Annotated in this window: 43 protein-coding genes, 1 tRNA gene and 1 riboswitch (2 of these 45 only partly in view); of the genes, 12 read left to right on the top strand and 32 right to left on the bottom strand. The window is 71.7% G+C overall.

The window, feature by feature from the left end; genetic code table 11:
* Positions 1-384, bottom strand: partial view of an OsmC family peroxiredoxin gene (locus ACTVCO_RS04670; protein ID WP_443727254.1) — the 5' portion only. It extends 54 nt beyond the left edge of the window; only the first 384 of its 438 coding nucleotides appear in the window; the start codon lies at positions 382-384; its stop codon lies off the left edge, out of view.
* Between the two features lie 182 nt (positions 385-566).
* On the opposite strand from ACTVCO_RS04670, the gene ACTVCO_RS04665 reads away from it, so the two are divergent.
* On the top strand, positions 567-1088 hold the full coding sequence (locus ACTVCO_RS04665) for a DUF3806 domain-containing protein (RefSeq protein ID WP_443727253.1): 522 nt from the start codon (positions 567-569) through the stop codon (positions 1086-1088).
* 155 nt (positions 1089-1243) lie between these two features.
* A complete protein-coding gene (locus ACTVCO_RS04660) occupies positions 1244-2161 on the top strand; it encodes a universal stress protein (protein WP_443727252.1) in 918 nt (305 codons plus the stop codon).
* Positions 2162-2204: 43 nt separating this feature from the next.
* On the opposite strand, the gene ACTVCO_RS04655 is transcribed toward ACTVCO_RS04660, so the two are convergent.
* The 8 genes from ACTVCO_RS04655 to ACTVCO_RS04620 all read right to left on the bottom strand — a co-directional run bounded on the left by ACTVCO_RS04655 (position 2205) and on the right by ACTVCO_RS04620 (position 10924).
* Positions 2205-3428, bottom strand: a complete 1224-nt coding sequence (locus ACTVCO_RS04655; protein WP_443727251.1) for an MFS transporter — start codon at positions 3426-3428, stop codon at positions 2205-2207.
* A gap of 151 nt (positions 3429-3579) precedes the next feature.
* Positions 3580-3652, bottom strand: a tRNA-Thr gene (locus ACTVCO_RS04650).
* A gap of 94 nt (positions 3653-3746) precedes the next feature.
* Positions 3747-5381, bottom strand: a complete 1635-nt coding sequence (locus ACTVCO_RS04645) for an alpha/beta hydrolase (RefSeq protein WP_443727250.1) — start codon at positions 5379-5381, stop codon at positions 3747-3749.
* A gap of 85 nt (positions 5382-5466) precedes the next feature.
* Positions 5467-6894, bottom strand: coding sequence for an MFS transporter (locus ACTVCO_RS04640; protein ID WP_443727249.1), 1428 nt, complete (start codon positions 6892-6894; stop codon positions 5467-5469).
* A gap of 233 nt (positions 6895-7127) precedes the next feature.
* On the bottom strand, positions 7128-7730 hold the full coding sequence (locus tag ACTVCO_RS04635) for an ArsR/SmtB family transcription factor (RefSeq protein WP_443727248.1): 603 nt from the start codon (positions 7728-7730) through the stop codon (positions 7128-7130).
* Between the two features lie 175 nt (positions 7731-7905).
* Positions 7906-9051, bottom strand: coding sequence for a DNA polymerase III subunit delta' (locus ACTVCO_RS04630; RefSeq protein WP_443727247.1), 1146 nt, complete (start codon positions 9049-9051; stop codon positions 7906-7908).
* Complete coding sequence (tmk, locus tag ACTVCO_RS04625; protein WP_443727246.1) at positions 9048-9815, bottom strand: dTMP kinase; 768 nt, start codon at positions 9813-9815, stop codon at positions 9048-9050. The genes ACTVCO_RS04630 and tmk overlap by 4 nt, the downstream gene beginning before the upstream one ends.
* A 74-nt stretch (positions 9816-9889) precedes the next feature.
* Positions 9890-10924, bottom strand: a complete 1035-nt coding sequence (locus tag ACTVCO_RS04620; RefSeq protein ID WP_443727245.1) for a Gfo/Idh/MocA family protein — start codon at positions 10922-10924, stop codon at positions 9890-9892.
* A gap of 152 nt (positions 10925-11076) precedes the next feature.
* Here ACTVCO_RS04620 and ACTVCO_RS04615 point away from each other — a divergent pair, with 152 nt between their 5' ends.
* The 3 genes from ACTVCO_RS04615 (at position 11077) to ACTVCO_RS04605 (ending at position 16220) form a co-directional block, all read left to right on the top strand.
* Positions 11077-11925, top strand: coding sequence for an ABC transporter ATP-binding protein (locus tag ACTVCO_RS04615; protein WP_443727243.1), 849 nt, complete (start codon positions 11077-11079; stop codon positions 11923-11925).
* Positions 11922-14594, top strand: coding sequence for an ABC transporter permease (locus ACTVCO_RS04610; protein ID WP_443727242.1), 2673 nt, complete (start codon positions 11922-11924; stop codon positions 14592-14594). Before ACTVCO_RS04615 ends, ACTVCO_RS04610 begins: the two co-directional genes overlap by 4 nt.
* 702 nt (positions 14595-15296) lie before the next feature.
* Complete coding sequence (locus ACTVCO_RS04605; protein ID WP_443727241.1) at positions 15297-16220, top strand: type IV toxin-antitoxin system AbiEi family antitoxin domain-containing protein; 924 nt, start codon at positions 15297-15299, stop codon at positions 16218-16220.
* Positions 16221-16428: 208 nt separating this feature from the next.
* Here ACTVCO_RS04605 and topA read toward each other — a convergent pair whose 3' ends face one another.
* From topA to ACTVCO_RS04575, 6 genes are all read right to left on the bottom strand, one after another.
* A complete protein-coding gene (gene topA / locus ACTVCO_RS04600) occupies positions 16429-19224 on the bottom strand; it encodes a type I DNA topoisomerase (protein ID WP_443727240.1) in 2796 nt (931 codons plus the stop codon).
* A 163-nt stretch (positions 19225-19387) separates the two neighbouring features.
* Entirely contained in the window at positions 19388-20518 is a 1131-nt protein-coding gene (locus ACTVCO_RS04595; RefSeq protein ID WP_443727239.1) for a phosphatase PAP2 family protein, read from the bottom strand.
* Positions 20519-20590: 72 nt separating this feature from the next.
* Positions 20591-21364 (bottom strand): endonuclease/exonuclease/phosphatase family protein, encoded by a 774-nt coding sequence (locus tag ACTVCO_RS04590; RefSeq protein WP_443727238.1) that lies wholly within the window; start codon positions 21362-21364, stop codon positions 20591-20593.
* Between the two features lie 9 nt (positions 21365-21373).
* The gene (locus ACTVCO_RS04585; RefSeq protein WP_443727236.1) at positions 21374-22960 is read right to left on the bottom strand and encodes a DUF7059 domain-containing protein; all 1587 of its coding nucleotides are present in this window, start codon (positions 22958-22960) and stop codon (positions 21374-21376) included.
* Positions 22961-23016: 56 nt separating this feature from the next.
* Entirely contained in the window at positions 23017-23934 is a 918-nt protein-coding gene (locus tag ACTVCO_RS04580; RefSeq protein WP_443727235.1) for a hypothetical protein, read from the bottom strand.
* A 131-nt stretch (positions 23935-24065) separates the two neighbouring features.
* Positions 24066-26366 carry a sodium-translocating pyrophosphatase gene (locus ACTVCO_RS04575; protein WP_443727234.1) on the bottom strand — a complete coding sequence of 767 codons (2301 nt, stop codon included), beginning with the start codon at positions 26364-26366 and terminating at the stop codon, positions 24066-24068.
* Between the two features lie 342 nt (positions 26367-26708).
* Between ACTVCO_RS04575 and ACTVCO_RS04570 the strand changes: the two genes are divergently transcribed.
* Both ACTVCO_RS04570 and ACTVCO_RS04565 read left to right on the top strand, forming a co-directional pair.
* Positions 26709-27257 (top strand): SigE family RNA polymerase sigma factor, encoded by a 549-nt coding sequence (locus ACTVCO_RS04570; RefSeq protein WP_443727233.1) that lies wholly within the window; start codon positions 26709-26711, stop codon positions 27255-27257.
* Positions 27254-29431 carry a hypothetical protein gene (locus tag ACTVCO_RS04565; RefSeq protein WP_443727232.1) on the top strand — a complete coding sequence of 726 codons (2178 nt, stop codon included), beginning with the start codon at positions 27254-27256 and terminating at the stop codon, positions 29429-29431. Before ACTVCO_RS04570 ends, ACTVCO_RS04565 begins: the two co-directional genes overlap by 4 nt.
* Positions 29432-29529: 98 nt before the next feature.
* Here ACTVCO_RS04565 and ACTVCO_RS04560 read toward each other — a convergent pair whose 3' ends face one another.
* The 4 genes from ACTVCO_RS04560 to ACTVCO_RS04545 form a co-directional block, all read right to left on the bottom strand.
* Positions 29530-30810, bottom strand: coding sequence for an aminotransferase class I/II-fold pyridoxal phosphate-dependent enzyme (locus ACTVCO_RS04560; RefSeq protein ID WP_443727231.1), 1281 nt, complete (start codon positions 30808-30810; stop codon positions 29530-29532).
* 152 nt (positions 30811-30962) lie between these two features.
* Positions 30963-32234, bottom strand: coding sequence for an MFS transporter (locus ACTVCO_RS04555; protein WP_443727230.1), 1272 nt, complete (start codon positions 32232-32234; stop codon positions 30963-30965).
* Between the two features lie 268 nt (positions 32235-32502).
* Positions 32503-34077, bottom strand: coding sequence for a methyl-accepting chemotaxis protein (locus ACTVCO_RS04550; protein ID WP_443727229.1), 1575 nt, complete (start codon positions 34075-34077; stop codon positions 32503-32505).
* A gap of 150 nt (positions 34078-34227) precedes the next feature.
* On the bottom strand, positions 34228-35226 hold the full coding sequence (locus ACTVCO_RS04545; protein ID WP_443727228.1) for an LLM class flavin-dependent oxidoreductase: 999 nt from the start codon (positions 35224-35226) through the stop codon (positions 34228-34230).
* Between the two features lie 319 nt (positions 35227-35545).
* Positions 35546-35657: riboswitch (SAM riboswitch) on the bottom strand.
* 141 nt (positions 35658-35798) lie between these two features.
* Here ACTVCO_RS04545 and ACTVCO_RS04540 point away from each other — a divergent pair.
* Positions 35799-38270, top strand: coding sequence for a DEAD/DEAH box helicase (locus ACTVCO_RS04540; RefSeq protein ID WP_443727227.1), 2472 nt, complete (start codon positions 35799-35801; stop codon positions 38268-38270).
* Positions 38271-38282: 12 nt separating this feature from the next.
* On the opposite strand, the gene ACTVCO_RS04535 is transcribed toward ACTVCO_RS04540, so the two are convergent.
* From ACTVCO_RS04535 to ssd, 7 genes are all read right to left on the bottom strand, one after another.
* On the bottom strand, positions 38283-38702 hold the full coding sequence (locus tag ACTVCO_RS04535) for an Rv3654c family TadE-like protein (protein WP_443727226.1): 420 nt from the start codon (positions 38700-38702) through the stop codon (positions 38283-38285).
* Positions 38699-39061 (bottom strand): TadE family type IV pilus minor pilin, encoded by a 363-nt coding sequence (locus ACTVCO_RS04530; RefSeq protein WP_443727225.1) that lies wholly within the window; start codon positions 39059-39061, stop codon positions 38699-38701. The genes ACTVCO_RS04535 and ACTVCO_RS04530 overlap by 4 nt, the downstream gene beginning before the upstream one ends.
* On the bottom strand, positions 39061-39336 hold the full coding sequence (locus ACTVCO_RS04525) for a DUF4244 domain-containing protein (protein WP_443727224.1): 276 nt from the start codon (positions 39334-39336) through the stop codon (positions 39061-39063). Before ACTVCO_RS04525 ends, ACTVCO_RS04530 begins: the two co-directional genes overlap by 1 nt.
* Positions 39337-39568: 232 nt before the next feature.
* Complete coding sequence (locus ACTVCO_RS04520) at positions 39569-40237, bottom strand: type II secretion system F family protein (protein ID WP_443727223.1); 669 nt, start codon at positions 40235-40237, stop codon at positions 39569-39571.
* Positions 40234-40857 carry a hypothetical protein gene (locus ACTVCO_RS04515; protein WP_443727221.1) on the bottom strand — a complete coding sequence of 208 codons (624 nt, stop codon included), beginning with the start codon at positions 40855-40857 and terminating at the stop codon, positions 40234-40236. Before ACTVCO_RS04515 ends, ACTVCO_RS04520 begins: the two co-directional genes overlap by 4 nt.
* Entirely contained in the window at positions 40854-42011 is a 1158-nt protein-coding gene (locus ACTVCO_RS04510; protein ID WP_443727220.1) for a TadA family conjugal transfer-associated ATPase, read from the bottom strand. The genes ACTVCO_RS04515 and ACTVCO_RS04510 overlap by 4 nt, the downstream gene beginning before the upstream one ends.
* Entirely contained in the window at positions 42008-42880 is an 873-nt protein-coding gene (gene ssd, locus ACTVCO_RS04505) for a septum site-determining protein Ssd (protein WP_443727219.1), read from the bottom strand. Before ssd ends, ACTVCO_RS04510 begins: the two co-directional genes overlap by 4 nt.
* A 145-nt stretch (positions 42881-43025) precedes the next feature.
* Here ssd and ACTVCO_RS04500 point away from each other — a divergent pair, with 145 nt between their 5' ends.
* Positions 43026-43838 carry an HAD family hydrolase gene (locus tag ACTVCO_RS04500; protein ID WP_443727218.1) on the top strand — a complete coding sequence of 271 codons (813 nt, stop codon included), beginning with the start codon at positions 43026-43028 and terminating at the stop codon, positions 43836-43838.
* A 48-nt stretch (positions 43839-43886) separates the two neighbouring features.
* On the opposite strand, the gene ACTVCO_RS04495 is transcribed toward ACTVCO_RS04500, so the two are convergent.
* From ACTVCO_RS04495 to ACTVCO_RS04470, 6 genes are all read right to left on the bottom strand, one after another.
* A complete protein-coding gene (locus ACTVCO_RS04495; protein ID WP_443727217.1) occupies positions 43887-47444 on the bottom strand; it encodes a proline dehydrogenase family protein in 3558 nt (1185 codons plus the stop codon).
* A 133-nt stretch (positions 47445-47577) separates the two neighbouring features.
* Positions 47578-47841 (bottom strand): hypothetical protein, encoded by a 264-nt coding sequence (locus ACTVCO_RS04490; RefSeq protein WP_443727216.1) that lies wholly within the window; start codon positions 47839-47841, stop codon positions 47578-47580.
* Positions 47838-48038 (bottom strand): hypothetical protein, encoded by a 201-nt coding sequence (locus tag ACTVCO_RS04485; protein WP_443727215.1) that lies wholly within the window; start codon positions 48036-48038, stop codon positions 47838-47840. Before ACTVCO_RS04485 ends, ACTVCO_RS04490 begins: the two co-directional genes overlap by 4 nt.
* 445 nt (positions 48039-48483) lie before the next feature.
* Positions 48484-50496, bottom strand: a complete 2013-nt coding sequence (acs, locus tag ACTVCO_RS04480) for an acetate--CoA ligase (RefSeq protein ID WP_443727214.1) — start codon at positions 50494-50496, stop codon at positions 48484-48486.
* Positions 50497-50600: 104 nt separating this feature from the next.
* Positions 50601-51602, bottom strand: a complete 1002-nt coding sequence (locus ACTVCO_RS04475) for a formate/nitrite transporter family protein (RefSeq protein WP_443727213.1) — start codon at positions 51600-51602, stop codon at positions 50601-50603.
* A gap of 609 nt (positions 51603-52211) precedes the next feature.
* Positions 52212-53615 (bottom strand): NAD-dependent malic enzyme, encoded by a 1404-nt coding sequence (locus tag ACTVCO_RS04470; protein WP_443727212.1) that lies wholly within the window; start codon positions 53613-53615, stop codon positions 52212-52214.
* Positions 53616-53998: 383 nt separating this feature from the next.
* Here ACTVCO_RS04470 and mshD point away from each other — a divergent pair, with 383 nt between their 5' ends.
* The 3 genes in view from mshD to ACTVCO_RS04455 are tightly spaced (at most 38 nt apart) and all read left to right on the top strand, a layout consistent with a single transcriptional unit that may run on beyond the window.
* Entirely contained in the window at positions 53999-54886 is an 888-nt protein-coding gene (gene mshD / locus ACTVCO_RS04465; protein ID WP_443727211.1) for a mycothiol synthase, read from the top strand.
* Between the two features lie 38 nt (positions 54887-54924).
* Positions 54925-57201 (top strand): RNA degradosome polyphosphate kinase, encoded by a 2277-nt coding sequence (locus ACTVCO_RS04460; RefSeq protein ID WP_443727210.1) that lies wholly within the window; start codon positions 54925-54927, stop codon positions 57199-57201.
* A protein-coding gene (locus ACTVCO_RS04455; RefSeq protein ID WP_443727209.1) for an NUDIX hydrolase crosses the window boundary here: on the top strand, positions 57198-57671 show its 5' portion. The gene runs 579 nt beyond the window's last position; 474 of the gene's 1053 nt are visible here — the first part of the coding sequence; the start codon lies at positions 57198-57200; its stop codon lies beyond the right edge, outside the window. The genes ACTVCO_RS04460 and ACTVCO_RS04455 overlap by 4 nt, the downstream gene beginning before the upstream one ends.

Genomic DNA, 57671 nt, shown 5'->3' with positions numbered 1-57671 from the left:
GGGGCAGGTCGCCTTTGCCTCCTCAGCGATCTCGACGAACCGAGCCTCGTCGATGCCGTCGACCTCGCCCTCGACCGCGACGCGGATCGCGGGGATGCGGAAGCCACCTGCGGGATCGGGGCCAAGGTCGACCTCGACACTCACGTGCAGCGCCTGCGGCTCGTGCCCCGCAGCGCCGAGGAGCGCGGAGAGCTGCATCGCATAGCAGGACGAGTGCGCGGCCGCGATGAGCTCCTCAGGGCTCGTCGCGCCGCCTGCGGACTCGGCCGACCGGGTCGGGAACGACACGGTGTACGTACCGACCCCCGAGCTCGACAGCTCGACTTGGCCGGAGCCCTTCTCGAACGAGCCGTTCCAGGCAGTACGTGCGGTACGGGTAGGCATAGGGACCTCCGAAAGCTCAGGGCGTGCTGACACTTCGAACCTAGCCCCGACCACCGACAAGGTCGATGGCACGGCCGAGATATCCCGCACGACGGACCTCACCTGCGCTCACGGCGCACATCATCCCGAGCAACGACGCCACTCACCTCATGCCGGGGCCCTGCGCTGCCGATAAGGAGGGCATGACGGCCAACGGCGAGCGCACTCCTGGACACGACATCCGTCGTGTCACGGACGGCACGCTCACGCTCGCCGATCCCAACCCGTTCCAGCTCGTCTGGATGGAAGAGCTTCGCGAGTTCCTGCGCGTGCCCGGAGTCGACCTCACCGTCGCCGACCGCGTCGAGCAGCTCTTCGTCGACTGGTGCTGCCGCTGGCACGCGACCGCGCCCGACGAGCGTTGGGACCCGATGCCGTCGCTCACCGCACTCGGTGTCGTCGTCGGCGACCTCGTCCGCACCGCCCGCCCCGACCTGCGCTGGCGCGTCGTCGCTGACTGCAACCCGACGACCCTCGTCCTCGCGGACGCCCAGGACCGCGCCGTCGCGAGCCCCATCACCGACATCGCCACCTGGTGGATGGCCCGCGAGCTCGCCGGCATCACCGTGCTCCTCGCGCGGCTCGCCATGGCGGCGCCCCCTGTGGCCTCACCGCGCGCACGGTTCGCGATGACGTCCCGCGCCTCCTCGCGCGCCATCGCCTAACCCCGCCGCAGCTGCAGACCCGCACCGACGATGCGGGCTCCCGCGCTGCGCCCGTGCGAGGACCTTCGGCCATTGCCGCCCCGCACCGCCTGCGCGAGGATGGAGGGACCGACGAGGACGTCGCACCGCCACGACGTCAGAAGGTGGTGAGAACGATGACCGACCGCAGAATCGTTGTCGGGGTCGATGGCTCCCCCAGTTCCGCCCACGCGCTCGACTGGGCCATCCACGATGCCCGCAGCGACGGGGCCCACCTCCAGATCGTGCTCGTGTGGGACACGACGTGGCTCGACACCACACCCATCGGGCCCATCGCCGTGCTCGAGGCAGCAGACCACTACGAGTCCATCGCCCGTGGCGCGCGCGAACGCCTCGACCTGCTCATCTCTCAAGCCGACGTCTCAGGGATCGACGTGACGAGCGAAGAGATCCGAGGAACCGTCGTCCCGACGATCCTCGACCGGGCGGAAGGCGCCGATCGCATCGTCGTCGGGCGCCGCGGCCTCGGCCGGCTCGGGCGACTTTTCATGGGATCCGTCTCGGCCGGGATCGTGCGGCAGGCGCGCATTCCCGTGACGATCGTCCCCGACGCCGAGCACGCGGCCTCGCTGCTCGAGCACGCCGCGAGCGAGCACGAGATCGACGAGACGCCGCGCGTCGTCGTGGGGGTCGACGGCTCCGACGCGTCGGTCGCCGCACTCCGCCACGGCGCGGCGCTCGCCCTGCGTCACAACCTGCCCGTGCACGCTGTGGCGTGCTGGCAGGTGACGACGACCGGACCGCTGCCCAACCAGTTCGGGTGGGCCCCGCCGGTCGAGGACTACATCCAGCACACCGAGGACCTGCTCGCGCGCGCGATCGATCATGCACACCTTGACCTGCCCGACGGACGCCTCGTCCCGGTCGTCGAGCGTGCCGCGCCCGCCCGCGGGTTGCTGCGAGCCGCTGCCGGAGCGCAGCACCTCGTGCTCGGCTCGCGCGGACTGGGCGGGTTCGAACGGCTGCTCCTGGGCTCGGTCTCGTCGCAGATGGTCGAGCACGCGCCCTGCCCCGTGACGGTCGTCCGGGCCTGAGGCCGTCGATCGTCGTTCCGTACACAGGACAGGTGCGGAACGGCTATCGACCGGCTGCTTGCGGGACCGGCTTGGCCGACGCGACCGTCAGCCCGGCGACGCCCATGACGACGACCAGCCCGAGCACCATGAGAAGCGGCGGCGTCCAGGACCCAGTCGCGTCGTGCACGAGCCCCAACGTCACCGGCCCCGCCGCTGCAAGGCAGTACCCCAGCCCCTGCACGAACGCCGACATGCGCCGCATGTTCGACGTCCCACCCGAGCGGCGCACCATCATCACCACGACGAGCGTGAAGAAGCCGCCCTGAGCGACACCCGCAGCCGCCATCCACGCGAGATAGCCGTGCGGAGCGATGAGCAGGCCGAGCGGCAGCACGAACCAGCACATGACCAACCCCGCGGCGACAGTCCGCAGGTGAAGACCGCGCGCCACGAGCGCGGGCGCACCCAGGCTCCCGGCGATCGCCATGAACTGGAACACCGAGGACGCCGCACCCGCGCGGTCGGTCGACAGCCCGATCGTGTCCGCCAGGATCGAGGGCAGCCACGTGCTCGAGCCGTAGTAGCTGAACGACTGCGCACCGAACGCCACGACAAGCAGCCACACGTCCCAGCGACGCCACGGAGGCAACAGAGCGATCGCTGCTGCCGCCGCGGCATCCGCCGCAGCCTGCGCATCGACGGCGCCTGCAGGCTCCGGACCGGCAGCGGACGCAGCCTCGCGAGCGGCCGCCTCACGCGCGCTCGCGTGCGCCGCCATCCGCGCCGTCGCGACCCGCCACAGCACCGCGGCGACGAGCACGAGAACGCCCCACGACACGAGCGCCCAGCGCCACCCGACGAGCGCCGCGAGCGGCGCCGTCCCCATCGTCGTCATGACCGACCCGATGTTGAGCGCAGACGTGTAGATCCCCGTGACGATCCCGACGCGCGACGGGAAGTCCCTCGCGACGATGACGGGGACCGCGACGTTACCGATCGTGATCGCCACACCGATGATGACGGTTCCGACGAGCGCGATCTCAAATCCGCCCGACGAGCGCACGATCGTCCCCAGAAGGACGAGTGCGAGGGAGACGAGCACCGCACGCTCGAGCGACGCCCGGCGCAGGTACGCAGCGACGAGCGGGGTCGCGGCGGCGAAGCACACGACCGGGATCGTCGACAGGAGGCCCGCGGTCCCGTGCGCGACGCCGAGGTCGTCGGCGAGTTCACGGATGACGGGCGCGACAGCCACGATGGGGCCGCGAAGGTTGAGCGCGTACACGATGATCGCGCACAGCAGGAGTCCAGACGCGCCGCCAACAGCGGTGCGGGCTCGGGTGGTGATGGTGACCTCCTCGGTCAGAGGCCGACGGCGAACCGAACGCCCTCGGGAACGACGGAGGCCCCCACCCAAGGGTGGGGGCCTCCAGACGAGCCGCCTGTGAGAATCGAACTCACGACCTTTTCATTACGAGTGAAACGCTCTGCCGACTGAGCTAAGGCGGCTTGGCTTGACATGCGCCGTGGCGCTCTCAAGCCTCGGCAACAATACCCAGTGACACGGGCCCACGCAAAATCCGTGGAGGTCGCCTGCGTCACGTCAGCAGACGAGCCCCTCTGCCGGGAGCGCGCCGTGGAGGAAGAAGTCGTCGACCGCCCCCTGGATGCACGAGTTCGACCGGCCGTACGCCGTGTGCCCCTCGCCTTCCCACGTGAGGAGCCTGCCCGAGTCGAGCGTCCGCGCAAGCGCCTCAGCGCTCTCGTACGGCGTCGCCGGGTCGCCCGTCGTACCGATGACGACGATCGGGGCGGCGCCCTTGGCAGAGATGTCGTAGTCGGTCTCGACGACCGGGGCCGGCCAGTCCGCACACACGAGGCCACCGAACGCGAAGGACTCCCCGAGCGTGGGCGCAGCGTCGAGGATCTTGAGCCGCTCAGCCTCCATCGTGGCGAGATCCGCCGATCCCCTCGAATCGAGGCAGCCCACCGCGCGGAACGCCGCGAAGCTGTTCGAGCCGAAGGTGCCGTCGGGCCGACGGTCGTTGTACATGTCAGCGAGCTGGAGCAGACCCGAGCCGTCCCCGTCGGCAAGGGCGCCCCTGAGAGCGCCCGTGAGGTACGGCCAGGAGTCGTCCGAGTACAGCGCGACGGCGATGCCATAGAACGCAAGATTGCGCGTGAGCGGGCGCTCGTCGTCCACCGTCGGCATCGGGTCAGCGAGCGCGCGCTCGGTGAGGTCATGAATCTGGCGCAGGCCTGAGTCGACGTCGCCCGTGAGCGGGCACTGCGGGCCCGCCTGGCAGTTCGTCACGTAGTTGCGCAGCGCGAGCTCGAAGCCCTTGGCCTGGCCGAGGCTCGCCTCGTCGCTCGTCTGGGTGATGTCGACCGCGCCGTCGAGCACAAGCCTGCCGACCTTGTCGGGGAACTGACCCGCGTAGGCCGCCCCGAGCTGCGTCCCGTAGGAGTAGCCGAGGTACTGGAGCTTCTCGTCACCCACGAGGACGCGCAGCAGATCCATGTCATGAGCAGCCGACGCCGTGTCGACGTTGGCGAGCAGCGCGCCCGTCCGCTCAAGGCAGCCGTCCGCAAACGTCTTTTGCTCCTTCGCGTACGACTTGCGCCCCTCAGCCGTCCGCAGGTCGTGGTCAGCCTGCGTCATCTCATCCAGCACCGGGTCGTCGACGCAGTCGACGGGCGTCGAGAGCCCCACCCCGCGCGGGTCGAAGCTCACGAGGTCGTAGACCTCGCGCACCTCGCGGCTCACGAGCCCGATCGCGGCGTCGATGAAGTCGATGCCCGAGCCGCCGGGACCACCCGGGTTGAGCAGGATCGAACCCACGCGGTCACCGCGTGCCGGCGCCTTCACGACCTCGAGCGCCGCCGAGCCAAGGGACGCGTCACGCCAGCTCACCGGGATCGACACGGTTGCGCACACGAGATCTCCGCCGCGGCACGAGCTCCACTCGAGGCCCTGCGTGTAGTACGGACGAAACGCCGGGTCGAGCCCGCTCGGCAACAGCTCGTCGAGGTTGGCCGGCGCCGTCGCCGCCGGCTTGGGGCCGCCGCCCCCGACGGGAGTCGCCTGCTTGCCCGCGACGCAACCCGAGACGACGAGCGCCACGGTGGCAGCGAGCGCCAGCGCGCGCGTGACGGCGCGCGTGCGCGACGAGCGCACCGCGTGCGAGGGAGCGGACATACGGGCAGGACGGACGAGCCGAGGGGGGAGCGAAGCCACGGGACCACCGTAGCGGGGACGACGGACGTTCCGCGTCCCTGCACGTCACCGAGGGTGGTCGAGAAGGACACGTGGCGGCACGGGGTCACGGGGTGGCTTGCGCCTCGGCGTCGGCGCGGAGGATGAGGCGGGTGGCGCACGCGCTCGCCACGACGACGACAGCCCCGCCGACGACGAACGGCAGCTGCAGGTCGACGCGCGCCACCCAGCCGCCCAGCAACGTCGCAACCGGCATGACACCCCAGTTGATCGCGCGCAGCAGCCCCGACACTCGACCGAGCATCCGCCCCGGCACGAGGATCTGACGCAGCGCACCCCAGGGCACGTTCCACAACGAGACGCCGGCCGCCCCCAGCGCGTACGACGCAAGCGCCGTCCACAGCGAGGGTGCAAGCCCGACGAGCAGCAGACCGACTCCCCCGACGAGCGTTCCGACGAGCAGCGTCGGCCCACGCCCGATGCGACGCACGACCACACCACCTGCCACAGCGCCGACGAGCGCACCCGCACCGACGACCGCGGTGAGAGCCCCGATCGAGGCCTCGCTCACCCCGAACGTGTCGAGAAACAGCAGAACACTCGTCGCCTGCGCGAACGCGAGCGCATTGCCGACAAGCACGGTGAGCAGCGTCATCGACCGCAGATAGCGGTGCCCGATGACGAAAGCCAGGGCGTCGCGGACATCGGCGAGCACGCTTGCACGGACGGGAACATCAGCGGCGACAGCGTCGGAGCCGTCGGGCGGCGCAGCGTCGGACACGACGGCGTCGGAGCCGTCGGCCGCAGCAGCGTCGGTGCCGTCGGGCGTGGCAGCGGGAGCGCCCGCGCGGGCGCCTGCGGCGACCGCGACCGGGAGCGCCAGGATGAGCAGCGCCGCGACGCCGAAGCCCACGGCGGTCGACCACAGCGGCACGACGATCGCGAGTGCGAACAGCCACGCGCCGAGGGGCGTCGCGACAAAGGTCTGCACGACGATCTCGCTCGCCTGCATGCGACCGTTGGCGCGGTCGAGACCGTGTCGTTCGACGTAGTCAGGCACGAGCGCGGTCGCCGCGTTGTCATAGACGGTCTCGCCGAGACCCCACACGAGCACGGCGACATACAGCCACCAGATCGTCACGATGCCTGTCGCGACGGCTAGCGCTAGTCCCGCCGCGGCGAGGACGCGTACGCCGTTCGCGGCCGCCATGGCGCGCCGCCGGTCGACGCGGTCGACGAGGACGCCCGCCGGGAGGCCGACGAGCAGCCACGGAAGGAACGCGAGCGCGCCGAGCACGGAGATCGCCAGCGGGTCGCGCGTCAGCTGGGTGCCGAGGAGCGGGATCGCGATGCGGCCGAGGCCGTCAGCGAGGTTGGACGCGATCGACGACGCCCATAGGCGGCCGAAGCCCGGCAGAAGGCCGGTCGTTGCGGCGGCGCTCGACGCTTGCGTGGTGACAGCCACGACAGCGTCCGACCCCAGCGCGTCGGGACCTGCCGCGGGCGGGGCGTCGGGCGTGAACGATGCACTCATCGCAGGTTCCAGCGCGGCGCGGGGACGAGGGCGGGGCGGCCGAGGGCATCGATCGCGACCGTGCAGTCGGGGAACGTGGGGCGGTTCTGCAGTGGGCGTCGTCTGATGAACATGGAGGGCTCCTCACGGGTCGACGGGGTGCCCGGGCGGCGCGGAGGCCGGCGGGTTGGCGGTGACCGGGGTGGGTTGGGAGGTGTGGCGGTTCGGGTGCGGCGGCGAGGTCGCCGGGACGGTCAGGGGGTGACGCGGCCTCCGACGACGGGGAACGCGGCCATCTGAACTGAGATGGAGCGGCTGCCCGCGACGGGTTCGTTCTCGCCGCCGTACTGGTGGGCAAAGTCGTTGACGACGTCGGTGAGGCGCCCGACGAGCTCGCTGAAGGCCTCGGCCGTGAGGTCGAGGTGGGTCGTCGAGACGAGGCTGGCGTCTCTCCAGTCGTCATCGAGCGTCTCGACCTGGCCGAGGAACGCGCGCAGCGCGCGTTCGCGCAGGCCGATGAGCTCGGAGACGACCATGCGGCCGGCCTCCTTCTCGGCTGGCGCGGCGCCGTGGTCGGCGCCCACGACGACGCCGCCCGGGACCTTCTCCCACCAGCGTTCGCGGCCGCGGCCGCGGCCGGTCGCTTCGCGGACAAGGCCGTGGCGGGCGAGCTGACGCAGGTGGTAGCTCGTCGCGCCGCTCGACTCCCCGAGCTGGTCGGCGAGCATGCTCGCGGTCGCCGGTGCGTGCGCGATCGCGTCGAAGAGCGCGACGCGCAGCGGGTGCGCGAGGGCCTTGAGCGCGGCCGGACCGACAGGCTCGGGGTGGTGCCGCGGGGTCGGGTCGTCGTGCGTCATGCTGAGAACGCTACCCGTGCAAAATCTTCTTTGCAAGCAGTTCTTTGCAACTACTTCTTTGCACATGTCGAACGGAGCCCGTCCACCTCAATCCGCCCGCCAGACAGCCGAGACGCGGCACCCGAAGCAAGTCCTCTCGATCAGGGTGCCAAATCTTGTGCGCGGCCGTCGAGGGTTAGGCCTGGGGCCGCAGCGCCACCATCATCGCTTCAAGCGCTAGAAGCGGCGCAACGTTCCCCGCAAGCCGCTGCCGCGCGACGCCAATCGCATCCATCCGGTGCAGCGACTGCTCGGGCGTCGAGGACTCCGCAAGTGACCTCACAAGCTCATCGGCCGTGCCGTTGACGAGCGCAACATCCCCCGCTGCGCCCAGCTGCACGACGAGCACGTCACGGTAGAGCGAGAGCAGATCAAGCATCGCCGTGTCGAGCGAGTCCCGCTGCTGCCGCGTCGCACGCCGCTTCTGGTCCTCCTCGAGCTGCCTGACCTGCGCACGCAGGGCAGGCGGAACCGTCTGCCCTGCCTCGACTCCGAGCGCACGCAACAACTCCGCCTTCTCGTGCGCGTCCCGCTCGTCCGACCGCGCCGCAGCCTCCGCCTTCGCGATCTCGACGAGGTCGTCAGCCGCAAGAACCGCGTCACCTACACCCCGAATCTGCGCAGCCGACTCGAGGATCCGCCGACGCCGCGCACGCGCCTCAGGATCACGCGCAAGCCTGCGCGCAATCCCCACGTGCGACTGCGCGGCCCGCGCCGACTCGCTCGCAAGCTCCGGGTCGAGCCCGTCGCGACGGACGAGCAGCTCAGCCACCGCCTCGACCGACGGAACCCGCAGCGCCACGCGACGGCAACGCGAACGGATCGTCACCACGACGTCCTGCGGACTCGGTGCGCACAACACCCACACCGTGCGCGGCGGCGGCTCCTCGATCGCCTTGAGCAGCACGTTCGAGGTGCGCTCAAGCATGCGGTCCGCATCTTCCACGACGATGACGCGCCACCGGCCACGCGCAGGAGCACGCTGCGCGAGCCCGATGAGCCCACGCACCTCATCGATCGAGATCGTCACCTTGTCCGTCGCGACGACCGTGACGTCCGGATGCGTCCCCGCACGGACCTCAGCCACCGCGATCGCATCATGAGCCGCGTCGCCCGTGCACTGCAGCGCGGCCGCGAACGCCCGCGCCGCAACCGAACGGCCCGAGCCCGGAGGCCCCGTGATGAGCCACGCATGGGTCATCGCCGCGTCGTCACCCGCCGCCGCTCGCAGTCGCGCAACCGCGTCCTCCTGCCCGACGACGTCCTCCCACACATCCGTCACGACGTCGGCCCGCCGACCGAAACGTCGGGCGAACCGTCGGGCGACCCGCCGACCGAAACGTCGGGCGCCCCGCCGACCGAAACGTCGGGCGCACCGTCGGGCGCACTCGCAACCCGCGCCGCGTCGTCGATCCCGAGCCGGGCCGCGACCGCGGCCACGATGCTCGCGTGCACCTCAGCCACCGAACGCGACGCGTCGATGAGAACGATGCGCTCCGGATGCGCAGCCGCACGCTCGAGATACGCCTGCCGCGTGCGCTCGTGGAACGCCGCGCCTGCACGCTCTAGACGATCAAGGCCCCCGGGCACACGCGCGACCCCGACCGCCGGGTCAAGATCGAGCAGCATGGTCACGTGCGGCACGAGGCCCCCGGTCGCCCACAGCGACAGGCCCTCGACGTCGTCCGCGCTCAGCTCGCGCCCGCCCGCCTGATAGGCAACCGACGAATCCAGATAGCGATCCGTCACCACGACAGCACCCCGCTCAAGCGCAGGCCGCACGATCGACGAGACATGGTGCGCACGGTCAGCCGCGTACAGGAGTGCCTCCGTGCGCGGAGCCATGTCCTCGCCATGCAGCACAAGCCTGCGCAGCTCAGCGCCGAGCGCCGACCCGCCCGGCTCCCGCGTCACCACGACCTCGTGCCCCTGACGAGTGAACCACTCGCCCAACAAACCGATCTGCGTCGTCTTGCCCGAGCCGTCACCGCCCTCAAAAGACACGAAGACGCCGGTCGCGGACGGGCTGGCGGAAGGGTTCGACATCACCCCGCAAGACTACCGAGAGCCCCCGACACTCAGGACCCAGCGCGCGACCCAGCCCCGCGTGCTCACCGAGCTCACTCCCCCGGGTAGACGACACCCACCTGACGACGCACCTCGTCGAGCGTCGCCATGACGTCGAGCGTGTCCTGCCACGTCATCCGCGGCGACTCCGTCCGCCCCTCAGCAACGCACCGTGCAACCTCCGCCGCCTCATACGCAAGCCCGTGCGCAACCGGGCGCGCATACTCCCAGGTCGTCCCGTCACGCAGCACGACCCGGAACGACGTCGGCGCATAGAAGTCACCCGCAACCTCAACCCGCCCGAGCGTCCCCGACACCAGCGCCACCGTCGGCGTCTTCGCCCACAAAGTCGTCGACAACGTCGCCTGCGCCCGACCCTCAAAACCAAGAATCGTCGAGACCTGACCATCAACGCCCGTCTCCGTCAGGTCACCCACCGCCGTGACCGACGCCGGCACACCCAATAAGTCGTGCGCGAACGCCACGGGATAGACACCCAGGTCGAGCAGAGCACCACCGGCCAGCTCGGGCGCGAACAGCCGCGATGACGCATCGAAGTCGAACTTCTGCCCATGATCAGCGCACACCGAGACGATCTCGCCGATCACTCCCGACGCAACAACCTGACGCAACGCCGCCACGTGCGGCAGGTGACGCGTCCACATCGCCTCCATGACGAACGTGCCCGCAGCCCGAGCAGCGTCAAACACCTCACGCGCCTCACCCGCATGCCGCGTGAACGCCTTCTCGACAAGCACGTGCTTGCCCGCCTCGATCGCGAGCAACGCCTGATCACGGTGCTCCGAGTGCGGAGTCGCGATGTAGACGACATCGACGTGGTCGTCGCTCACGAGCGCGTCGTACCCGATGTGCGTCGTCGGGATCCCGTGCGCCGTGGCGAACCGCTCACCACGCACCCGATCACGCGACCCCACCGCGACCAGCTGAGCACGCGTCGACCCAGTGATGGCCGCCGCGAACGACCCCGCGATCCCACCCGCACCGAGGATCCCCCACCGGATGGGCGGCGCCGACGCCGGCTCGGGGACAGACGCGGACACAGAACCGGGAAGGGCGACATCGCTCATGCCCCAACGCTACCTGCACGACGGCCTCAGGGTGATCCCCCATGCAACGTCCAGGGTCCGTCCAGGGAAGAACCCGATACCGGCCAAGCCCACCCACGCGGGACAGTCGACACGACACGACAACTGCGCACGACACACACGAGGAGCACCCCATGCCCACCGCAACCGCACCCGGTCCGCGGCCCACAACCCGCGGAGCCCTCGGCACCCTCGACTCCGACCACGCGCCACGCGCGTGGGCCCGCGACCTCACCAAGACCTACGGCACGGGCGAGACCACCGTCACCGCGCTCGACCACGTCGACGTCGACATCGAAGCCGGCCGCCTCACCGCCATCATGGGCCCCTCAGGCTCCGGCAAGTCCACCCTCATGCACTGCCTCGCAGGCCTCGACCGCCCGACCTCCGGAACCGTCGTCGTCGGCGACCACGACGTCACCCGCATGCGCCAGCGCGCCCTCACGAACCTGCGCCGCACCGGCCTCGGCTTCGTCTTCCAGTCCTTCAACCTCATCCCGACGCTCACCGCCGAGGAGAACATCACCCTGCCCCTCGACATCGCACGCGAAGCCGTCGACCGCGCCTGGTTCGACGAGGTCATCGACGCCGTCGGGCTGCGCGACCGGCTCGGACACCGCCCAGGCGAGCTCTCGGGCGGGCAGCAGCAGCGCGTCGCCTGCGCCCGCGCACTCGTCACCCGCCCCTCGCTCATCCTCGCCGACGAGCCCACAGGCAACCTCGACTCCCGCTCGGCCGGCGACGTCCTGACATTCCTGCGCCGCTCCGTCGACGAGCTCGGCCAGACCGTCGTCATGGTGACCCACGACCCGCGCGCCGCGTCGTACGCGCACCGCGTCCTCTTCCTCGCCGACGGCCGCATCGCCGACGAGCTCAACGACCCCACCCCCGAGACCGTGCTCGAGCGCCTCGGCGCACTCTCGCCCACCGCCGGACCGGGCGCCGAGGCCGCACCCTCGTCGTCCGCGGCGGTGACCGCATGAGGCGCGTCGCCCTGCGCGACATCCGCGCGCACCTCGGACGCACCGCCCTCGCAGTCCTCGCGGTCGCGCTCGGCGTCGCGTTCGTCGCCGGCACGTTCAGCTACCGCGGCCTGCTCACCGACACGATCGACGACGTCATCGCAACCTCCGCCCCCGGCGACGCCTACGTCCGCGGGACCGACACGATCGTCGGCGTCGACCCCATCATGGGCGGCACCACGACCATCCACGTCAACGTGCCCGCCGCGCTCGCCGAGATCGTCGCGACAGCCCCCGGCGTCGCGCACGCGCGGCCCGAGCCCACCGGCGTCGTCGTCCTCTTCGGCGCCGACGGCACCGTCGTGACGACCGGCGGCGCCCCCACGCTCGGCATGCCGTTCTACGCCGACGACGCACGCTCCCCCTACCTCGCAGGACGCGTCCCTGCGGGGCCCGACGAGATCGCGCTCGAATCGCGCACCGCCGAGAGCGCGGGCCTCACGACGGGCGACACGACGACCATCGTCGTCGACGGCGCGATCCGCGAGGTCACCGTCTCCGGCGTGAGCAAGATCGACGGCCAGCTCGCCGGCGCGCTCATCGTCGGCTTCGCGCCCGACGCCGCGCTCGCGGCGTTCGCGCCCGACGGCACCGTCCCGCAGATCGCGGTCGAAGCCGCCGACGGCGTGAGCCAGACCCAGCTGCGCGACGCGATCGCCACCGTCCTCGCCACATCCCCCGCTCCCGGTGCATCGGCAGCCGAGGCCGTCACGGGCGACGCCGTACGCGCCGACGTCCGCGACGGCATGGACCAGATGATCGGCTTCATGCAGATCTTCCTGCTCGGGTTCGCCGGAGTCTCGCTCGCCGTCGCCACGTTCCTCATCACGAACGCCTTCTCCATGCAGGTCCGACAGCGCCGCCGCGAGCTCGCCCTGCTCCGCGCGATCGGCGCATCACCCGGTCAAGTCCTCGGCTCCGTCCTCGTCCAGGCGCTCGTCGTCGGTGTCGTCGGCTCCGCCGTCGGCATCGCGCTCGGCGCCGCACTCGGCGCGGGCGTCGGAGCGGTCATCGCCGCCGCCGGCACCCCGCTCGGCGGGTCCGTCGCCCCCGACCTCGCCACAGTCGCCCTCTCCCTCAGCGTCGGCATCGTCGTCTCCGTCGCAGGAGCCCTCCTGCCCGCACGCCAAGCCGCGCTCATCGCGCCCGTCGAGGCCATGCGGGACGACATGCCCAGCGAGCGCGGCCTGCGCGTCCGCGGCATCCTCGGCGGCGCGGCCGTGGCGCTCGGCATCAGCGCGCTCGTCGCCGCAACGCAGGTCTCGGCCGCACGCTGGGAGACACTGCTCGACGTCGCGGTGGGCGACGGCTCAGACATCGCCGCGATGCTCATCGCGCTCGGCGCCTTCACCCTCGTGTGCGGCACGCTCGTCCTCGCCCCGCTCCTCGCCAAGCCCGTCGTCAGCGTGCTCGCGTGGCCGTCCGTCGTCCTCGCCAAGCCGCTCGGTGCGCTCGCCCGCGGCAACGTCGTCCGTCAGCCCCGCCGCACCGCGGCAACCGCCGGCGCCCTCACCATCGGCATGGTCCTCGTCTCCGCGTCGGCCGTGCTCGCCGCGTCAGCCCAAGCGTCCCTGCGCGACATCGTGACGTCAGACCTCAAAGCCGACCTCATCGTCTCCGGCTATCCGAGCGTCCCCGACGGCACCGCCGGCGCACTCGACGAACTGCCCGAGGTCGGCGCGACCTACCCCGTACTGTCCGCCCTCACAACCTTCGCCGGGACCGACGGCGCCGACTGGATCATCGACGCACCCGACGGGCTGCGAGCACACGCGGTCGAGATGCATCTCATCGAAGGCGACCTCGACGCCACCGAGCACGGCGAGATCCTCGCGCTCGAGCCCAAGGCGAAGGCCGCGGGGTGGAAGGTCGGCGACATGCTGACGTTCGGGCCGGGCCTGACGCCCGGGGCGGGTGCTGGGGGCGGTGCTGGTGCCGGTGCCGGTGCCGGTGCTGGTGCCGGTGCTGGTGCTGAGGGCACCGTGACGTTGCGCCTCGGCGGCATCGTGAGGTCGTCGGCATTCGGTGCGGCCGCGTTCGTGCCCGACGGCGTCCTCGAGACTGCGGGCGCAGCGGGCAGCCACGAGACCGACGTCGTGTTCGTCGACGCCGCCGAGGGAGTCACCGTCGACGCGGCAAAGGCTGCGGTCGCCGCGGTTGCCTCGACGTACGGTGCGCTGTCCGTCGAGGACGCCGACGAGTTCGCAAGCTCGCTCGCTTCGCAGATCGACCAGATGCTCGCGGTGGTCTACGCGATGCTCGGCCTGAGCATCCTCATCGCGGTCCTCGGGATCGTCAACACTCTCGCGCTCTCGGTCGTCGAGCGGCGCCGCGAGATCTCGCTGCTGCGGGCCGTCGGGCTCGGGCGGTTGCAGCTCTCGAGCGTCATCGGGATCGAGGCGGTCCTCACTGCGGTGTTCGGCACGGCGCTCGGCATCGCCGTCGGTGTCGGCGTCGCGAGCGCACTGCCGACGGTCATGGAGGGCATGGGGCTCTCGAGCCTCGTCGTCCCATGGGGGTCGCTCGGGGTCCTCGTGCTGCTCGCGGCGGTCGTCGGGGTGGGGGCTGCTCTGTGGCCGGCGGTCCGCGCGTCGCGCGTCCCGGTCCTCGAGGGCCTAGCCGCGGAGTAGCCGACGCCGGCCGGTCCCTGACCCAACCAGAGAGCCCCCGGCCCCGGCCCCGGCGCCGGCGCCGGATAGTGGATCGGCACACCCCCAGTGTGCCGATCCACTATCGACGGCCTTGATGAGCGAGAGCCTGGGCGCCGACCTCAGCACCGACCTCGGCCTCAGCGCCGAGGCCGGTGCCGGATCGCTGATCCGCACACCCCCAGTGTGCCGATCCGCTATCGACAGCCTTAATGAGCGAGAGCCTGGGCACCGACCTCAGCTTCAGCGCCGAGGCCGGTGCCGAGGCCAGTGCTGAGGCCGGTGCTGGATCGCTGATCCGCACGAAACACTCGCCCAGATCAGCTATCCGGCACACACCCGGAGCAGGACCCCACCCATCGCGCGACGTCGATAGCCGATCCGCACGAAACACCCGCACAGATCAGCTATCCGACGCACACCCACAGCCGGACCCCAAGCCTCGCGCAGCGTCGATAGCCGATCCGCACACGTGTGGTGTGCGGATCGACGATCGATGGGGCTACCCGAGGACGACGACGGGACCTGGTGGCGACGGGACCGGGGCCGCGGCGGGACCGGGACACAGAGATTCTCTTGGCGCATGCGTAGTGAGGGCTGTCCACAGCTGGTCGCCTTGCGCGGCTATCCACAGGCGCGGGGTCGCGAGCCCTGGTCACCGCGCCAGCCGGTGATGATCACCTCATGCCCCAGCGCGTCACGCCCGACGACGTTCCCGAGATCGCCCGCTTCCAACGGGGCGTCTTCACGCGCATGCAGGCGCACTCCGCCGGCTTCACTCCGCGGCAGGTCAGCTATCGCGTGAAGACGGGCGCGTGGCTCCCCCTCCCCGGCCGCGGGCTCGTGAGTGCGGCACGACCACAGACGCGGATCACGGCGATCATCCCCACATGGATCCACCGACACGGTGCCGTCGTCATGGGTCCGGCCGCCGCCGCCTGGCACGGCGCGCCCATCCCTGCCTTCGACGTCGTCGACGTCTGGACGGACCGGCGGGGCGACGGAGTCCGGGACCGCATCAAGCCGCACCGCGTACCGCTCGAGCCGTGGGAGATCGAGCGCGTCGCGACGTTCGGAGGCGCACCGGCTCACGTCACACACCGCGACCGGGCCTGGCGCGACACGCTCGCGTGGCTCCCGTTCAGCGAGGCGCTCAACCTCTCGGCATGGCTCGCCGCACGCGACATGTTCGACCGCGACGGAGTCCAGAGGGCGCTCGTCGAGCACCCCGGGCTCGTCGGCAATCGCCAGCTCAAGCGGCTGCTCGCCGCGACTGGGAGCGGCGCGTTCAGCGTCGCCGAACGCAAGGCACACACTGGTCTTCACGCTGCGGGGATCACCGGATGGGAGGCCAACGTCCGGGTGAGCGATGGTCGAGGCATCATCGGGCGGGCCGATATCTTCTTCGACGACGTGCAGCTCGACGTCGAGATCGACGGGAGGGTCGCGCACGAGCGACGTGCTGACGAGGATCGCGAGCGTGACAACAGGATGCACGCTTCCGGTCGCACCGTCCTCCGGTTCCCAGCGCGCGTGGTCCTCTACGAGACACACAGGTTCGTCGCGACGGTCCACAAGACGCTCGCGACCCTCCGCACCCGTCGATAGCCGATCCCGACGCTAGACGCGAACGGATCGCCAATCGAACGGCTCTGCGGTGATGCCGATAGCCGATGCGAACACCACGTGTGTTCGCATCGGCTATCGAGCGATGGGGTCTCGCTGAGGAGGCAGGTCTGGGAGGTTAGTCGCTGGCCGGCTTGTTCGCATCGGCTATCGAGCGATGGGGTCTCGCCGAGGGGGCAGGTTCGGGAGGTTAGTCGCCTGCCGGCTTCTTCGCGGCCGGCTTCTTGGCAGCGGCCGGCTTCTTCGCAGCGGCCGGCTTCTTGGCAGCGGCCGGTTTCTTCGCGGCCGCCGGCTTCTTGGCGGCAGCTGGCTTCTTGGCCGTCGTGCGCTTCTTCGCCGGACCTGCCGCACGCTTGATCGCCAGCAGCTCGACAGCCTGCTCGAACGTCACCGACTCGATCGCCGCGTCCTTGGGCAGGGTGCGGTTCGTCTCGCCATCAGTGACGTAGGCACCGAAGCGGCCGTCCTTGATGACGATGGGCTTGCCGCTCGTGGGGTCCTCACCGAGCTCACGCAGCGGAGCAGTCGCGGTCGCGCCACGCCCACGCTTGGGCTGCGCGTAGATCGCGAGCGCCTCCTCGAGCGTGATCGTCAGCAGCTGCTCCTCGCTCGCGATCGTCCGCGAGTCCGTGCCCTTCTTGAGGTACGGGCCGTACCGGCCGTTCTGCGCGGTGATCTCGTCACCCGACTCCGGGTCGAGGCCCACGACGCGCGGGAGCGACAGCAGCTCGAGCGCCTCCTCGAGCGTCACGGTCGACAGCGACATCGTCTTGAACAGCGACCCTGTGCGGGGCTTCGGAAGCGCCGCGAGGGCCTTCTTGCGCGCCGCCGCCGACAGACCCGGGTCAAGCTCCGGCTCGGGGAGGACCTCGGTCACGTACGGGCCGTAACGGCCGTTCTTCGCGACGATGTCGTGCCCTGAGAGGGGGTCCTGACCAAGGACGTTGTCGCCCTCGGCCTGGGTCGCAAGCAGCTCGCGCGCGCGCTCGACCGTGAGCTCGTCGGGCGCGACGTCATCCGGGACGGACGCGCGCGGCGGGTTCTCGCCCTCGACGACAGGGGCCGAGAGATCCTCGATGTACGGGCCGTACCGACCGACGCGCAGCGTGATGCCCTCGCCGATCGGAACAGAGTTGATGTCGCGCGCGTCGATGTCGCCGAGGTTCTCGACGAGGCCGTGCAGGCCACCGTCCGCGGGCCCCTCGTCCGAGCCGTAGTAGAACTGGGAGAGCCACGCAGTGCGGTCGCGGTCGCCCGCCGCGATCTCGTCGAGGTCGGCCTCCATCGCCGCGGTGAAGTCGTAGTTGACCAGCTTCGGGAAATGCTCCTCGAGCAGCCGGATGACGGCGAAGGCGAGCCACGACGGGACGAGCGCCTGGCCGCGCGCGAGCACGTAGCCGCGGTCGAGGATCGTCGAGATCGTCGAGGCATACGTCGACGGGCGGCCGATGCCACGCTCTTCGAGAGCCTTGACGAGGCTCGCCTCGGTGTAGCGGGGCGGCGGGGTCGTCGAGTGGCCGTTGGCGGCAAGATCGCGCGAGCTCAGCGCGTCGCCCTCGGTCATCGTCGGCAGGCGCGAACCGTCGGCGTCGTCGGAGTCGTAACGCTCCGTGTCGCGACCTTCTTCATACGCGGCGAGGAAGCCACGGAACGTGATGACCGTTCCGGATGCGGAGAAGACGGCGTCGAGCGCGGCACCGTTGGCGCGCGTGCCCGTGATGCCGAGGCGGACCGACGCGGTCGAGCCGCGCGCGTCACCCATCTGCGACGCGACGGTGCGCTTCCAGATGAGGTCGTAGAGCTTGAGCTGGTCGCCCGAGAGCTCGGTCGAGACCTGCTGCGGGGTGCGGAACTCGTCGCCTGCGGGACGGATCGCCTCGTGGGCCTCCTGCGCGCCCTTCGCCTTGGACGCGTAGATGCGTGGCTTGGCGGGCACGAAGTCACCGCCGTAGAGCTCGGCCGCCTGGCGGCGCGCGGCGTCGATCGCCTGCGTCGACAGCGCGGGCGAGTCCGTTCGCATGTACGTGATGTACCCGTTCTCGTACAGCGTCTGCGCCGTGCGCATCGTCTGCCGCGAGCTCATGCGCAGCTTGCGTGAGGCCTCCTGCTGGAGGGTCGACGTCGTGAACGGCGCCGCGGGACGGCGCGTGTACGGCTTGGTCTCGAGGCTGCGCACCGTTGCGGTTCCGTCAGCCGCGGCCGCGACGACGTCGCGTGCAGCGGCCTCGTCGAGGTGAACGACGTTCGCCCCACGCATCTCGCCACGGTCGGTGAAGTCGCGGCCCGACGCGACCTTGGAACCGTCGAGCCCGGTGAGGCGCGCGGTGAACCATTGCTCGCCACCCGCGGTCGTGAACTCGCCCGAGACGTCCCAGTACTCGGCGGTGACGAATGCCATGCGCTCGCGCTCGCGCTCGACGACGAGGCGGGTCGCGACGGACTGGACGCGGCCCGCGGACAAGCCCTGGCGAACCTTGCGCCACAGGACCGGCGAGACCTCGTAGCCGTAGAGGCGGTCGAGGATGCGGCGGGTCTCCTGAGCGTCGACAAGACGGTCGTCGAGGTCACGGGTGTTCTCGAGGGCGCGGTGGATGGCCTCACGCGTGATCTCGTGGAAGACCATGCGCTTGACGGGGACCTTGGGCCGCAGCGCCTCGAGCAGGTGCCACGCGATCGCCTCGCCCTCGCGGTCCTCATCAGTTGCGAGGTAGAGCTCGTCAGCGTCCTTGAGGAGCCTCTTGAGCTCGGCGACCTTCTTCTTCTTGTCGCTGTAGACCTCGTAGTACGGCGTGAAGCCGTTCTCGACGTCGACCGCGAACTTGCCGAAGGGACCCTTCTTCATGTCCGCCGGGAGCTCAGAGGGCTGTGGCAGGTCGCGGATGTGGCCGACGCTCGCCTCGACCTCGTACCCGTCACCGAGGTACGACGCGATCGTGCGCGCCTTGGCGGGCGACTCCACGATGACGAGCTTGCGACCTGACGACATCACTGCCTGCTTCCTCGCGCCTGAGGGCGCGTCCTGCCGGCGCCCGCTCCGGGCGCTCCGTGTCAGCGTACGGGATCGTACTCGAGCCCTGTTCCGCGGCCCCGTCCCCACCATGATCGGTGGACTGGCCGCGGTCGGCAGCCCCTGTGGTCAGGCAGGCGGCTCAGTGCCGCCGCCGCGCCGCGGCCTGCCGGAGCAGCAACGTCACCAAGAACAGGACGCACGTGAGCCCGACGACGGCTGCCAACGACGCCGCGTAGGCACGCACGTCGTCGGCCGCGAGCCCCGGCACCCCGAAGCCGACGCCAACCGTCAGCGCAACGAACCCCGCGCCCAGGAGCGCCCCGAGCCCGAGCACGACGACGGCCGACGTCGTCGAGATCGTGCCCGCAACCGACCGGTCGACCGCCGAGCGCGGCGTGAACGCGACGACCAGCCCCGTCCACGCCCCCACGACGAGCAGCGCAGCCACGACATCCGACGGCCGGTGCCACTGCCCGACGAGCGTCGAGGCGCCCGTCGCCGCCGTCCACGCGCCACCGATCAACGCCACATAGGGGCGCGCTCGCCGCGGCACGACGAGCAGCAGGGCGATGGCCACGGACGCGGCGACCGTCGTGTGGCCCGACGGGAAGGAGTTGCCCGGACGCTGCGTCAGCACACCGAGCTCCGCCCGCTCGAGAAGGTCGCGCTTGAGCAGCTGCGTCGTGATGTTGGCGCCGACGACGAGCACCGCGACCTGCAGCCCGAGGCCCCACGCGCGCCTCATGGCAGCGATCGCCAGCACAATGATGACGGCGATCGCGATGAAGGCGACCGAGACGACGTCGAGCACGGGCTCCGCGACGCGCCACAGGGTTCCGCTCCCGTGCTCGGAGCCGAGCAGGGCGAGCTCGTCAAAACGCTGGCCGTCGGCGGTCCCGAGGAAGATCCGCGCGCAGAACGCCAGCGCTGTCGCGAACACGGCGAAGATGGTGAGGGCGGCGAGGCGAGGCGCGAGCCGCACCGAGGATCCCCCGCTCGGCCGCGCGTCGGACGACGCAGACCCGGGTGCCTCCGCGAGGGGACGCTGCGCCACGGTGACGTCGAGACCCGAACCACCGGCCGTGTGCACGGCCCCGGCCGATGGCCGCGCCGGACCGTCCCACGTCACAGGGGTGCCGAGCGCAGGCGTCGCAGGCTCGACCCGCGCAGGCTCGGCCCGCGCAGGCTCGGCCCGCTCAGGCTCGACCCGCGCAGGCTCGGCCACGGGAAGCGGCTGCGTCCCGTCGTCCGGGGTGGAGGAAGTGGTCACGTCGCCCAACCTAGCTTTCTCGTGTGTCGATCACGCGAAGGGCCCGTCGATGACATGCACCGAAGCGCTCGATCACCATGCAAGGTCAGCGACGGCGGGGCGGTGGTCGGAGCCGACGAGCACATCGGGGCCGTCGGGCACCCACACCGACTCGACCCGCACGGACTCCCCGACGAGGAACCCGTCGAGCCGCGAGCGCGGCGTGTCGACCGGCTGCGTCGGCGCCTGATGCGCGTCGGCGTCGCGCAGCGGCGGCTGCAGCGCGACGACGCTCGGTCCGCGCGGGTTCTCGTTGAGGTCACCTCCGACGACGAGGTGCGGCGCCTCGCGCGCCGCCAACGCCCGGAATACGGGGACGTGCCGAGCCCGCGGCGCGGGCAGCGCCGAGAAGTGGACGCTCACCAGCGTGAGGAGGTCGCGCTCGTGATCCGACGCTGCGCCCGCGCTCGAACCACCGCTGCCCGTGTCGAGAACCCCCGCGTCGGCGCGCGCCGGCCCGCGCGCGCCACGCCGAGCGAGTCGCACGAACGCATAGCCCCGCGGTGTCGGCCACCCGCGCCGAAACCGCGCCCACCGCGGCTCGAACGCCACCCCTCGGCCCTCGACGACGTGCGCGAGCACGTGCGGCGCGACCGCGACCGCGCATGCGCGCGCGGCGATCCCGCCGGCGACGATCTCAAGCCCGACGGAGCGCGCGAACGCACGCGTGCGCCGCCGACCCAGCAGCCACCGCGGAGTCTCCTGCAGGAGCAGGACGTCGGGCGCCTGCGCGCGCACGACCCGTGCGGCCGCAGCGGCGTCGAGGTGCAGAAACTTCACGTTGTACGTCATGACACGCAGCCGCATGCGAGAACGCTACCGGTCGGCGCCGGTGAGCAGCAGGCCATCCCGCACGAGTCCGCGCACGCCCGGAAGCACCTCACGCGCGAGCTCGGCCGCGTCAACCTCGAAGAGCGAGGCGATCGCGCCAAGGATCTGCCCGACGCTCAGCTCCCCGTCGCACACACCGACGAGCGCAGCGAGCGCCGTCGACGCGTGGATGCCACGCCCGAGGCCACCGCCCTGCCGGACGATGACGACGTTCGGGTCCTCCGCACCGGGGGTGAGGTAGCGCTCCTCGGTGACGTCCGGGGCGACGACGAGGTGCTCCTCGAGCAGGGCCGCGTCCGTGCGTTCCTCGAGCCAGTCGTGCGCGGCGAGCGACGCAGCAAGGTGCTCGCCGAGAGGCTGGTGGACGGTGCCCGTGTGCTCCTCGAGGCGACGCAACGTCACCCGGCCGTCGACGGGCTTGCGCAGCACGACGATGCCGAAGCCGATCGCCTCGACGTCACGGCTCGCGAAGTCGTCGAGCCACGCTGCGTACGCGGCCGCGTAGGTCTCGGGGTCGCGCTCGGCGGTGAGGCCACCGTCGCGCAGCCACGTCTCCGCGTAGCGTGCGGGGTCGAGCAGCTCACGCTGCACGACCCAGCCGTCGAGGCCCGAAGCGTCGAGCCACTGTCCGACGCGTGCCGTCCAGTCCTGCCCGCGGGAGACCTCCCAGTTGCCGAGCAGCTGCGCGGTCCCGCCCGGCGCGAGCACGTCACCGACGGTGAGGATGAGGTCGCGCACGAGGTCGTCGCCGGCGCGCCCCCCGTCGCGGTACTCGAAGAGCGGAAGGGCGTCGTCGCCGCCCGCGGCGTGCGGGGTGATGACGAACGGCGGGTTCGAGACAACGAGGTCGAAGGTCTCGCCGCGCACGGGCTCGAGCATGGAGCCGTGCCGCAGTTCGAACGTCACCCCGTTGAGTGCCGCCGTGAACGCGGCAAACGCGAGGGCCGGCTCCGACAGGTCCGTCGCGACGACGTGCTCGGCGTGACGCGAGGCATGCAGGGCCTGGATTCCACACCCTGTTCCGAGGTCGAGCACACGCCCGACGGGGGCACGCGACGTCACCTGCGCGAGGGTGAGGGACGCGCCGCCCGCGCCGAGCACGTGGTCGGGCTCGAGCTCACGGCCCGTGGCGAGCTCGCCCAGGTCGGAAGCGAGCCACCAGTCGATCGGGCCGCGTGCGTCGTCGGCCGCGTACGGGCGCAGGTCAAGGAGTGGGACGACGACGGCGTCCGGGGCACCGGCGTCGGGCGCAGGGCCGACGAGCCCGAGCTCGAGCGCTCCGTCAAGACCGAGCGTCGGCAGCGCCGCGTCGAGGTCGGCACGGGCGACCGCGCCGCCGAGGACGAACATCGAAGCGAGCACCGCTCGCGCTCGCACATCCCCGGGCGTCGCCTCGTCGGCGAGCACGCGCGCGAGGGCGAGCCGAGCGGGGACGCCCTCCTCGCGTCCGAGCGCGTCGAGCGCGATGGGACCGAGCAGGTCTCCGACGCCCGCGACGGTGAATCGCGCTGCGAGAAGATCGGCGCGCAGCGCGGTGATGTGGTGCGGCGAGAGGCGTGGGGGGTGGCTCACCCGTCCATCATCCCGCGCCTCGCACCGCGACCGCGACGCGAGACGAAGCAGTGCGCCTAGGAGCAGAGCGTCTCGAGCAGGCTCGCGATCTCTTCGCCGGCCTTCGTGTAGCCCGGCACGATCTCGCCGCCCGGCCCCGTGAGGAGCGTCGTCATCTCGGTGATGGGAGACGCCTCCGGGTCGAGGGTCCGCAGGTGCTCCGTGATGGCCTTCGTCCCCGCGAGGTACGTCGCCCACGCGCTCTCGTGGCCGACGGGAGGTGCCGCCTTCTCCATCGACGCGATTGCGGCGTCGGCAGCGGGGATGAACGCGCCGATGGTCGGCGAGAAGAGAGCGAGGGACCACCCGGACGTCAGCTCGGACATCTCGAGGCACGCGTCGAGGTCGGACGGAAGCCCGAAGTCGTCCGTGACGACATCGGTGGGCTCGGGCGCGGCGGGCTCCGCGGGCGGCACGGGTGCGTCCGTGGGCGACGGCGCGACCGGGGTCTCGGTCACGGCTGGTGCGGCGGCGGGGGTGGCGTCGTCGTCGCGCAGGCCTTGCCAGACGAGGTAGCCGCCGACGGCGAGGAGCAGCGCCACGACGAACGCGATCCACGTGCCGAGGCCCGAGCGCGAGCTGCCGGGCACGACGAGGCCGGGCTGCCCAGAGGGCGTCGGCTCACCGTGCGGGGACGTGCCGAAGGGGGCGGCGGCCATGCTGCCGGCGGCCGAGTACGACGTGGCCGGAGGAGCCGGCGCGGATGGTGCAGGCGGTGCGGTGGGCGGGGCGGGCGCCGGCGTCGACGAGGCGCCCGGGGCCGAGGGCGTGCCCGGGGCCGACGGGATGCCCGGGGCCGGAGCAGCGTCGTCGACCCACAACGGCCATCCCTGCGGCATCGGAGGCCAGGCCGGGTCCGGCTGCCAGCCGGGCGGCGGCGTCCAGCCCTCGGGCGCTGGCGGCCAGCCGGGTGCGGGGTTGAAACGCGCGGCCATGAGATCCCCTGTCGACGTCGGGGCCACCACGGTCACCGCGGCAGCACGGAGAGATCATCCCTTGCTTGCGCCCGTCTCACCACCGGAGACGAGGAATCCACAGCCCACGACAACGCGCCCGGCCGACCAGCTCAGACGAGCCCGACCTCCTTCTCGAGCGCCTCTTCCTCGTCCACCTGCGCGGCACGGAGCCGCGAGAGGATGACGGCCCCGAAGGCGATCGCCGCGGCCGCGCTCGCGATCGCGATGCGCAGCACGTGATTGGCGTCGGCGGGAACACTCATGGCGACGACCGCGGGGGCAACGAGCACCGCCACGAGGTTCATCACCTTGATGAGCGGGTTGATGGCTGGTCCGGCGGTGTCCTTGAACGGGTCGCCGACGGTGTCACCGATGACGACGGCCGCGTGCGCGTCGGAGTTCTTGCCGCCGTACGCCCCGTCCTCGACGATCTTCTTCGCGTTGTCCCACGCCCCGCCAGCGTTCGCAAGGAAGACCGCCATGAGCACGCCGGCACCGATCGCACCAGCAAGGAAGCCCGCGAGCGGTCCGACGCCGAGCCCGAAGCCGACCGCGATCGGCGCAAACGCGGCGAGCAGGCCGGGCGTCGCGAGCTCGCGCAGCGAGTCGCGCGTGCAGATGTCGACGACCTTGCCGTACTCGGGGCGCGTCTCGCCCGTCATGATGCCGGGGTGGTCGCGGAACTGACGGCGCACCTCGAAGACGATTGCGCCCGCGGCGCGCGTCACGGCGTCGATCGCCAGCCCGGAGAAGAGGAAGACGGTTGCACCGCCGAGGATGACCCCGACGAGCGTGACGGGCGAGATGATCTCGAACGTCAGCATCGAGGCGACGATCCCGGACGTCGCGGGGTCGGTGATCTTCGCGAGCGCCTGCGTCACGGCATCGGCGTACGAGCCGAAAAGCGCTGTGGCAGCCAGGACCGCGGTTGCGATCGCGATGCCCTTGGTGATCGCCTTCGTCGTGTTGCCGACCGCGTCGAGCTCCGTGAGGATCTGGGCACCGTCCGCGTCGACGTCGCCCGACATCTCGGCGATGCCCTGCGCGTTGTCCGAGACGGGCCCGAACGTGTCCATGGCGACGATGACGCCGACCGTCGTGAGCAGTCCGCAGCCCGCGAGGGCGATGAGGAACAGGGCGAGCCACAGGGAGCCGCCCGCGAGCAGGAACGCCGCGCACACGGCAGCCGCAATGATGCCCGCGGTGTACACCGCAGACTCGAAGCCGACGCCGATCCCGGAGAGCACGACCGTGGCCGCGCCCGTGCGCGAGGTCCGCGCGACGTGCCGCGTGGGTTTGGACGACGTTCCCGTGAAGTAGCCGGTCACCGCAAGGATGATCCCTGCGAGCACGATGCCGATGAGCACCGCGCCCGACGCGACGATGCGCGGGTCGGCCGTCGACGCGACGAGATCGGCTGCCACTCCGTCGATCTCGGCGAACGTTCCGGGCAGGTAGATGAACGCGGCGATCGTCGCGAGGATGGCGCCGAGCAGCGCTGACACGTAGAACCCGCGGTAGATGGCGCGCAGGCCGTCCTCACCCGCCCGCGTGCGCGTGATGACGATGCCGATGAGCGCGACGACCGCGCCGATCGCGGTGATGAGGAGCGGCAGCACGAGACCCTGCTCACCGAGCACGGCCTTGCCGAGGATGAGCGCGGCGACGAGCGTCACGGCGTAGGACTCAAAGAGGTCGGCGGCCATGCCTGCACAGTCACCCACGTTGTCGCCGACGTTGTCAGCGATCGTCGCAGCATTGCGCGGGTCGTCCTCGGGGATGCCCTGCTCGACCTTGCCGACGAGGTCCGCGCCGACGTCGGCCGCCTTGGTGAAGATGCCACCGCCGACGCGCATGAACATCGCCAAGAGCGCGGCACCGAAGCCGAAGCCCTCGAGGACAGCAGGTGCGTCGGCACGATAGACGAGCACGACGACGCCCGCGCCGATCAGCCCGAGCCCGACGACGCACATGCCGACGACGCCGCCGGTCCGGAACGCGATCCTGGCGCCCTCGGCGCGTCGGGCCTCGATCGGTCCGGGTACCTGCGCGGCGGCGGCGACGCGCAGGTTGGCGCGCACCGCGAGCCACATGCCGAGGTAGCCGATCGCTGCGGAGAAGCCGGCGCCGAAGAGGAAGGCGACGGAACGGCCGATGCGCACGCCCGCGTCCCCCGGAAGGAGCACGAGGAGTGCCACGACGATGAGAGCGAACAGGGCGAGGGTCCGGAACTGGCGGCTGAGGTAGGCGGAGGCGCCTTCTTGGATCGCTCGCGCGATCTCTTGCATCGAGGCGGTTCCGTCGCCTGCGGCGAGAACCTGGCGTCGCAGGCCGACCGCGACCATGAGGCATAGTGCGCCGATGACCGTGATGACCGAGACAATGACGAGGCTGGTGGTCCCGAGCTGCATGCGTCCTCCTCGACGTCCTGCCGATAGAGACAGGTGCGCCCGGCCGACCCCATCGTCGTCCGGGCTCTGGCAAGACTACAGATGTGGCGGCGGACACACAGCCAGAGCCAGCATTTCCGCGATCCCGTAACCTATCTGTGACCTGCGTCTCCCTATTTCTGCAGGTCGGACCCCAACGAAACCTGCTCCCTCGTTCGTCATACGGGTAGAGGCGCCCGCACGGGGCGCCCCGACCGCGCCGCCGCACGGTGGCGGGACCGGGAGGGCACGATGGTCGCTGGGACCGCGCACACGCTCCGTGTGCGCCCCGCACCCGCGAGGGCGACAACGAGGAGCAGGCCGATGAGCGACTGGGCGACGACGCTGGACGAGCTCGTCCGGGCTCGCGGCGACGCGCTGATCGCGGCGGCCTACCTCCTCACCGGCGATCTCGGCGAAGCAGAGGACCTCGTCCAGGACTCCCTCGTCGCCGCGTACTCCCGCAGGCGCACGGATGACGACATCCGCAGCGCGGAGGCCTATGTGCGCCGCACGATCCGCAACACGTTCGTCGACGGTTTTCGTCGTCGTAAACGCTGGGCCGCGGTCCGCCACCTCACGGTCGCGCCCGCGCACCAACCGGACGACGGCTCGACGACGCCCGAGCACGTGCCCGCGCACCTTGACGTGCTCCGCGCCCTGTCGACGCTCGCACCCCGCGAGCGCACCTGCGTCGTCCTGCGGTTCTACGACGACATGACCGTGCCACAGATCGCAGCCGAGCTCGGGCTCGCGCAGGGTTCGGTCAAGCGCTACCTCGCCGACGCGGTAGCGCGCCTCGAACACCAGCTGGGCCCGCTCGCGGACGCCCACCACATCGATCTTGACGTCACCCACGGAGGTGCACGATGACCCGCCCCGAGTCCCACGACCCCCACGACGGCCAGGACCTGTCCGGTCTCCTTCGCGACCTTGCCGACGATGCCGCCCAGGCACCCCGCGCCCGTTCCCTCACGTCCATGGCCGCGATCGCTCGCACGCACGGCCTCGCTGCGCGCCGCCGCCGCACCGCTGCCCGCACGCTCGTGGCCGCGGCCTCGGTCGCCGCCGTCGCCGTCGGCGGCGTGCTCGTCACCCAGAACCTCGGCGGCGAGACGGTGCCGCCACCCGCAACCGCTCCGAGCACCCCGGGCGCCTGCGGCACGGCCTTCACACCGCCCACCGGCGACGTCGAGGGACTCGACCTCGTGCTCGCGACCGCCGAGCCGCCGCTCACCGCCGCCAGCCTCGCTGACCTGCCCGACGTCGTCGCCGTCCTCCATGAGGGCGCCGCCGAGAAACAGCTCACCCTCGGCTCGACCGGCTATGTGAGCTACACGGTGGTCAAGGACGGCACGATCATCGCGACGCCCGGCCCGATGCCCGAGCCCTACACGGAGGTCACCCTCACGGCCGGCGGCGACGCAAGCAGTGCGTTCAGCCGGACGACCTCCGTCCCGTGCGACGCCTCAGGAACGTTGCCCGCGGGCACGTACGAGGTGTGGGCGACGCTCGACTCCACCGTGTCAGGCACCCCCGGGCGCCAGGTGCTCGTCGTCGGCGGTCCCTGGACCGTCTCGATCGCCGCACCAAGCCTCACGATGGGCACCCACGCGTTCGCGTGCGGCTCGGAGTCCAGCCCCGGCATCGACGACTCCGGCCAGGACACCTACCGCCTCGAGGCCACCGGCCCCGACAGGACGGTGACGCCAGCGCCCGTCATGCCCGACCTGCTCCGCCTCGACCCTGCTCTCCTCGACGGCAGCATGCAGGCCCGCACCGTCATGGGCGTCTGGGTCTACCTGGCCCGCGACGGCAAGATCGTCTCTGCCCACAAGACCGAGGGCACCGAGCTCCTCGCGTGGTTTGGCCCGGACGATGCCACGGGCATCATCCCTGGCACTGCCAAGATCGTCGACGGGCTCCGCGTCGACGCGACCGCGACCGCGTGCGACGGCTCGGGGCTCTTGCCCGCAGGCGAGTACGACGCGTGGACGGTCGTCGAGCTGGGCGCAGCGAACGCGGACGGTATCGCACGGACCATCATCGGCAGCGAGGCCGTCCCCGTGACGCTCGGGGCGAGCATCGGCCTGCCGGCGTCGACGATGCTCACGTGCGGTGAGCCGACGAGCGAGATCACCTCCTCGACGGAGGCCGGCGGTGCCGCCGCAACCCTCACGCTCGCCGGCACAGTCACCCGCCTGCCCTCGGGCATGGCGGGGGCCACAGGCGCAGTCAAGGCGCAGATCCGCCACGCACAGACGTCGACGTCCTGGTACCTCGGCGACGCCGCGGAGGTGTACGTCGTGCGCGACGAGACTGTCCTCGCGGCTACACGGACCCGCCAGGGGTCCGGTGGCTGGGCAACAGGCACGATCCCCGCGACGACCGACCTCGCGGTCCCCGTCCGTGACGCTCTCACCGCCGACGTCCCGACCACGGACTGCGACGGCACGCCGCTCCCCGACGGCACCTACACGCTGCTCGTCATCGTGCCGGTCACGCAGCTCGACGGAACCACCGAGACCGCGACCGAGATCATCTCGCTGCGCCAGAACCTCACGATCGGCGGGGGCCCCGCGCTCCCGGGCAAGGATGCGTCGGCCACGTTCCCGGCCTGCCGCGCCGGTGTGCCCGGATTCCAGGGCGACATGCTCGAGGTCTCGGGGACGCCGGAGAAGGCGACCGTCGGGCTCGACAACGCGCACGGCGGCGAGATGACGGTGACGAACATCGGCGGCACGAGCCTCGCGGGCTCGTTCCCGAGCGTCGTCGGCGGGGTCCTCACCCGCGGCGGGATCGTCGTCGGACAGATCCCCGACACCTCGAACGTCACCCCGACGAGCGGGTATGACCTCGCCCGCGGCGCCTCCACGGACCTCGCGTGGAACACGGACCTGCGGTCCTGCTCGACCGGCGAGCACGTCGGCGCCGGCACCTACGAGGTGTGGGCGACGGCGACGCTCACCGGCACCGACGGGACAAAGGAGTCGGCGACAGGCAAGGTCGCCACGGTGACGGTCGACCCCGAGCGGGTCACCGACTGATCGTCGGCCCCGGGGCGCGCAGGGGGCGCTCCCGGACCGACGATCGACGAAGGGCCCGGCCTCACGGCCGGGCCCTTCGTCGTGCAGTCGGTCCGCTGTCAGCCGGCGAGGCGCGCCTCGACCGCCGCGAGCAGGACGCACGTCGCGACGCCGTCCATGCTCGTGCGCACGTCGTCCGCGGACGGGAAGCTGGGCGCGAGACGGATGTTCTCGTCGCGCGGGTCGACCCCACCCGGGAACGTGGCACCCGCGGCCGTGAGCGCGATGCCCGCGGCCTTGGCGAGCTCGACGACCCGGCGGGCCGTGCCCGGGACGACGTCAAGGCTGATGAAGTAGCCCCCCTCGGGCGTTGTCCACGTCGCCGCGCCGGTTCCGCCGAGACGCTCGGCGAGGATCTCGAGAACCGCGTCGAACTTGGGCGCGAGGATCGCCCGGTGCTTCTCCATGTGCGCGCGCACGCCCGCAGCGTCACCGAAGAACCGCAGGTGACGGAGCTGGTTGACCTTGTCCGGGCCGATCGACCGCTTGCCGTAAAGGTTGCCGTACCAGGCAAGGTTCGCGGCCGACGAGCCGAGGAACGCGACACCTGCTCCGGCGAACGTGATCTTCGAGGTCGACGCGACCGTCCACACCCGGTTGGGGTGGCCCGCCTCGGCAGCGAGCTCGAGGATGGGCAGGGCCGGCGCGCAGGTCTCGGCGAGCGGGTGCACGGCGTAGGCGTTGTCCCACACGATGCGGAAGTCGGGCGCCGCAGCCTCCATCGACAGGAGTGCGCGGGTCACCTCGAGCGAGTACACCGCGCCCGTCGGGTTCGCGTAGGCGGGGACGCACCACATGCCCTTGACGGCGGGGTCGGCGACGGCTGCGCGCACCTCGTCGAGGTCAGGTCCGTCGGCGTGGAGCGTCACCGGGATCATCTCGATGCCGTAGGCCGCCGCGATCGCAAAGTGGCGGTCGTAGCCGGGCACGGGGCAGAGGAACTTCACGACGGGCTCGTCGCGCCACGGGCGCTCGGAGTCGTTCGTCCCGTGCAGGAGCGCGAACGCGACGAGGTCGTGCATGATCTCGAGGCTCGCGTTGCCCGCCGCCCACAGGAGAGTCGGGTCGATGTTGAGGAGCTCTGCGAAGATCGCGCGCAGCTCGGGAAGGCCCTGGAGGCCGCCGTAGTTGCGGACGTCGGTCCCTGAGCCGTCGCGGTAGTCGCCGTCGCCCGGGAGCGACAGGAGCGCGTTCGAGAGGTCGAGCTGCTCCGGGGCGGGTTTGCCCCGCGTGAGGTCGAGGGTGAGGCCCGTGGCCTGCAGGTCCGCGTAGGCCTGCTGCAGGCGGGCGTGCTCGGCGGTGAGCTCGTCAGGGCTGAGGTTCTCGAACGCAGGGGACATCGTTGACGCCTCTCCCCGGCCGTGACCGGGTGTCAGGGTGAGTTCTGTGAGGCCACGAGCGCGGGCGCCGCGCAGCCACGTCCCGATCCTATGGCCCTGCGCCGGGATCCGTTCTCCCGGATGCCGCGTCAGTCCACCCGCGAGTCTGTGCTCTACCCGCGAGTCTCAACCTGCGCGTGGGGCACAAACTCGCGGGTACGCGGATCGGTTGTGCGCTCGCGGCGCTCGAGCGCCGCGTTAGCCAGCCCCAGCACGACGAGCACGACCGCCGCGCCCACCGGAAGCACCATCGACGCGGGCGCACCCTGCGTCTCGGCAAGCTGCCCCGTGACCGCCGACGCAAGCGCCTGCGCCAGGCTCAACGCCGCCGTCGTCAACGTCATCGTCATCGCCGCACGCCCCTGCGGGCTTCGCGCCGACGCCATCGACAGCACCGTCACGAGGACAGGCCCCACGCCGATCCCCATGAGCAGCAGAACACCGAACGGCGACGCGTCGGGCGCCAGAGCCTGGTACAGCGCGGACGACGCCACGATGAGCGAACCGAACACGACCCAGCGCCACCGGGGCGCGAACGCCCGCGGCAGAACCGACACACCGAGGGCCAGAACCGCCGACGTCACACCCATCGCACCGTACGCAAGCCCAGCCTCGTCGCCACGACCCTGCTCACCCATGAACGCCGTGAGCGACGTGAGCGTCGCACCAAAGAACATGCCGACCGCGAACGCACCACCGACGACGACGAGCACGCGCGCCCGGACGACCTCGCGCAGCCCGGCACGCTCCGCAGAGGCGTGCCCCGCCGCCCGCACCGATGCCGTCGGGTGCAGCGCGAACGCGAGCACCGCCGTGATGCTCAGCGCCGCCGCGACGGCCAACGGAAGCCACGGCGCCACCGCCGCAGCAAGCACACCCACGAGCACCGGACCAATGACGAACGCAGTCTCATCGACCGCCGACTCGTACGACATGACGCGCGCAAACGTCGCCACCCGCTTCTCAGGGACGACGCGCGCCCCGACGATCGTCACGAGCCGCGTCCGCGACAACGGCGCGACCTGCGGAACCGTCGCCCCCGCGAGGAACGCGACAACGACGACCAGCGGACGCGTCGCATCCACTCCCACCACGAGCGGGACGAGCGCAACCGCCACCGCGTTGAGCACGCCCACGACCGGGACGATGCGGCGCTGACCCCACCGGTCGACCATTCCGCCGACGAGCGGCCCCGCGAGTACGACGCCCACGCCGACCGCCCCGGAGGCCAGACCACCGAGCGCGACCGAGCCCGTCACCGTCGTCACGTACGTGAGGACGCCGACGACGACCATCGCGAACGGGAGCCGCGCGATCGCAGCGACCGGGTAGAAGCCCCAGCCGGTCGCACGCACGAGGGACGACGCAAAGTCGCTGTCAGGCACGGAACGAGTCGCGTGCGCGGTCTCCGTGGAGCGCCGGCGAGGCGCAGCTGTCGGGACCGAGGATGAGGAAGACATGCAGACGTGGTGCCTCTCGTGCAGGCGGTGCCGCCTTGCTACGGGAGCAGGTGATGCACGCGGGCGGAGGACTCGTCCGCGGCCTGGAGGCGTCGGCGGGGTCCGTCCGGGGTGCCGTCGGCACCGTGGACGACGCTAGCACGCGACCGCCCGCGAGGGCGGGGGTCGGTGATCGACCCCACACCCTCGCGCGTCACCCCTGTGCGCGAACCGTCTCCAACAGATCGTGCGACGTCGCGGCCAAGCTTTGAGCGGCCGCGCGGATCGTGTCGACCTCGTGCGTCGTCCGTGCCGTCGCCACTTCGACCTCACCGAGCTTCTCCGCAACCGCGTGCGAGCTCGCCGCAACCTCGGTCACCGCTGCGGCCATCGACGCCGTCGTCGCGGTCTGCTCCTCGACCGCACCCGCGATCGTCGCCTGGTAGTCGTGAATCCGCCCGACGACCTCGGCGATCTCACCGATCTCGGAGGCCGCCGCAGCCGCAGCCGACTGGATGCCCTCGATGCGCGCCGCAATGTCGCCGGTCGCCCGCGCAGTCTCCTGGGCGAGCTCCTTGACTTCGTTCGCGACGACCGCGAACCCCTTGCCCGCATCACCAGCGCGCGCGGCCTCGATCGTCGCGTTGAGCGCGAGGAGGTTCGTCTGCTCAGCGATCGATGTGATGAGCTTGACGACCGACCCGATCTCAGCCGACGACTCACCGAGCGTCGCCACGGTGCGCGTCGAGCGGTCTGCGGACTCGACGGCCTGTTCGGCAACGCGTGAGACCTCCGTCGCATTGCGCGCGATCTCAGCGATCGACGCGCCCATCTGCGTCGCACCCGACGCGACCGTGTCGATCCCCTCACTGACAGATCGTGCGGCGCTGCGCGCATCAGCGGCACCTCCCGCCGACACCTCAGCCGCTCGGCCAAGCCGGTCGCCTGCGACGACAAGGCCATCAGCTGCCTCGCGCAGGTCGCCGGACGCTCCCTCGACACCACGTGCGATCTGACCGCTGCGGTCGAGCGCGCCATTGAGCGCGGCCGCGAGACGCTCAAGCTCGGTCCGACCCGCACCCTCGTCGAGACGCACTCCCGCGTCGCCGTCGGCGAGCGCGGACGTCACCTGGGCGAGCGGCCGCACGACGCTGCGTGCCACCACGAGGCTTCCGAGCGCGACGAGGACGATGATGACGGCCGCGGCAGCGAGCAGCCCGCTCGCGTCAGCGATCGAGGTCGTGCGCACGTCGTCGACGTAGATGCCCGTGCCGATGACCCAGCCCCACGGCTCGTAGCCCGCGACGTAGGAGATCTTCGGCTGTGGGTCGTCCTCGCCCGGCTTGGGCCACAGGTAGTCGACGAAGCCAGCGCCGTCACGCTCGACGACCTTGACGAACTCGACGAAGAGGAACTTGCCGTTGGGGTCGACGTTCTCGGTGAGATCCGTGCCGACGAGCGCCGCATTGACGGGGTGCATGATCATCGTCGGGTGCATGTCGTTGATCCACAGGTACTCGGTGCCCTGGTAGCGCATGGCCTCGAGCGAGGCCGCTGCTTCACGCTGCGCCTCCTCGAGCGACATCGCACCGCTCGCCGCGAGATCGCCGAAGTGCGTCACGGTGCCGAGCGCGACCTCAACCACGGACTTCGTCAGTGCCCGACGTTCCGTCGTGATGCGGGACTCGCCCCGCCACACTGCGATCGCCGCGGTCGCCACGAGTCCGAGGCAGGTGAGAACAAGGAGCGCGACGAGCTTCTGGAAGATCGTGAGCCTGGACAGGGTCATGGGGGTGCCTCTCGAGCGCGAGCGTGTCGCGCGTCTCATCGACACCACATCGCAGCTCGTGAGCGGTTCTCGCCCACGAACTGCCACGCGCACGCGACGGTCGGCCCCTGAGGGTCGACCGTCGCGTGCGTGAGAGCTGTCAGCGGCCGGTCAGCGACCCGTGGATGCGAACGTGCGCGTCGTGCTGGCGAGACCGAGGCTCTCGCGCAGCGTGGCTCCCGGGTAGTCCTCCCGGAAGAGGCCCTTGGACCGCAGGACGGGGACGACGCCGTCGACGAGGCCGGTCACGTCAGCGACGAGCGAGGACGGGGCGACGACGAAGCCGTCGACGGCACCGGCGGCGTGCCAGTCCTCGGCGAGGTCGGCGAGGTCGGAGGGCGTGCCGACTTGGATGATCGAGTCGGAGTGGGCGGCGACGACCTCGGCACCTTCGAAGGCGTCGAGCAGCTCCAGGCGCGCCTGCGCGCTCGCGCGGTCCGGTCCGGTCACGGCAAAGAGGTCGACGAGGACGAGCACGTCGTTCGCGTCGCGGCCTGCCGCGAGCGCGGCGTCGCGCACGACGCGGCGCTGCTCGAACGCGTCGTCAACCGTGTGCGCGCCGATGCGGACGACGTCCGCGAGACGGCCGGCGCGCTCAAGGTGCGCGGGGTTGCGCACGGAGATGACGGTCGGGGCGATCGACGAGACCTGGCGGGTCACCGCGGTGACGAGCCGGTCGGGCGTCGAGCCGTCGACCTGCCACCCGGCGCGGCCGCCGGAGTTGCGCGAGATCGTCTGCAGCGCGGTGGCGACGTGCCCCGGCTCGTTGGACTCGGGCGAGATCGTGGCGACGAGCCCGAGGCGGTCGGTGACCCGGCCGAGACGCGAGGTGATGACCGCGGCGTCGAGGCGGCCGCGGAGCAGGCCGATCGTCTCGGGCTGGAGGCGGAAGTCGTCGCCCACGGCGACGAAGTCGAGGGTCCCTCGCTGGGCGGTGCGGACAAGGTCGGCGAGACGGTCGGCATTGAAAGCCCCGACGGGCGCCGGCACGGGCAGGTGGCTCGCGAAGCGGCGGGCGCCGGCCCCCGTGAGGTCGAGGGCGAGGTGGATCCGCGTGCGCTCGGTGCTGGCGCGGCGGGTGGGGTTCGTGGAGTTCGTCGAGGTGCTCATGGTGGTGCCTTCCGGGCAGGAACGACCCACCCGGCGGCGCGTCGTGGCGCTCGGCGGCAGGGGGTCGTGCGAGGTATGTCGAGAGTCCCGCTCATGTGCGGGGAAGCCCGTGCGGCGCGAGGCTCGCTGCGGGCGATGGGCGTGCGGCGGGGAGGCCGCTGCCAGGGTGGTCAGACGGTGGGTGCGCTGGTCAGCGCAGACAGCACCGGGGCTGACACATCGACGAACACATGCACATTCGGGCCTGACGGGTTGCTGCGACGGGTCGCTGCCATCCTGCCTGGTGCATCGTGCTCTCCTGTCCGCGCCGCTCGAGGCGGCTGCGCTCGTTGCCCCGTCCCCTGTGGACGGTGCCTGGTCCTCACCCGGAGCACCCCCGCGCGGGGGGTTGCTGGTCAGCGAGCCGGGGCTTGGTGCTGACACTCATGACCTGAGGTCGTTCGTTCTCTTCCGAGCGAGGCGCGCGAGACGATCACCGGAAGCAGTATCGAAACTAGGACCTTGGTCACGCATGTGTCAACGGTTCGAGGCGATTCATCCCACCCTTCGGGACATAGGCGCAGTGGGAGGATGTGCTGGTGCCCACCTCGCTCCTCGACGTCCTCCTCGCGGGAGGTCGTCGCGCTGATCGCGCGACGCACGTGGAGCACGTCCCGGCACGGGCAGGCATCCACGCGCCATGGCCCGGGTGGGCGGACCGCGACCTCGTCGCGGGCTACCGAGCCCTCGGTGTCGAGAGCCCGTGGCGCCATCAGGTCGAGGCTGCGGACGCGGCGTGGGCGGGGCAGCACACGGTCATCGGCACCTCGACGGGCTCGGGCAAGTCCCTCGCCTTCTGGCTTCCCGCCCTCACCTCCGTCCGCCTCGATCACGCACGCGGAACCTTCGACCCGGGCCGCATCGAGTCCGTGCGCACCCGCGGCGCGGTGCTCTACCTGTGCCCGACGAAGGCGCTCGCAGCCGACCAGCTTGTCGGGCTCGAGGCACTGCTCGCGGCTGCGGGAACACCGGATCTCAAGGTCGCGACGTGCGACGGTGACACGCCCTACGAGGAGCGCCGCTGGGTGCGCGACCACGCGGACGTCGTCCTCACGAACCCCGACTTCCTCCACTTCGCGCTCCTGCCGCAGCATGCCCGCTGGGCACGACTGCTGCGGTCGGTACGGTACGTCGTCATCGATGAGGGGCACGCGTTCCGGGGCGTGCTCGGCGCTCACGTTGCACTCGTCATCCGGCGCCTGCGGCGCCTGTGCGCGCACTACTCGGGCAAGCCCGAGGGTCCGACGTTCGTCGTCGCCTCGGCGACCAGCGCGGAGCCTGCGCGGACGACCGCGCGGCTCGTGGGCGTCGATCAGGGCGACGTGGTTGCCGTGACCGCCGACACGGCCCCGACGGGCCGGCGCACGTTCGTGCTGTGGGAGCCGCCCGAGGTTCCCGGGACCGACGCGGGCGTCGACGCCGGCTTCACCGCGATCACCCCCGGCAACGAACCCGACGAGTGGTGGGTCGACTCGCCCGCGGAGGCCGAGGCACGTCCCCGCCGGTCGGCGACCGCAGAGGCCGCCGACCTGCTGGCCGACCTCACGTCCGCGGGAGCGCGCACGCTCGCGTTCTGCCGGTCGCGCAGGGGCGCCGAGTCCGTCGCCCTGAGCGCTCAGCGCGCGCTGAGCGCCGTCTCGCCACGCCTGGGCGGCGCGGTGGCCGCGTACCGCGGCGGCTACCTGCCGGAGGAACGTCGCGAGCTCGAGGCTGCGATCCGCTCGGGTCAGCTGCGGGCGCTCGCGACGACCAACGCGCTCGAGCTGGGCGTCGACATCTCGGGGCTCGACGCCGTGCTCGTCGTCGGGTGGCCCGGGACGCGCATGTCGATCTGGCAGCAGGCTGGTCGCGCGGGCCGTGCGGGCGCCGACGGCCTCGTGGCGTTCATCGCACGCGAGGACCCGCTCGACACCTACCTCGTCCACCACCCCGAGGCGATCTTCGATGCCCCGCTCGAGGCGACGGTCTTCGACCCCGGCAACCCGCACGTGCTCGCCCCGCACCTGTGCGCAGCCGCGGCCGAGCTGCCGCTGCGCGAGGCCGACCTGCCGATGTTCGGCCCGCACGCGAGCGACGTGCTTGACGTCCTCGAGCGTCGCGGCGCCCTGCGCAGGCGGCCGTCGGGCTGGTTCTGGACCCACCCCACAGCAGCCGCGGGCCTCACGGACCTGCGAGGCACGGGCGGTGAGCCCGTACGCGTCGTCGAGGGCAGCACGGGTCGCATGCTCGGCACGGTCGACGCAGCAGGGGCGGACGGCTCCGTGCACACGGGCGCCGTCTACGTGCACCAAGGCACGTCGTACGTCGTGCGGGAGCTCGATCTTGAGGACAGGGTCGCACTCGTGTCCCGCAAGGACGTCGACTACGGCACGTGGTCGCACGACATCACGACGATCGCCGTGCACGAGGGCGCCCGCGAGCGCACGTGGACCGCTGGTGGGCGTTCGGTGCGCTGGGGCCTCGGCGACGTCGACGTCACCACTCAGGTCGTCTCGTACACGAAGCGACGCCTGCCCGGCCTCGAGATCGTCTCCAACCACGACCTCGACCTGCCCGCACGCACCCTGCCGACGACCGCGGTGTGGTGGACAGCGCCCGCCGACGTCCTCGAGGCCGCTGGCGTCACGGCCGAGCTCGCCCCCGGCGCGTTGCACGCGGCCGAGCACGCATCGATCGGGCTGCTGCCCCTCCTCGCGACGTGCGACCGCTGGGACCTGGGCGGAGTCTCGACCGCGATGCACGTCGACACGGGCGAGGCAACCGTCTTCGTCTACGACGCCTACCCAGGCGGAGCCGGGTTTGCCGAGCGCGGCTTCGAGCTCGGCGCGACGTGGCTGCGCGCGACGCGCGAGTCGATCGCGGAGTGCCCGTGCACGACAGGCTGCCCCGCGTGCGTGCAGTCGCCCAAGTGCGGTTCGCAGAACAACCCCCTCGAGAAGGACGCCGCCGTGCGGCTGCTCGACGCCGTGCTCGCGTGCGCGCCCGGCGGGCACGTCATGCGCTGACACGTTCTCCCCTCAGCTCGGCCCGCGGCCCGCCGCGGGCTCGCGCACCCACTCCGGGCCCGCACGCGCGCTTGCGCTGCGGTCACGAATGATGCGCGCGAGCCCGCCGCGCGCCGGTGCGCGCACGGTGACCTCGACGATGCCGAGGGCGTCGGTCGTGCACGAGACGAGGACCGCACGGTTCCGGTGCGCGGCCGCGCCCGCGGCCTCACACGGCTCGCTCCCTCGCCACGGGCTTGCCGCGGCCTGGGCACCGGCAAGCGCGGCCAGGTCGGCGGACGACGTCGCAGAGGCCCCGAGGGCTCGGGCGGACGCGACGAGAGCAAGGGTCGCAGCAAGCGTGACGGCGACCGCGAGGATCGCCACCACGAGGACGGACGCATGGCCCGCATCGTCGACGGGGCTCAGGCGGGAGCCCGGACGGCCTCTCATTCGATCGCCGCGACCGCGGTCGCTGTGATGCCGAGGGCACCGAGCAGGCCCGCACGTGCGGGCAGGCCACGGCGCACCGTGACCCTCGCCCACCCCTCAGCGACGGCCACGTCGACCGCTGCCGAGCCGCCCGCGACCGTCCGCGCCGCAGCGACCACCTCGTCCTCCGGAACGCCGAGGGCCGCTGCACGCGCTCCCGCGCGCGCTCCGTCGATCACGCTCAGGTGCACGACGCCCACGGCGGCGACCGTGAGCACCGCCACCAGGGCGAGGACGATGACGGGCAGCACGACCGCGACCTCGGCGGTGACCGACCCACGGTCCTCCCGCCAGGGCCGCGGTCGCACGTGCTCACGCATCAGATCGTCAGCGCTCCCTTGACGATCTTGAGGAGCAGCGCGCGCACGTCGCTGCTCGCAAGGATCGTCACGAGCAGGCCCGCCAGACCGACGGCGGCAATGATCGTCACCGCGTACTCGGCGGTCGCGGCACCGCGATCACGGTGCGCGCGCAGGACTGCGCTGGACCGCGCGAGCCAGCCTCGCGGGGGCGTCGGCGCGTCGGTGGCGCAGAGCTCGGAGCCGGAAGCACCGGGCTCGGCAGGCACGTCGGGGACAAGGGTCAGGGCACTCATGCGTCCTCCTGGGGTCGGCGGCCGGGGCCGCTGGTCCGCGGGCCGGACGGCCTGCGGACCACCAGGGTGGGTGGGTCCGGGACGGGGCGCGAGCAGCTCGGCAAGAACCGTGGACGAGGCTTGCCTGTCGCCACCTGTGGGCGACCCGCACCCCACGCAGCCCGCCACGCCATCCGGCCTGGCTCACGCAGACCAGACGGGCTCAGACAAGTCGGGCTCAGACGAGTCGGGCTCAGACGAGTCCACCGACAAGAGCAATGACCGCCGGCACGAGCCCCAGCAGCACGAACGCGGGCAGCAGGCACAGGCCGAGCGGGACGACGACACGCACACCCAGCACCTCGGCGGCGTCGGCAGCGCGCACGTCGGCCTCACGCTCGTGCCGGTCACGCGCGGCACGCAACGCAGGCGCGGGAGCCGCACCCTGCTCCCAGGCGGCCCGCAAGCAGGTCTCGACGAGCGCAAGGGTCGGTGCCTGACCTCCGTCAGGACGACGACGTCCCTGCGCGGGCACGGCACCACCGCCGCACCCCCGCCACGCCTCGTCCCAGGGCGCTCCGAGGCGGAGGGCCGCTCCCGCGAGCGCGAGTCCGCGTCCCGTTGGCCCACCCACCGCGTCACCCACCGCACGCAGCGCGTCCGGGAGAGCAGCAGTGCGTACGGCTAGCGCAAGGAGCTCGAGGACGACGCCCGCGTCAGGATCGTCGTCCGCGGGGCCGGCGCGCTCAACCCACGGCCAGCGCACGCCCGCGCGCGCACCCCCCGGACGCGCGCTCACCTCGGCCGGGCCCTGAGCCCCGCATGCCGGGACGAGGATGCCGCGCGAGGGTGGCCGCCCCCACGGCGCGAGCAGTGCTGCAGCCCCGCACGTGACGAGCACCGCGGTCGCAGCCGCGCTCACGCCCGCTCCGCCCGGCGCACGAGCGCCGCGATCCAGCGACGACCAGCGACGAGCGCTCCCGTGCCGAGGATCACCGAGAGGGCACCCGGACCACCCGCGAGGACCGTCGTCACCGGGTCTGAGCCAAGTGCGGCGGCGAGCACGACGCCCACGATCGGCAGCCACGCGAGCAGGCGCGCGGTCGCGCGTGGACCAGCGAGCACGGTGTGGCGACGCGCGGCGCGAGCCTCGGCAGCGACCGCCTCGCGGCCTACGTGCTCGAGCGCGTCCGCAAGCGGCGCCCCCAGCTGGACCGCGACCCGGCACGCGGCGAGAACAGCCACCGCCGCGCCCGAACCGGCAGAGTCGAGGCGCAGCCGCAACGACTCGAGGACAGGGATCCCGTCGGGGGACGCCATGATCCCGGCGTTCACCCACGCGGCTGCGGGCGGCGCTCCCGCGCGCAGCGCAGCAGCCACACCGGCGAGGACGAGCTCGGCAGACTCGTGCGCCGGGTCGTCGGGCGCCACGCTGGCCGGTGCGGCCCGCTCGCGCGCGCCCCGTCGCGGGGCGCCACCCTGAGTGAGGAGCCCCGCGCCAGCGACCGCCACCCCGGCAACGACGGGCAGCCATCCACTCACGGTCGACCGACCCGCGCCGTGAGCTCGGCCCACGCAGGCCCACCCACCGGGGCGCCCACGCCGTCCCATGTGAGCGCATCGCGCACGACGATCCGGTCCCCCTCTCTGTCGACGACACCGAGCTCTGCGATGTAGCGAGTGCCGCCGCGCCGGCGCAGGTGAACCACGACGTCGAGTGCCGCGGCTGCCTGCGCTGCGACCGCCACGGGGCTCAGCCCCGCAAGCGCCCCGAGCGCGGCAAGGCGCGCGGGAACGTCGGACGCAGAGTTGGCGTGCAACGTCGCCCACCCGCCGTCGTGCCCCGTGTTGAACGCGGTGAGGAGCTCACGCACCTCAGCCCCTCGGCACTCACCGAGGACGATGCGGTCGGGGCGCATGCGCAGCGCGGCCCGCACGAGCTCAGCGAGGCTCACCTCACCGCTGCCCTCGACGTTCGCCCGCCGCGCGAGCAGGTGGACCGCGTGCGGGTGCGTCGGCATGAGCTCGCGCGCCTCCTCGACGATGACGACGCGCTCGTCGGCGGGCACGTGGGCCAGGAGCGCCGCGAGAAGAGTCGTCTTGCCGGTTCCGGTCGCACCCGTGACGAGCACGTTGAGCCGTGCCGTGACGAGGGCAGGCACAAGATCCATGGCAGTGGGCGGCACGACGCCCCGCCGCGCGAGCTCCGCCAGATCGAGGCCACCGGGCCGCAGGACTCGCAGCGACAGCAGCGCCCCGCGCGGACAGACAGGCGCGACGACAGCGTGCAGGCGCGTCCCATCGGGAAGGCGGGCGTCGACGACGGGGCTCGCATCGTCGAGCCGCTGGCCTCCCGCGGCCGCAAGCTGCACCGCGAGCGCACGCACCGCCGCGTGCGAGACAAGGTCGATGTCAGCACGCGCAAGGCCTCTGCCACGGTCCACCCACACGTCGTGCGGACCGTTGACAAGCACGTCCGTGACATCGGGCGCGTCGAGCAGGTGCTGCAGTGGGCCCGCACCGAGCGTCGCGTCACGCACGTCGCGCACGAGCCGCTCGAGCGCGTGCGAGCCGAGCACGGAGCCGCGTCGACGCACCGCGTCCCGGACGACGCCGGTGAGGTCCGCGGCAGCGCCCGGCGCGGCCGCCAGTCGGGCGCGGACGTCGGCCAGCAGCGCCTCATCGCACACCGTCACCGCGCACCCCACCGGCCTGTGCTCGCTGCGGGGCGACCCGTCGCGCGGTCGAGCGCCCGCAGGACCGCGAGCGCGGGGCGCGTGAGGTGCGGCCCGCTCGGGCCGACACCACGCTCGATGGCCCGGGGCAGCGTGCGGTCCACACGGAGGCGCGCAACGACGTCCGCCCCCACAGCGTCGGCGATGACACCCTCGGTGAGGCCGCCGGGCGCGCGACCCGCAGTGACGAGACGCACGGGCGCTGCAGGGTGGAGGTCGGCGAGGCCCCGCTGCGCGGCAGCGACGCCGTGGAGGTCCCGGGGTACGACGAGGACGTGGAGGTCCACGGGGATCGGCGGCCGCGCTCTTAGCTGCCTCGGGAGGTCGAGCACGAGTGGGACTGCCGCACCGAGAGCCGCGAGCACATCGTGAAGCGCAGCGGGCACGACCTCCCCGGGCCGAGCCCTGTCGTGGCTGAGCACGTGGACCTCGCCCCACCGCGGCAGGAGCGCGCGTAGCTCGGCGGCCGGGATGTCGCCCGTCGCGTCGCGCAGATCAGCCCACCGCAGTCCCGGCTGGTCCTCAACCCCGCACAGCACGTCGATCCCACCCCCGTCCTCGTCGAGGTCGACGAGGACGCACCCACCCTCGCGGCGCGCCAACGCACCGGCGCACGCCGCCGCGAGCGTGCTCGCACCTGATCCGCCGCGTGCGGCGCTCACACCGAGCACAGGCGCGCGGCGGCCCCCGCTCGGCGCGGCGTCGGCAACGGGGCCCGTCCGCCAGGCGTCAGGGATGTCGAGCTGAGCCCGAGCCTCGGACGCGTAGGGCTCGGCTGTCGGCGGTGCGACGGTCGGCTGGGACGTCGGCGGCACGGTCCACAGCGCCATAGGTCACCTCAGGGTCTCGTCGGGCAGGCTCGTCATGCCGAGGCTGCCCCACCCGTCCGACGCGGGCGACCGTCCCCCGTCGATCTGGGGACTCTCACGCCGCAACCCCAGGCTGTGGACAGCCCGGGCCGCTAGGCTCGGGCACGTGACCGCTCAGCAGCCTGCGGCGTCACGGCCCCGGCCGACCGCCGCGTTCTTCGACCTCGACAAGACCGTCATCGCGACGTCGAGCGTGTCCGCGTTCTCGCGCCCCTTCGCCGCAGGAGGCCTTCTCTCACGCCGTGCGATGCTCCGCTCGGCGTACGCACACCTCCTCTACATGGCAGGTGGCGCCGACGCCGAGCAGACCGAACGCATGCGCCGCACCCTCTCCGCACTCGTCGAGGGCTGGGACGTCGCGCAGGTGAGCGAGATCGTCAGCGAGACGCTCCACGACCTCATCGACCCCTACGTGTACGCCGAGGCCGTCGAGCTCATGGCGATGCACCGCGCCGCCAGGCGTGACGTCGTCATCGTCTCGGCCTCCGGCACCGAGGTCGTCGAACCGATCGCCGCGGCGCTCGGCGCCGATCGCGTCGTCGCGACGCGCATGGAGATCGCGGACGGCCGCTACACAGGCGGCATCGACTTCTATGCGTACGGGGAGAACAAGGCGGTCGCGGTGCGCGACCTCGCTGAGCGGTACGGCTACGACCTCGAGGAGTCCTACGCGTACTCCGACTCGATCACCGACGCACCCATGCTCGGCGCCGTCGGCCACGGATTCGTCGTCAACCCGGACCGCGCCCTGCGCCGTCTCGCCGCCGACGAAGGCTGGGACGTGCTGACGTTCACGCGGCCCGTCGCCCTCGAGGCCTTCCTCACGCCGCGCCGCGGCATCGCGGCGGGCGTCGCGCTCGCGGCGGTCGCGGGCGCGATCGTGTGGGCGGTTCAGCGCCGGCGCCGCGCCGCCCGCTGAGGTCGCGCCTGCTCGCGAGACCGGCCGCAGGTCACCAGGCTCGTGGGTTCACCGCCCCTCGACGTGCCCGTAACGGTGGCGCGTGCGGCTCACGGCCTGCTCGAGGAGGAACGCGAGCAGCTCGCGTGCGCCCGACGCGACGACGGGGGCGTCGAGCACGGTGACGAACCCGGTCCGGCCGGCAGCAGCCTTGCGGAGGCCGGGGCTGCTCCCGACGACGCGGATCCGCCCGACGACGTCACCCGCCGCAACGCGCGACGCGAAGGACGCGGCGTCCTCGACGCGCGCATCACCTGGCAGGGTGACGCCGACGGCAACGTTGCGCGCGGCGCCCCCGTCGGCGGCACCGACCGCCGTGACGTCGTGGTCGACGGACACGTCGACGGGCACCCCGCACGTCGCGGCGGCGGCGAGCACGCGCGTCACCTCGACCGCGAGCGCACCGTGCCCGACACGCACGGTCGCCCGCGGCACAGGTCGGTAGCGCAGGACGTTCGACTCGACGACGAGCCGGCTCGGGTCGTGCTCGCGCCCGAAGCGTTCGCGCCACCAGCGGGCGTCGGACTCGCCCGCGCGGGCGAGCCACGCGCCGGGCGCGCCGGCGCGGTCGGGGAGGTCGGGAGCGTCGGCCCACGTACCGAGCTGGGCGACGTAGTGCGGGCCGCCGGCCTTGGCGCCCGGGCCGACGACGCTCGCCTTCCAGCCGCCGAACGGCTGCCGGCGCACGATCGCACCGGTCGTGTGCCGGTTGACGTAGAGGTTGCCGGCCTGGACGCGCTCCGTCCAGCGGTCGATCTCGTCGTCGTCGAGCGAGTGCACACCTGAGGTGAGGCCGAGGTCGACGCTGTTGACGACGTCGATCGCGTCGTCGAGCGTCGGGACACGGATGACGCCGAGGACGGGCCCAAAGACTTCTGTGCGGTGGAACCACGAGCCTGGTACGACACCCGAGCGGACCCCGGGCGTCCACAGCCGGCCGACGTCGTCGAGGCGGCGTGGCTCGACGAGCCAGCGTTCGCCAGCGTCAAGCGTGGTGAGTGCGCGCAGGAGGTCCCCCTGGGCAGTGGGTGTGAGGGGTCCCATGACGGTCCCCGCGTCGGTCGCGGGCCCGACGGCGAGGGAGGTGACGGCGTCGGCGAGCTGGCGGCGCAGACGGTCGTCGGTGCCGGCGGAGCCGACGAGCACGAGCAGAGACGCGGCCGAGCACTTCTGGCCGGCGTGGCCGAAGGCGGAGCGCACGGTGTCGGCGACGGCGAGGTCGACGTCGGCGGACGGCGTGATGATCATGGCGTTCTTGCCCGACGTCTCCGCGAAGACGTCCAGGTCGGGGCGCATGCGTGCGAAGAGCTGGGCCGTGGCGAGCGATCCGGTGAGCAGGACGCGGGTGACGTGGGGGTGGCGCACAAGGTCGCTGCCGACGTCGGCCTCGCCGGTCCCGTCGACGTCGATCACCTGGAGGACGTCGGGCGCGTGCCCTCTCTGCGCGAGCGCGTCGCGCACCGCACCTGCGGCCATCGCCGCACACAGCGGCGTGAGGTGCGACGGCTTGAGGAGCACCGGCGAGCCCGCGGCAAGCGACGCGAGTGCGGAGCCGAGCGGGATGGCGATGGGGAAGTTCCACGGTGGGGTGACGAGCGTGACGCCCGACGGCTTGTGGACGGCGTCGGCGTCGGCGTCCCTGTGGTCAGGGTCGAGCCGCTCGGCCGAGCCCGCGTACCAACGGGCGAGGTCGATGGCCTCGGAGATCTCGGGATCAACCTCGGCGACGGTCTTGCCAGCCTCGGCGACGGCAGCCTGCGCGATCGCGTCGCGACGTTCCTCGAGGAGCTCGGCCGCGCGGCGCAGGGCCGCCCCTCGAGCCGCAGGTGGAACGGCCATCCACGTCATGCCGACGGACCGCGCCCGCTCGACGACTGCGTCGACATCGGCCTGGGAGCGCACGGGGACGAGCGGCGCGGGCTCAGCGGGTGGTGCGGCACCGGCTCTCATCGCGTCGGCGCGCGCCCGCACGGACGCCCGTGCCGGATCAAGGTCCGGCACATTCCAGAACTCTCCCCCACCGTCCCGCCCCACACTCCCGGCAACCCCCGCCGCCCCTCCGGCAACCCGCCCCGCCCCTCCGGCTACCCCCTCCGCCCCTCCGGCTACCCGCAACTCTGTGCCGTACCCGCGAGTCTCAACGTGCGGGTACGGCACAGAGCTGCGGGTAGGCAGACCATCGATCGGAGGGATCGGCGGGACCGGCGCCTGTGGGGCATCGGATCGGCGGGGTGTGCGGTCGACCGTCCCGGCCGCTGCCACCGCTGCGCGGAACGCCGACTCCTGGTCGTCGAGCGCGTCCCGCCCTGCAGACATCGCGTGGAGGAAGTTCTGCGGCGCCGCGTTCTCCTCGAGCCGCCGCACGAGGTAGCCGACGGCAACGTCGAGATCCGCAGGGTCGACGGCCGGCACGTAGAGGAGCACCCGGCCGGTCGTCGCGCGCACGGCCCGCGCCTGCGCGGGCGCCATGCCGTGGAGCATCTCGACCTCCATCCGCTCGGCCTCGCCGCGCGCGACCGCGAGAAGGTGCGCGGCCGCGACATGAAGGAGGTTGTGGCTCGCGACCCCGACGCGCAGGCCAAGCCCAGGCGTGAGCGCGAGGTCGAGCAGGTCAAGGTACGACGCGTCGACCTCGCCCTTCGTCCCATAGACCGTCTGCTCCCAGCCGTGGAGCTCAGCGTCAACGCGTTCCATCGCGAGGTTCGCGCCCTTGACGAGCCGCACGCGCAGCGGCCGCCCGCCCGCGGCCTCACGCCTCCTGGAGAGATGGATGACCTCCTCGAGCGCGGCGCGCGACTCCGGCAGGTAGGCCTGGAGGGCGACGCCGAGGCGCAGGTCGCGCAGCCCGGGATCGTCGGCGAGCTCGGCGACGACGGCGAGGGTGAGCGCAAGGTCGCGGTACTCCTCCATGTCGAGCGCGAGGTGCGTGCCGTGCGCGCACGCGGCGCGCGCGAGCGGCCGCAGCCGCCGCAGCACGCGGCGCCGCGACCCGTCGAGGTCCCACGTGACGATCTGCGGGACGAGCGCGGAGACCTTGACGGAGACGTGGTCGACGTCCTCCCGCGCGACGAGCGTGCGCAGCCGGGCAGCCCGCGCAGCAGCCTCACCCTCCCCGAGAACCGCCTCGCCGAGGAGGTTGACGTTGACGTGGAAGCCGCCGCCCCGTAGGCGCGAGAGCTGGGGCCCGAGGTGCGTCGCGTCGGCGACGAGGTGCCCGATCATCTGCCGCATGCGCGCGTGCGCGGCAGGTACGGCGAGGCGCGGGGCGAGCGGGGCGAGGCGCGACCCTGCGCCGAGCAGCACGCGGTCGGCAGGTCCGAGGAAAGCGGGGTGCAGGCCTGCGCGGCCGAGTGCGGCGAGCTCGTGCGCGGCGACGCGCGGGTCGCGGGGTCGCACGACGCGGTCGACGAACCGCAGGGCGAGCTCGAGCCCGTCGGGGTCGGCGACGAGGCGGGCGAGGCGGCGGGTCGAGCGGCGTTCGGCGCGGGTCTCGTCGTGAGCGGTCGCGGCGAGCCAGCGGCGCGCGAGCGCGACCGCGTCCGGGACGACATCGTCGAACGTCACCATGCCTCATCCTTGCGCCGTGACCGGCGGCACCGCACTGCCTCGGATGCCGGATGAGACGCTGCGCGCCAGCAGATGGGACGCCGACGGCCGGCTCCCGGGAGGGGAACCGGCCGTCGGCGTCAAAGCTCCGGGCTCAGACCTGAGGCGGCTCGTGCGCGACGCGCGACGCGGAGCCCCGCGTGCGGACGTCGCTCACGACGTACGCCAATGTGAAGGCCGCGACACCGACGACGCCAGCGACCCCGAACCGTCCGTCCTGGACGACAAGCACCGCCGCGAGAACGGCGAGCTGGGCAGCAATGAGGACCCCGGCGAGCAGCGGGCGACCTGCGCGCCGCGCCGCCGCAACCCCGAGCCCCGCACCGACCCCGACAACACCCGCAATAACACTCATCATCCGCAGTAGCCTCCTGCTTCCTTGCCCCCGCACTGACGGCGCCGGGAGAGTGCGGCGACGACGATCGCCAGGAGCCCGGAACCGACAGCGAACCATGTACTGGCCCCGGTGCCTGACGTGACGACCGCGCCGACCGTCGTCGCCGAACATGCGGCGAGCGCCCACCAGCCAAGTGTGTTGCGGGTCTTGTCGCTCATGCCGCTCCGTCCCTTCCCGCGCACAGAACCTCGTGCGAGACTCCGACCATATCGGCATATCGTCCGCTGCTATAGCCCTCGGGCCTGACGTTCCGGACCGGCGAGACCTGCGCAGCAGCGGCCTGCCGCGCGACACGTTCGGTGCCATCGCCCCAGGCCGGAACCCTTGCCAGCAGCGTTACGCACGACGTTGACGACGACGTTGGCACCGACTGCTCCGGCGCTCACCCCGAGCGCACCGAGACCGCACCTCTTGAGGCCGCTGGAGCATCCTCCGGCCGCACACCAGCCTGCCCGCCCGCAGACCTGTGCCGCACCCGCGGGTCTCACCTTGCGGGTAGCGCACAAAGTCGCGGGCAGGCGAGCGGCACTGGGCGCCGGCCCCCGCCGGGCGGGGGCCCGGCGGGGGCCGGCCAGCCACCCGGCGTAGGCCGGGCGGGGCGCGCTACCTGCCGAGCCCCTTCGCAATGAGGTCCATGACCGAGGAGTCCGCGAGCGTCGTCGCGTCCCCGACGGCCCGGTTCTCGGCGACATCCCGCAGCAGGCGGCGCATGATCTTGCCCGAGCGCGTCTTCGGCAGCTCAGCGACGACGAGGATCCGCTTGGGCTTGGCGATCGGCCCGATCTCCTTACCTACGTGATTGCGCAGGATCTGGACGATCTCGTCCTCGTCGCTCGTGCCGAGCGCCTCCGCGTGGTCAGCACGCAGGATGACGAACGCCACGACGGCCTGGCCCGTCATCTCATCGGCAGCGCCGACGACGGCGGCCTCAGCGACCGCGTCGTGCGAGACGAGCGCCGACTCGATCTCCGTCGTCGAGAGGCGGTGGCCCGAGACGTTCATGACGTCGTCGACGCGGCCGAGCAGCCAGATGTCGCCGTCGTCGTCCTTCTTGGCACCGTCACCCGCGAAGTAGATGCCCGGGAATCGCGACCAGTACGTGTCTGTGAAGCGCTCGAGGTCACCCCAGATGCCGCGGAGCATCGCCGGCCACGGCTCCGAGAGCACGAGGTAGCCCCCGCCCCCGTCGGGCACGGACCTGAACTCGTCGTCGACGACGTCGGCGACGATGCCGGGCAACGCAACCTGCGCCGAACCCGGCTTTGCTGCCGTCACCCCGGGCAGGGGCGAGATCATGATCGCGCCCGTCTCGGTCTGCCACCACGTGTCGACGATCGGCGTGCGGTCGCCGCCGATGACGCGGCGGTACCACATCCACGCCTCGGGGTTGATGGGCTCGCCCACCGATCCGAGGACGCGCAGGCTCGACAGGTCGAACTTCGCGGGGATGTCCTCACCCCACTTCATGCACGTGCGAATCGCCGTGGGGGCCGTGTAGAGGATCGTCACCTTGTACTTCTCGATGATCTCCCACCACCGCCCCTGGTGCGGGGAGTCGGGTGTGCCCTCGTAGATCACCTGGGTCGCGCCATTGATCAGCGGCCCGTACGTGACGTAGCTGTGCCCGGTGACCCAGCCGATGTCAGCCGTGCACCAGTAGACGTCGGAGTCAGCCTTGAGGTCGAAGACGTACTTGTGCGTATAGGCGGTCTGCGCGAGGTAGCCGCCCGTCGTGTGGAGGATGCCCTTGGGCTTCCCGGTCGTGCCCGAGGTGTAGAGGATGAACAACGGGTGCTCCGCCTCGACCCATACGGGCTCGTGCGTGACGTCGGCCGACTCGACAGCGTCGTGCCACCACAGGTCGCGGCCGTCGACCATCGCCGTGTCCTGGCCGGTCCGACGCACGACGAGCACGTGCGCGACGGGGCTCTCGACGCCGTCGCGCGGCTCGAGCGCCTCATCAACTGCGGGCTTGAGCGCAGATGCGGCACCGCGGCGGAAGCCGCCGTCGGCCGTGATGACCACCTTGGCCTCAGCGTCCGCGATGCGTGAGCGCAGCGCGTCAGCAGAGAATCCGCCGAAGACCACCGAGTGCGGCGCCCCCAGGCGCGCGCACGCGAGCATCGCGATGACGGCCTCAGGGATCATCGGCAGGTAGATGACGACGCGGTCGCCGGTGCTCACGCCGAGCGCTGCGAGTGCGTTCGCGGCACGCGAGACCTCACGGAGGAGGTCGCTGTACGTGAGGGTGCGGGTGTCGCCCGGCTCGCCCTCGAAGTGGATGGCGACGCGGTCGCCGCGGCCCTCGACGACGTGGCGGTCGACCGCGTTGTAGGCAGCGTTGAGGGTGCCGTCGCCGAACCAGCGCGCGACGGGTGCGCCCGACCAGTCGAGCGTCTCGGTGAAGGGCTTGCGCCACGTGAGCAGGTCCCGGGCCTGATCGGCCCAGAACCCGAGCCTGTCAGCTGCCGCAGCCTCGTACATGCTGGGTTGTGCGTTCGCCTGCGCGGCGAACTCTGGTGTCGGAGGAAAGCTCCGGCTCTCGTGCAGAAGATTCTCGAGACCGGCAGCGGCCGGCGTCCCGTCCTGGCTCACGACGTGTCCTCCGTTGTGCATCGACTCTGGTGCAACGGGACCTAGGTCCCGCTCGGAGTGTAGTCCGGCTCACATCTGGCGCTATCGGGGTTTCCCTTATTCTTCCCGCCGACTTTCGTGCGTGCTCAGACTTCGGCGTGTTCGGTGCGGGTGAGGTCGCGGGTGCCGTCGTCGTTGCGGGTGACCGGTGAGAAGTTCGCGCAGCTCCATGCGACTGACGTCGCATCGGCGTTCTCGTGCCACTCGACTGGCGACGTGGTGGTGTCGATGCTGGCGGTAGCCTGCGCGGCCGGTGCCGCGACGGGCGCGGCTGGTGCCGAGCCGGGCGCGGCTGGTGCCGCGACGATCGCGGCAGTGCGGCGGCTCGCGCTCACCGCGTAGGCAAGACCGACGACGACGGCGCCGCCCACGAGGTTGCCGAGCCCGACGACGGTCATGTTGCGGGCGAAGTCCGCCCAGTCGGTCTGGGGCAGGCCCGCGATGAGGCCGACGCCGAACGACGTCATGTTCGCGACGACGTGCTCGAAACCGGAGGTGATGAAGGCGAGCAGGCACCAGAAGATCGTCACGAGCCGCGCCATCTCCGACTTCAGGCGACTCGCTGACCACATGGCGATGCAGACGAGCATGTTGCACAGGACACCGCGCCAGAAGAGCTCGGCACTCGTCTCACCACCCTTGGCCTCGAGCATCGAAGCGAGCATGGACCCGGCGGGGGTCGAGGTCTCGAGAAGGCCCGTGAAGTGCAGCATCGCGGCGAAGACGAAGGCGCCGGCCATGTTGCCGAAGAAGCAGAAGATGATGGTCCGTCCGGCGTGGAGCCACGAGACCGTGCGCTTCCAGGCACCCTGCGTCATCGTCATCATCGTCGAGGTGACGAGTTCGCCGCCTGCCGTGTAGACGAGCGTGAGGGCGACGCCGAAGACAAGGCCCTGGACGAGCCTCGTCGCGGGAGAGCCTGCCGCCTGGAGCGGCCCCGCGGCGGAGACCATGAGCATGACGGCGACGCCGATGTACGAGCCGGCAAGCATCGACTGGACGGTGTACGCGACCGGGCGGCGGGTGAAGGCGAGCTTGGTCGCGGCTGCGTTCGCCTGATATTCGAGGTTCTCGTCGATGCTCAACACTCTCTGAGGATGCACGCAGAACACGCGGAATTCGTAGGACCTTCGGGGGTGGGGGCGCTCTCCCGCGCGCCCCCGTCCGGCTCCTTGCGCGCACGCACCCCTCAGGGGTGCCCCAACGCAACCAACCGGCTCCCCCGACGGGAGGCAGGAATCGGGACGGGGACGCCCTCCCGCGCGTCCCCGTCCGGCTCCTTGCGCGCACGCACCCCACAGGGGTGCCTCGACGCAACCAACCGGCTCACCCGACGGGGAGGCAGGGCTGGGGCCGGGTCGGGCCGGCCGGGCCGGGCCGGGCCGGGGTCGGGAGGCAGGAATCGGGACGGGGACGCCCTCCCGCGCGCCCCCGCCCGGCTCCTTGCGCGCACGCACCCCCCAGAGGTGCCCCGACGCAACCAACCGGCTCACCCGACGGGAGGCAGGACCGGGAGGGCCGACCGGGCCTGCCGGGCCGGGCCGGGCCGGGGTCCGGAGGCAGGAATCGGGACGGGGACGCCCTCCCGCGCGTCCCCGTCCGGCTCCTTGCGCGCACGCACCCCCCAGAGGTGCCCCGACGCAACCAACCGGCTCACCCACCCGGGGAGGCCGGGCTGAGGCCGCGCTGGCGCCGGGCTACTCCGCGGCGTTGCCCGTCTGCCGCGCGACCGTCGCGACCGCTTCCGCCACGACCGTCGTGACGTCCGGATTGAAGACGCTCGGCACGATGTACGTCGCGTTGAGCTGCTCAGGGTGGACCGTCGACGCGAGCGCGCGCGCCGCCGCGAGCAGCAGCTCATCGGTGATGCGCGAGGACTGCGCGTCGAGCAGTCCCCGGAAGACGCCGGGGAACGCGAGCACGTTGTTGATCTGGTTGGAGAAGTCACTGCGCCCGGTCCCGACGATCGCCGCGTGCTTCGCGGCCTCGACCGGGTCGATCTCGGGGCGCGGGTTGGCCATCGCGAAGACGATTGAGTCGGTGGCCATCGTCGCGACGTCGTCGGCCGTGATGACGTCGGGCGCGGACACGCCGATGAACACGTCGGCACCCGCGAGCGCAGCCGCGAGGGTTCCGGTGACGCCGCGCGGGTTGGTGTGCTCCGCGGTCCAGCGCAGCTGGTCGGTGAGCCCGGGCCGTTCAGCGTGGACGACTCCGTCAATGTCGGCGACAACGACGTCGCGCGCACCGGCAGCGAGCAGGAGCTTGAGGATCGCGGTGCCTGCCGCACCCGCCCCCGACAGGACGATCCGCACGCCTGCGAGCGTCTTGTCCACCACCGTGAGCGCATTGATGAGCGCTGCGAGCGCGACGATCGCGGTGCCGTGCTGGTCGTCGTGGAAGACGGGGATGTCGAGCTCGTCGCGCAAGCGCCGCTCGACCTCGAAGCAGCGCGGCGCCGAGATGTCCTCAAGGTTGATGCCCGCAAAGACGGGAGCGATGGCCTTGACGGTGCGCACGATCTCGTCGACGTCCGTCGTGTCGAGCGCTATGGGGAACGCGTCGATGCCTGCGAATCGCTTGAAGAGCGCGGCCTTTCCCTCCATGACGGGCAGGGACGCGAGGGGGCCGATGTCACCGAGGCCGAGGACTGCGGTGCCATCGGTGACGACGGCGATCGTGTTGCGTTTGATCGTCAGGCGCCGCGCGTCCTCTGGCCGCGCAGCGATCGCTTCGCACACGCGAGCGACGCCCGGCGTATAGATCATGGAGAGGTCATCGCGGTTACGGATGGGCGCGGTGGGTTCGATACGGAGTTTGCCGCCGAGGTGCATGAGGAAGGTGCGGTCGGAGACCCTGTCGACCTCGACGCCGGGCACGTGGCGGAGCGCCTCGACGATCTCTTGCGCATGCGCGTCGCCGCTCGTCGCGCACGTGAGGTCGACGGTCATGCGGGCGCTCCCGGACTCGGTGACGTCGATTCCGGTGACGAGCCCACCGTGCTGCTCGACGGCCGTCGTCAACTCGCTCACGACGGTCGGCCTGGCCTCCACGCGCAGACGTGCGGTGATCGACGACGAGACGCTCGGCGCTGGGCTCATGCTCCATTGTGACGCAGCCCACGCGCCTAGCGCATTCGCGTCGTGCAGTGGGCGGGGTGACGCCATGCAGCACGAACGGCGACCCCGTGTGGGATCGCCGTCCGGCCAGCTGGAGCAGGGGTATCAGGCGAGGAAAATCTGCGGACGGCCCAGTGGGGTCGATGCCACAGGTCCTATGCGTGGACTGGTCGCTCGTGGGTCCTGCCTGCTCCGATGTGCTGTTGTGACGTCAGTCTGCCGCGGAATCCCGCCGATTTCTAGGGACCCATGACCCTGGGCACGGGCTCGTCGAGCGGGTAGTGTCGACTCTTGGGTCGCCTTCCGGGGCGGCCTTCGTCGTCCGGGCGGACGTGTCGCGCCCGGGCATGTGGTGGGATGGTGGGATGGGTTCGAACCTCACGTTCCGGGGGCCGCTTGCCGACGATGTCGCGGCCGAGGTGCGCACGCTCGCGGCTGCGGGCGCGCGGGCCGACGGCGTCCCGCCGCTCTCTGAGCAGCCACTTCTCAATCTCACGTCAGGTCGGGCCGACGTCGTCCACGTCGTGTCTCGCGATGACGCAGGGCGCCTCGTCGCGTACGCGCAGCTTGACCTCGGCGGTACTCCCCCGACGGCAGAGCTCGCGGTCGCGCCCGACGCGCGCCGCCGCGGCCTCGGCACGCAGGTGCTGCACGCGCTCCGCGAGCACGCACCGGACGGCTTTGCCCTGTGGGCCTACGGCCACACCTCGACCGCGCAGGCGTTTGCCGAGCACCACGGGCTCGAGACGGTGCGTGAGCTCTTCGTCATGGATCGGCCGCTCACCGAGCCGGTCGACCCGCCGCGCCCGCCCGACGGCTACACGGTCCGGTCGTTCACGCCGGACGACGCCGACGCCTGGGTCGATCTCAACGCGCGCGCGTTCGCGGACCACCCTGAGCAGGGCCGCCTCACCCGCGCCGACTTCGACACTCGTACCTCCGAGGAGTGGTTCCGCGCCGAGGACCTCCTGCTCGTCGAGGGCGAGGGTCGGCTCGCCGCATTCGTCTGGACGAAGGTCGTCGGGACGGACGGAGAGCTCTACGTCGTCGCCGTCGACCCCAGTCTGCAAGGACGGGGCCTCGGCCACCTCCTCACGGAGCTCGCGCTCGCGCATCTTGCGCAGCGCGGCGTGACGCGCGCGCTGCTCTACGTCGAAGGCGACAACCTCCGCGCCGTCAACGTCTACCGTCGCGCCGGATTCGACCTCGCCGACCGCCACGTGCTCGTCTGTGCCGCATCCGCAACCTTCTGACCACCGCTGAGCCACCCGGAGGTGTCACGATGTCTGCCATGAACGACGCGACTGCCACGACTGCTCCCGACGAGCCCCCGACGTCGACGCACCCGGTGCCGACGATCCCGCTCGACCCAGAGCTGGCAGCGCACATCGCCGAGCACATTGCCGAGGCAGACCACGCACCCGTGGGCGGCCACGGCGAGCTGCCCGCACTCCCGGCAGACCGGTTTGCCGACCGCGAGCTGTCGTGGCTCGCCTTCAACCAGCGCGTCCTCGAGCTCGCGGAGGACCCCGCCGTCCCGCTCCTCGAGCGGGTGCGGTTCCTCGCGATCTTCGCGTCCAACCTCGACGAGTTCTTCATGGTGCGCGTCGCGGGCCTCAAGCGCCGCATCGCGACGGGGATCGCGGTTCCGTCCGCGTCGGGCCAGACGCCCCGGCAGGTCCTTGAGGGCATCGCCGAGGGAGCGCACGCGCTCATGGAACGTCACGCCCGCGTGTTCACCGACCAGGTCCAGCCCGCTCTTGCCGCCGAGGGCATCACGATCGTCGGCTGGGACGAGCTCTCCACGAACGAGCAGGACCGGCTGCGCAAGTACTTCCGCAAGCAGATCTTCCCCGTGCTCACCCCGCTCGCCGTCGACCCGGCGCACCCGTTCCCGTACATCTCGGGGCTCTCGCTCAATCTCGCGGTGCTCGTCCGCAACCCGACGACGGGCAAGGAGCACTTCGCGCGCGTCAAGGTCCCGCCGATCCTGCCGCGCTTCGTCGCCGTCGACTCCCGCGGACGCCCCTCAGCACCCGACGCGCAGGTCGCCGCCGCACAGGAGACGAGCTTCGTCCCGATCGAGGACGTCATCGCGGAGCACCTCGACCAGCTCTTCCCCGGGATGGAGGTCCTCGAGCGGCACCTCTTCCGGGTGACCCGCAACGAAGACGTCGAGGTGGAAGAAGACGACGCCGAGAACCTCTTGCAGGCCATGGAGAAGGAGCTGCTGCGGCGACGCTTCGGCCCACCCGTGCGGCTCGAGCTCACGCCCGACGTCACCCCGCGCATCCGCAAGCTCCTGCTCAAGGAGCTCGGCGTCGAGCCTGACGAGGTCTACGAGCTCCCGCTCCCCCTCGACCTCACCGGCCTCAACGTCATCGCTGACATCGAGCGTCCTGATCTCTCGTTCCCACGGTTCGTGCCGACGACGCACCGTTACCTCGCTGAGGTCGAGTCGGCGACGCCGACCGACGTCCTCGCAGCGATCCGGCAACGCGACATCCTCCTCCACCACCCGTACGACTCGTTCTCGACGTCGGTGCAGACGTTCCTCGAGCAGGCCGCAGCCGACCCGTCGGTCCTCGCGATCAAGCAGACGCTCTACCGCACGTCGGGCGACTCCCCGATCGTCGACGCTCTCATCGACGCGGCCGAGGCCGGCAAGCAGGTCCTCGCGCTGGTCGAGATCAAGGCACGGTTCGACGAAGAGAACAACATCTCGTGGGCCCGCAAGCTCGAGCAGGCGGGAGTGCACGTCGTCTACGGCATCGTCGGGCTCAAGACGCACTGCAAGCTGTCGCTCGTCGTCCGGCAGGAGGCCGACGGTCTCCGTCGCTACTGTCACGTCGGCACGGGCAACTACAACCCGAAGACGGCTCGTCTCTACACGGATCTCGGCCTGCTCACGTGCGACCCGGACGTCGGTCAGGACCTTTCACGGCTCTTCAACCAGCTTTCCGGCTACGCACCACGGTCCCGGTTCCAGCGGCTGCTCGTCGCCCCACGGTCCGTGCGGACCGGTCTCATCGAGCGCATCGATCGTGAGGCAGAGATCGCCCGTGCCGGCCGTCCCGCCTGGATCAGCATCAAGGTGAACTCGATCGTCGACGAGACGACGATCGACGCGCTCTACCGCGCGTCGCAGGCAGGCGTTCGGGTCGACCTGATCGTGCGCGGCATCTGCGCGGTGCGCCCGGGCGTGCCCGGGCTCTCCGAGACGATCCGCGTGCACTCGATCCTCGGCCGCTTCCTGGAGCACTCTCGCGTCTTCGCGTTCGGCAACGACGGCACGCCCGACGTCCTCATCGGGTCTGCCGACCTCATGCACCGCAACCTTGACCGCCGGGTCGAGGCGCTCGTCTCGATCGTCGACGAGGAGCAGGTGCTCAACCTCGTCTCGCTTCTCGAGGCGTCGATGGACGACGCGACCGCCTCGTGGCGTCTCGGCGTCGACGGCGCGTGGGTCCGCCGCCACACCGGCCCCGACGGTGAGCCGCTCCGTGACCTGCAGGGCAGCCTCATCTCGCGCCAGCGGCGGCGGCTGGGCATGGGCCTGGGCAGGTGAGCTCGACGAGCGTCGCTTCAGGTTCGAGCCTCCTCGACACGGGCACGTCGGCTCGCCGCCACGCCATCGAGGCGGCGGGTGCGCTCGTGTGGCGCGAGCGCAAGGGCCGGCTGCAGGTGCAGCTCATCCACCGTCCGCGCTATGGCGACTGGTCGTGGCCCAAGGGCAAGCTCGACACGGGTGAGACGCTGCGCGAGTGCGCGGTCCGCGAGGTTGCCGAGGAGACGGGGCACGAGATCGTGCTCGGCATCCCGCTCCCGATGCAGCGGTACCGCACTCCCGAGGGGCGCTTCAAGCGCGTGCACTATTGGGCGGCGCGTCGCGCGAGCGCGGACGACGCACCAGCCGTGCGGACGCGTCCGCCGGCCGCCGGGATCGACCCCACCGAGATCGACGACGTCATCTGGCTCGACGTCGACAAGGCGCGCGAGCGCCTCACGCGTCCGACCGACCGCGAGCCGCTCGACGCA

The sequence above is a fragment of the Sanguibacter sp. A247 genome (assembly GCF_052324925.1).
Taxonomy (GTDB): Bacteria; Actinomycetota; Actinomycetes; order Actinomycetales; family Cellulomonadaceae; genus Flavimobilis.
This window is presented reverse-complemented; position numbering and strand designations above follow the sequence as displayed.

Coding starts and splice junctions, on each gene's coding strand:
- ACTVCO_RS04590 (WP_443727238.1), bottom strand. CDS start 21,364: ATGCGGCTGCGTGTCATGACGTACAACGTGAAGTTTCTGCACCTCGAC.
- ACTVCO_RS04610 (WP_443727242.1), top strand. CDS start 11,922: ATGAGGCGCGTCGCCCTGCGCGACATCCGCGCGCACCTCGGACGCACC.
- ACTVCO_RS04580 (WP_443727235.1), bottom strand. CDS start 23,934: ATGGCCGCGCGTTTCAACCCCGCACCCGGCTGGCCGCCAGCGCCCGAG.
- ACTVCO_RS04460 (WP_443727210.1), top strand. CDS start 54,925: ATGAACGACGCGACTGCCACGACTGCTCCCGACGAGCCCCCGACGTCG.
- acs (WP_443727214.1), bottom strand. CDS start 50,496: ATGCACAACGGAGGACACGTCGTGAGCCAGGACGGGACGCCGGCCGCT.
- ACTVCO_RS04605 (WP_443727241.1), top strand. CDS start 15,297: ATGCCCCAGCGCGTCACGCCCGACGACGTTCCCGAGATCGCCCGCTTC.
- ACTVCO_RS04525 (WP_443727224.1), bottom strand. CDS start 39,336: ATGAGTGCCCTGACCCTTGTCCCCGACGTGCCTGCCGAGCCCGGTGCT.
- ssd (WP_443727219.1), bottom strand. CDS start 42,880: ATGGCGCTGTGGACCGTGCCGCCGACGTCCCAGCCGACCGTCGCACCG.
- ACTVCO_RS04490 (WP_443727216.1), bottom strand. CDS start 47,841: ATGATGAGTGTTATTGCGGGTGTTGTCGGGGTCGGTGCGGGGCTCGGG.
- ACTVCO_RS04620 (WP_443727245.1), bottom strand. CDS start 10,924: ATGAGCGATGTCGCCCTTCCCGGTTCTGTGTCCGCGTCTGTCCCCGAG.
- ACTVCO_RS04560 (WP_443727231.1), bottom strand. CDS start 30,810: ATGTCCCCTGCGTTCGAGAACCTCAGCCCTGACGAGCTCACCGCCGAG.
- ACTVCO_RS04615 (WP_443727243.1), top strand. CDS start 11,077: ATGCCCACCGCAACCGCACCCGGTCCGCGGCCCACAACCCGCGGAGCC.
- ACTVCO_RS04550 (WP_443727229.1), bottom strand. CDS start 34,077: ATGACCCTGTCCAGGCTCACGATCTTCCAGAAGCTCGTCGCGCTCCTT.
- ACTVCO_RS04635 (WP_443727248.1), bottom strand. CDS start 7,730: ATGACGCACGACGACCCGACCCCGCGGCACCACCCCGAGCCTGTCGGT.
- ACTVCO_RS04570 (WP_443727233.1), top strand. CDS start 26,709: ATGAGCGACTGGGCGACGACGCTGGACGAGCTCGTCCGGGCTCGCGGC.
- mshD (WP_443727211.1), top strand. CDS start 53,999: ATGGGTTCGAACCTCACGTTCCGGGGGCCGCTTGCCGACGATGTCGCG.
- ACTVCO_RS04575 (WP_443727234.1), bottom strand. CDS start 26,366: ATGCAGCTCGGGACCACCAGCCTCGTCATTGTCTCGGTCATCACGGTC.
- topA (WP_443727240.1), bottom strand. CDS start 19,224: ATGTCGTCAGGTCGCAAGCTCGTCATCGTGGAGTCGCCCGCCAAGGCG.
- ACTVCO_RS04640 (WP_443727249.1), bottom strand. CDS start 6,894: ATGAGTGCATCGTTCACGCCCGACGCCCCGCCCGCGGCAGGTCCCGAC.
- ACTVCO_RS04545 (WP_443727228.1), bottom strand. CDS start 35,226: ATGAGCACCTCGACGAACTCCACGAACCCCACCCGCCGCGCCAGCACC.
- ACTVCO_RS04660 (WP_443727252.1), top strand. CDS start 1,244: ATGACCGACCGCAGAATCGTTGTCGGGGTCGATGGCTCCCCCAGTTCC.
- ACTVCO_RS04485 (WP_443727215.1), bottom strand. CDS start 48,038: ATGAGCGACAAGACCCGCAACACACTTGGCTGGTGGGCGCTCGCCGCA.
- tmk (WP_443727246.1), bottom strand. CDS start 9,815: ATGTCGAACCCTTCCGCCAGCCCGTCCGCGACCGGCGTCTTCGTGTCT.
- ACTVCO_RS04470 (WP_443727212.1), bottom strand. CDS start 53,615: ATGAGCCCAGCGCCGAGCGTCTCGTCGTCGATCACCGCACGTCTGCGC.
- ACTVCO_RS04665 (WP_443727253.1), top strand. CDS start 567: ATGACGGCCAACGGCGAGCGCACTCCTGGACACGACATCCGTCGTGTC.
- ACTVCO_RS04535 (WP_443727226.1), bottom strand. CDS start 38,702: ATGAGAGGCCGTCCGGGCTCCCGCCTGAGCCCCGTCGACGATGCGGGC.
- ACTVCO_RS04495 (WP_443727217.1), bottom strand. CDS start 47,444: ATGGTGACGTTCGACGATGTCGTCCCGGACGCGGTCGCGCTCGCGCGC.
- ACTVCO_RS04530 (WP_443727225.1), bottom strand. CDS start 39,061: ATGCGTGAGCACGTGCGACCGCGGCCCTGGCGGGAGGACCGTGGGTCG.
- ACTVCO_RS04565 (WP_443727232.1), top strand. CDS start 27,254: ATGACCCGCCCCGAGTCCCACGACCCCCACGACGGCCAGGACCTGTCC.